A 57,494-nucleotide genomic window follows, 5' to 3' on the forward strand; every position below is an offset into this window, starting at 1 on the left:
CGCAGCGCGCAAGCGGTGCGGCGCAGAGCCGGGACCCAGAATCTTTGTGCGGCAGGCATGGGCCCCGGCTCTGCAGCGCATCACGCCGCAAAGGGCGGCGCGCTGCGCTGCGTCCGGGGCACGAGAGCCTAATCCTGGATCTTCGAGAAATCCGCCACCGCACGCGTGGCGCTGCGGATTTCGTTCAGCAGCTTCAGGCGGTTCTCGCGCACCTTCGCATCGTCGTCGTTGACGCGGACCTTGTCGAAGAACGCATCGACCGGCGGACGCAGCTTTGCCATCGCGCTCATCGCGGCGGCAAAGTCCTCTTTGGCGACGGCAGCGCTTGCTTCCGCCTGCACCTCGCCGATCGCCTTGGCCAGCGCCTTCTCCTCACCGAGGCTGTAGAGAGAGGCATCGGGCGCACCGTCGAACGTGCGCTTGTCCTTCTTCTCCTCGATCGAGAGGATGTTGCTGGCGCGCTTGGTGCCGGCGAGCAGGTTCTTGCCGTCATCGGTGTCGAGAAACTTGCCGAGCGCCTCGACGCGGCGGACGATCATGAGCAGATCGTCCTGGCCGCCGAGCGCGAACACGGCGTCGACGAGATCGTGCCGCGCACCCTGCTCGCGGAGCTGGACTTTCAGGCGGTCAGCGAAGAAGGCGAGCAGATCGCTCGGAATCTTACCCGCATCGGCAGGCTTCACCGACAAGCCCGCAAGTGCGGAAGCCGCCACCTTCGTGAGCGAGAGCCGCAGTCCGTTCTCGACAATCAGCCTGATCACGCCCAACGCCGCGCGACGCAGCGCATACGGATCCTTGCTGCCCGTCGGCTTCTCGTCGATCGCCCAGAACCCGACCAGCGTGTCGATCTTGTCCGCGAGCGCGACCGCAACGCTGACCGGATCGGTCGGCACGCGATCGGTCGGGCCTTGCGGCTTGTAATGCTCCTCGCAGGCCGCGGCGACGGAGGCGTCCTCGCCCTGCGCCAGCGCGTAGTACCTGCCCATCAGGCCTTGCACTTCCGGGAATTCGCCGACCACTTCAGTCAGCAAATCCGCCTTGGCCAGATGCGCGGCGCGCGTCGCCTTCGCGACATCGGCGCCGACCAGCGGCGCGATCTCGGCAGCGAGACGCTCGATGCGCTTGATGCGCGCGGCCTGGGTGCCGAGCTTCTCGTGGAACACGATCTGCTCGAACTTCGGCAGACGATCCTCGAGCTTCGTCTTGAGGTCGGTCTCGTAGAAGAACTTCGCATCCGACAGGCGCGGACGGATCACGCGCTCGTTGCCGGAGACGATGACCTTGCCGCCGTCGGTCGCTTCGATGTTGGCGGTGAGGACGAACTTGTTGGTCAGCTTGCCGGTCTTGGAATCCCTGACGACGAAGCACTTCTGATTGTTGCGGATGGTGGCGCGGATTACCTCTTCCGGGATCGCGAGATATTCGGCCTCGAACGATCCCATCATGACGACAGGCCATTCGACGAGGCCCGACACTTCGTCGAGCAGCACCTGATCCTCGACGAGTTCAAAACCCTGCGCGAAGGTCAGCTCCTTGGCGTCGGCAAAGATGATGTCCTTCCGCGCCTGCGGATCGAGGATGACCTTTGCCGCCTTCAGCTTCGCCTCATAGTCTTCGAAGCGGCGCACGGAGATCGCGCTAGGTGCCATGAAGCGATGGCCGTAGGTGGTCTGGCCGGCCGCGATGCCGTCGACCTCGAACTTCACGACATCGGGCTCTTCGGTCTCCAGCCCGAACGTCGCGGTGATCGCGTGCAGCGGACGCACCCAGCTCAGCGAGCCCGGCTTTCCGGAGCGCGCGCCCCAGCGCATCGATTTCGGCCAGGGGAAGGTGCGGATGATGACAGGCAGGATTTCCGCGAGCACATCGATCGCATCGCGGCCCGGCTTCTCGATCAGGCCGATGTAGAAATCGCCCTTGGGGTCGCGCTGGATCTTGGCCTCGTCCAGCGACTTCAAGCCGGTCGCCTTCAGAAAGCCCTGCACGGCCGCATCGGGCGCGCCGACTTTCGGTCCACGGCGTTCGGTCTTGAGATCGGGCTGACGCGCAGGGATTCCGTGCACGGTGAGCGCGAGGCGGCGCGGCGTCGCGAAGGCTTTCGCGCCTTCGTAGACGAGGCCTTCGGCGACGAGCTTGTCGGTGACCAGGCGGCGCAGATCGTCGGCCGCCTTGGCCTGCATGCGCGCGGGGATTTCTTCCGAGAACAGTTCAAGCAAAAGTTCGGGCATCAGGCCGCTCCGCCCGCTTCAGTATGGATCCAGGCCTCGCCGCAGGCCTTGGCCAGCTCGCGCACGCGAAGAATGTAGCTCTGCCGCTCCGTCACGGAGATCACGCCGCGGGCATCGAGCAGGTTGAAGACGTGGCTCGCCTTGATGCACTGGTCATAGGCCGGCAGCGCCATCAGATGCGCCTCGCGCTTATCGTCCTTCCAACCGGCGTCGAGATATTTCCGGCAAGCCGCTTCCGCCATCTTGAACTGCTCGAACAGCATCGCGGTGTCGGCGACTTCAAAGTTGTGCTTCGAATATTCGCGCTCGGCCTGCAGGAAGACGTCGCCATAGGTGACCTTGGCATCGCCGTCGCGGCCGTTGAAGTTGAGGTCGTAGACCCGGTCGACGCCCTGCACATACATCGCGAGGCGCTCGAGCCCGTAGGTGAGTTCGCCCGCGACGGGGGCGCATTCAAAACCCGCGACCTGCTGGAAATAGGTGAACTGGCTGACTTCCATGCCGTCGCACCAGCACTCCCAGCCGAGGCCCCAGGCGCCCAGCGTCGGGCTCTCCCAGTCGTCCTCGACAAAGCGGATGTCGTGCACGGCGGAATCGATGCCGATCGCGGCGAGCGACTTCAGGTACAGCTCCTGAAGGTTCGGCGGCGACGGCTTCATGATCACCTGGAACTGGTAGTAGTGCTGCATCCGGTTCGGGTTCTCGCCGTAGCGACCGTCCTTGGGTCGGCGCGAGGGCTGCACATAGGCGGCGTTCCAGGGCTTTGGCCCGAGCGCGCGCAGCGTGGTCGCCGGATGGAAGGTCCCCGCGCCCATCTCCATGTCGTAGGGCTGCAGGATCACGCAGCCCTGCTCGGCCCAGAACCGCTGGAGCGCGAGGATGAAGCCCTGGAACGAGCGTTCCGGGCGCATGTGGGCGGGCAATGAGGCGTCCATCGTCAGATCAGGCTCTCGCGGGGGGGGGGTTTTGAATCGCGCGGGACCGTATCGACGGCGGGGGTGGGAATCAAGGCAAAGGGGGCGGAAATGGGCTTAACTGCACGCCGTCGGGACGGTGCCGTAGGGTGGGCAAAGGCGCACTTGCGCCGTGCCCACCATCTTTCCGCGACTTGCGAGGCCGATCGTGGGCACGCTTCGCTTTGCCCACCCTACGGCAGCGGTTTGTGGAGCACCTACCCCGGCCGATAGGCTCCGGTCACGGGGTCACGCTTCAGCGTCTGGATGTGCCCCATATGGGCGGCTTCGGCGACGCGCGACAGGCGCATCTCCTCCAGCTCCTGGTTGATCCGGAGTGCGGTCTTGTAGGCCCAGCGGACCACGGCAAGCCCGCCCAGGACGCCCGCGAATGCAACGAACGGCGGCATCGGTCGATCCTTGTTCAATGCTCAGCCCCCACGATCATTCTCGCGCACTCCGGGCTGCGCCGCAATTGGCATCCCCCGGGCCAAATGGCGCGGGGAATACCAACCGCTAGAACCCGAATTTCGCCCAAATCGCCCGCGTCTCGACCGCCGAAATCAGCTCGTCCGGCAGGCCGGCCATTGATTCCATGGCCGAAAGCTGCCCCGCGCCGGGCGATTTCCGCCCCAGAAGGCCGGAGAGCAGCCCGGTCGGCTGCACGATCACGGGGGTGAGAACCTTCTCGCCATAGCGGGCACGAAGAGTTGAGCGGAGATCGCCGATGCTGTCGGCCAGCCCCAGCGCGATCGCGCTCTCGCCGGCCCAGTATTCGCCCGTGAACAGCGTGTCGTCGGCGCCCTTGAGGCGACCGCCGCGGCTCTCCTTCACCAGCGAAATGAAGATCTGGTGGATCTCGCGCTGGATCGCCTTCAGCTTGGCGACGTCGTCAGGGTTCTCAGGGAGGAACGGGTCGAGCATCGCCTTGTGCGTGCCGGCCGTGTACAGGCGCCGCTCGATGCCGAGCCGCCTGATCGCGTCCTGGAAACCGAAGCTGCCGCCGACCACGCCGATCGAGCCGAGGATCGAGGACGGATCGCAGATGATCTCGTCGCCGGCGCAGGCGATCATGTAGCCGCCGGAGGCCGCGACGTCCTCGACGAAGACGAGCACGGGCAGCTTCTTCTCCGCCGCGAGCTGCTTGATGCGCAGATAGATCTGGCGCGACTGCACCGGCGAGCCGCCGGGCGAGTTGATCACCAGCGCCACCGCCTTGGCGTTCCGCATCGAGAACGCCCGCTCCAGCACCCGCGCGACGCCCGCGAGCGACATGCCCGGGCGCAGCGGCGTCACCGCCCCGATCACGCCGGACAGCCGCACCACCGGCACGACGGCCGTGCCGGGACGGAAGCGCGCCGGCAGATATTGCATGAGCTTGTCGGCCAGGCCGGAACTCTCACGATCGTTCAATTGTTCGGCCATGCCGTTACCTCTGATTAACCAATTCTTATCACGCGAGTGTCATTGGAAGTGCCTGGAACGTGTTTTGCAGATTTCCCGTTTGGAAGCTGCAATGAAGCAGCGGAGGAAATGCCATGAAGATCTATCTGCTGCTGATGCTGATCGGTGCGCTTTTCACCGCGATTCGCTTGACGTCCCCGCAAGAACAGCAGACGGAATCGCTTCCGCAGTAAGCCGTCACGGCTCCGCCAGCGGCAAGTTCGCTCTCCCCTCCAGAATATCCCTCACCTCTTTTTTAGGCACGATTGACTCTTCGTTAAGCATGAGGCCCGGCAGCAATCGTGTCGGACCCCGTCCACCTTTGACCGCGCGCACCAGCACGCGGATCGCAGGCCGCGCCGCCTCGCCATGAATCGGCAGGATGGACAGGCTGCCGAAGCCGCGTGACAGCGCTGCCAAAACCTCACCGAGGCCATCTGCGCGCCAAATCAGAGTCAACGCGCCATTCGATCGGAGGATACGCCGCGCGGCATGCACCCATGCATTCAGCGTCTCGTCGCTCGCCACATGCGCGGTATGACGCACCTGATCCGGCGAGCCGCGATGCCGGGCCGGATCGTTGAAGGGCGGATTCATCAACACCGCGTCGATACTGTCGGGCGACAGGCCGCTTGCCGCAAACGCCTGCGCATCGGCGGTGACGTCGAGCACGATCGCCTCGGCCGCAATGGCATTCTCCGCCGCATTGGCGCGCGCCAGCTCCGCCAGTTCGGGATTGATCTCGACCAGGCTGAGCCGGATCCCGGGAACGCGCCGGGCCAGCGCCAGCCCGGCGGTGCCGATGCCGGCGCCGAAATCGACCACGCGGTCACCCGCTCGGGCCTCCGTCGCGGCGGCCAGCAGAATGGCGTCATGCCCGGCGCGATGGCCGGACCGCTTCTGCTTCAGCCGCAACCGCCCGCCGAGAAAGGCGTCCTCGGTAATATCTGGCGGGGCCTCAATCATCGCCGCGCAGTTCGTGGCTGAGGCCGGCCTCGGTGAGGATCTGCCGGGCCTCGAGGGCGTCGTCCTCATGGACCAGGATCCGCCGCGGCAGGATGCCGAGCGAGCCCTCGATGATGCTCATGTTCTGGTCCAGCACCAGATGATGGATATTGGCGCCGTCGAGCAGCGCGCCGATCGCCGACACCAGCACCATGTCGTTGGTCCGAACCAGTTCACGCAAAACGCAGGTCTCCGGCCTGAAAGGGGGTTAAAGCGGCAAATGTCAATGGTTCCGCAGGTCTTGCCGCATCCGCCGTCAGTTTCTATTGTCTTTCCGTCAGAATAGCCCCTCCGGGGCAAATATTGGAGACCGGCGTGGCCGTCATCGTACCTTTCGAAACTCCCGGCGCGTCGATCGAAGAGCTGGTTGCCCTTGTCGCTCCTGATATGGAGCGCGTCAACGCCACGATCCTGTCGCGGACCGGGTCGGACGTGACCATGATCCCCGAGGTGGCCAACCATTTGATCTCCTCCGGGGGCAAGCGCCTGCGGCCGATGCTGACGCTGGCCATGGCCAACCTCGCCGGCTACACCGGCGACGGCCACATCAAGCTGGCTGCCTCCGTCGAGTTCATGCACACCGCCACGCTCCTGCACGACGACGTCGTCGACGAGAGCGAGATGCGCCGCGGCAAGCTCTCGGCGCGCATGCTCTGGGGCAACGAGGCGAGCGTGCTGGTCGGCGACTTCCTGCTCGGCCAGGCCTTCCGCATGATGGTCGAGGTCGGCTCGCTCCGCGCGCTCGACATCCTCTCCGCGGCCGCCGCCACCATCGCCGAGGGCGAGGTGATGCAGCTGGCCGCCGCCAAGAACACCGCAACCACCGAGGACGAATATCTCGCCGTGATCCGCGGCAAGACGGCTGAATTGTTTGCCGCGGCCTGCGAGGTCGGCCCCGTGATCGCCAACCGCCCCAAGGCGGAGCAGACCGCCTGCCGCTCGGTCGGCATGAATCTCGGCATCGCCTTCCAGCTCGTCGACGACGTGCTCGACTATGGCGGCAAGAGCGCAAAGCTCGGCAAGAACACCGGCGACGATTTCCGCGAAGGCAAGATCACGCTGCCCGTCGTGCTCGCCTTCCGCCGCGGCAACGACACCGAGCGCGCCTTCTGGATCCGGGCGCTGGAGCGCGGCGAGATCGGCGATTCCGATCTCGATCACGCCATCGGCCTGATGAACAAGCACCGCGCGCTCGAGGACACGCTGAGCCGCGCCCAGCACTATGGCGCCATGGCCGTGGATGCGCTGGCGCTATTCCCGTCCTCGCCGATGAAGAGCGCGCTGGAGCAGGTCGTGGCGTTCTGTTTGGCGCGGTCGCATTGAGCGACTGACGCTTCCATCACTTCCCCACTGTTGTTAGCTCCGTCATCCTGAGGCGCGTGTGGCGCGAGCCTCGAAGGATGCACGGCCGAGATGCATCCGGGCCGTCGCCCTTCGAGGCTCGACAAGCGCCGCTGGAGCGTCGCTCGTCTCGCACCTCAGGGTGACGGTGAGACATACGCGCTCGCTGCACCACCGCCGTCATTGCGAGCGCAGCGAAGCAATCCAGTCTGCCGCCGCGGCCAGTCTCTGGATTGCTTCGGTGCGCTCGCAACGACGGAGTATGGCGCGAAGCCAGCGCTCGCCAATTCGCATTTCAGATCACAGTGACAGCTTTGCCGACGTCCGGCCCGATGCCAGCGTGCCGTCCGCCCTGTAACTTTCATTTCGCAAGTTACTGGCCTAACCTTCCCGTCATGCAGCCCAAATCCCCCTCCATTCTGGAATGCCCGGTCGGTCGTGCCGTGGAGATGGTCGGCGAATGGTGGAGCATCCTGATCTTGCGGGATGCGTTCCAGGGCGCAACGAAGTTCGACGAGTTTTCGCAGAGCCTCGGGATCGCGCCGAACATCCTGTCGCGGCGCCTCGCTCACCTCACCGAGAGCGGCATGTTCGTCCGCCGCCGCTATCACGAGCGGCCACCGCGTTACGAATACGTTCTGACGGACAAGGCGCGGGATTTCTTTCCCGTGATCGTGGCGCTGCTCGCGTGGGGCAACAAGCATCTCGCGCCCAAGGGCGAATCCATCGTGCTCGCGAACCGGAACGACGCACGCCCATTCGATCCAGTCGTAGTCGACGCTGCCGACATGCAGCCGATCACGCTCGCCAATGCGGTCGTCATCGCTGGTCCCCGCGCCAGCCGCGGAATGCGCAAGCGGCTCGCTTCACTCAAGGCCATGAACCCGGCCGTGGCGCCGGCTGGAGACTGACATGCGTCGTATCGTCGTGACGGGAATGGGCGCGGTCTCGCCGCTCGGCTGCGGTGTCGAGCTCTCCTGGCGCCGGCTGCTCGCCGGTCAAAGCGGGCTGCGCAGCCTGCCCGAATGGGCGCAGGCGCTGCCCGCCCACATCGCCGGCCTCGTGCCCGACAAGGCCGACGACGCCGAGGGCGGCTTCGATCCTGCGCAGGCCGCGCGCCAAAAGACCAGCGCAAGATGGACCGCTTCATCCTGTTCGCGCTGCTCGCCACCGCAGAAGCGGTCGCACAGGCCAAATGGACGCCGCAGGACGCCTCCGTGCTCGAGCGGACTGCAACGATCATCGCCTCCGGCGTCGGCGGCTTCCCGGCGATGGCGGAAGCGGTGCGGATCACCGAGCCGACGGCGCGCGCCGCGCCATGGAGATCGCGCTCCGGCAGGCGAACCTCGCGCCCGCAGATCTGCAACACCTCAACGCGCATGTAACGTCGACGCCGGCCGGCGACGAGAGCGAGCTTGGCGCCATCGCCGCGCTGTTCGGCCGCAATCGAAACATCGCCGTCAGCGCGACCAAATCGGCCACCGGCCATCTGCTCGGCGCCGCAGGCGGGCTGGAGGCGATCTTCACCGTGCTCGCCCTGCGCGACCAGATCACGCCGCCGACGCTCAATCTCGAAAACGCAGATCCGGGCGCGGAGGGCATCGACATCGTCTCAGGCAGCGCGCGGCGGATGCCGATGCAGCACGCCATCTCCAACGGCTTTGGCTTCGGCGGGGTGAATGCCAGCGCGATCTTCCGCCGCATGGGCTAAACGACGGGGCCTTTCAACCAGAAGACTTGCAATCGCGGCACGCTGCGCTACGAAAACAGGATGATCGATACAAATTTCTGGCTGTTCCTGGCCGCAGCTTGTCTCATTGCCGCCGTTCCCGGCCCCGGCATTTTCTACGTGGCGGCGCGGACCCTGTCTGAGGGGCGCGCCAGCGGCTTCGCCTCGACCGCCGGGACGGCGCTGGGCGGGCTGGTCCACGTGGTTGCAGGCAGTCTCGGCATCTCCGCGATCATTCTTGCCAGCGCGGAACTGTTTGCCGCCGTGAAGTTCGTCGGCGCGCTGTATCTGGTCTGGCTCGGCATCAAGACGTTCCGCAGCGCCGGCCGCACACTGTCGCTGGAGAGCGAAACCGTCGGCGACAAGCGCGCGTTTCGCGACGGCGTGCTGGTCGAGGCGCTGAACCCGAAGACCGCGGCGTTCTTCCTCGCCTTCATCCCGCAATTCCTCGATCCCGCGGGATCCAACCCCACGCTGCAATTCATCATGCTGGGCGCGATCTCGGTGACGCTGAACACCCTCGCCGATGTCGTCGTGGTGCTGATGGCATCCGCAACACGCCCGCAGTTGATCGGGAGGCCGCATCTGATGCGGCGCCTCACCCAGGGCTCGGGTGTCTTCATCGTGGGCCTTGGCCTCTCGCTCGCGCTGGCGCGGCGGCCGGCAAATGGATAGCGCCACGATGCTCGCCCCGCAAAGCCGCTTCTATGAATCGCATGGCCTGCGGCTGCATTACGCCGATTGGGGCAACGCGGGCGCGCCTGTCGCCATCCTGGTCCATGGCGGCCGCGATCACTGCCGGAGCTGGGACGTCATCGCGCGCTCGCTGCAACCGCACTTTCACGTGCTCGCGCCCCACCTGCGCGGTCATGGCGATTCCGAGTGGACCAAGGGCGGCAGCTACGCGCTGACCGAGTATGTCTACGATCTCGCGCAGCTCGTCCGCAGCATCGCAGCGCCGCAGGTCACTCTCATCGGCCATTCGATGGGCGGCATGGTGAGCCTGATCTTTACAGGATCGTTCCCCGAGCTGGTCTCGAAGCTGGTCGTCCTCGACGGCGTGACCATGCTGCCGGATTCGCCGAAACCGCCGGCGCATGAGCGCATCGGCAAATGGGTCGGCCAGCTCGACAGACTGCACGACCGCACGCTGCGCCGCTATCCGACCCTCGCGGACGCAGCCGCCCAGATGGTGCTTCACAACAAGCGGCTGTCCCGTGAGCTCGCGTTGCATCTTGCAACGCACGGCGCGCGGCAGAACGAGGACGGCACCTATAGCTGGAAGTTCGATCCCTACCAGCGCGCCAGCGCGCCGCACCGGCTCTGGCCGGACGATCACGTCGCGCTGTGGTCGCGCATCATTTGCCCGACGCTGCTGCTGAATGCCGGCGAAAGCTTTCTCGCCGGCGCCAGGGCAGCAGGGCTTGAGCGCTACTTCCCGAATGCCCGCATCGAGACCATCGCCGGTGCCGGTCACTGGCTGCAGCACGACAAGCCGCAAGAGGTGCTGGGCGAGATCCGGCGGTTTCTCGGGCTCGACGAAGAGAGCCGCTAGCCCCGCTGCCGTAGGGTGGGCAGAGCGGAGCGTGCCCACGCTTCTGTCGCCGTATCGGAAAGATGGTGGGCACGGCGCAAGGGCGCCTTTGCCCACCCTACGGCACTGTCGTCGGGGAAATACCTAGCTCAACGTCCCCGCATGCACCCACCAGCCGGGATGATCGCGCCTGATCTTTTCGGCGGCCGTGTGCGCCTCAGTCGGTGCGCCATAGATCGCAAAGCACGTCGCACCCGAACCGGACATGCGGGCGAGCTTGACGCCGGGGGAGTCACGCAAGGCCTCCAGCACATTGCCGATGACAGGCTCGATCCGTAGTGCCGGCTCTTCGAGATCGTTGGCGACGGTTTCGAGGACGTCGACCCAATCAGCGACGGTCCCGCCCTCCTCCGGCCAGGCCGGCGCGTTGAGCACGGCGGTGGCGCCGACCAGCAGCTCGCCGTTGCGCAGGCCAAGCGCCTGGAACACGTCCTTGGTCGCGACCGGCACGCGCGGATTGACCATCACGCAAGGCATGCTCGGCAGCGCGAGCGGCAACAGTTGCTCGCCGACGCCGGTCATGTCGCAGGCGCGCGAGAACAGGCACACCGGCACGTCGGCGCCGGTCGCCAGCGCAACCTTCTGGAGCCGCGGATCATCGAGCGGCAAATTGTTGAGACGCGCCAGCAGCCGCAGCGCCGCCGCAGCATCGGCCGAGCCGCCGCCGATACCGGCCGCAACCGGCAGCACCTTGTCGAGTGCGAACGCGCCCAGCTTCAATCCCGGCACGGCTTCGGCCAGGAGCCTGGCGGCCTTGATCACGAGATTGTCGGCGGTATCGCCGCACGCCGCAGCCAGCGGCCCGGTGGTCACGAGCTTCAGCTCGCCGCCCGGCTCCAGCGTGAGCCGGTCGGCGCAATCCGCAAAGGCGACCACACTTTCGAGATCATGATAACCGTCGGCACGACGGCCCACGACGCGAAGGCTTAAGTTGACCTTCGCGCGCCCTTCCTCAATCAACGCCGGCATTGGCGATACGCCCCCAGAACTTAACCAGATTAACCGCCCTTACCGTCATCCTTCTTCTTTTCCGCCTGCGCGGCTGAAGAGTTCGAATTGTCCTCGGTGAGGCCGCCTGCGATCTTGGCCTCGATCTTCGGAAGGTCATCCGGCTCGGGCTTGAGATCGCGGGCGTGAGACCACTGGAATTTGGCTTCCAGCGTGCGACCGACGCGCCAATAGGCGTCGCCGAGGTGATCGTTGATGGTGGGATCCTCGGGCTTGAGGTCGATCGCGCGCTCGAGGTTCTTCACCGCCTCTTCGTAATTGCCGATGCGGAAGTAGGCCCAGCCGAGGGAGTCGACGATGTAGCCGTCGTCGGGACGCTGCTCGACGGCGCGCTTGATCATCTTCATGCCTTCGTCGAGGTTCACGCCCTGGTCGATCCAGGAATAGCCGAGATAGTTGAGAACGTGCGGCTGGTCGGGCTGGAGCTCGAGCGCCTTCTTCATGTCGGTTTCGGCCTTGCCCCACTGCTTGGAGCGCTCCTCGCAGATGCCGCGATAATAGTACCAGACGCTGTTGGCCTTGTCGGCGCCGGCCGGCAGCACCTCGATGCCCTGCGAATAGGTCGCACCGCAATCGCCGAACTTCTTGCGGCCGCGCTCGATGTTGCCGAGCGCCATGATGGCCTCGAGATCCTTGGCATCCTCTGTCGTGACGCCCTTGAGGATCTTGATCGCCTCCTCGGTGCGGTCGGCGGAATCGAGGTCAATGGCGAGCTGGATCTGCGCGTTGCGCTTGAGCGGCGAGGTCGACGGCACGCGCTCATAGATCTTGATCGCCATCTGCGGCCGCTTCACCGATTCATAGAGGTCGGCGAGCGAGAGTAGCGCCAGCGGATGGGTCGGCTGGAGGTAGAGCGAGAGCTGGAGATAGACCAGCGCCAGGTCCTCGCCGCCGCGGCGGGTCAGCGTGGCGCCGATGCCGTAGAGCGCTTCGGCCGCGCCGGCCTGCGCGGAATCGACCAGCGGCGGCATCTTCTTGCCGGCCTTGGTGTCGCGCAGGCCTTCCACGATCAGCGGATGGCGGGCGAGCTTCTTGTCGAAGGCCAGGTAGACGGTGGTCGCGGCAGCAGAATCCTTGTTGCGCGACAGCCAGCGCGCATAGGCCTCGGTGACGCGCAGCATGGAATCGTCGAGCTTGTAGGCGCGCTCGAAGCGGGTGCCGGCGTCCTTCTCCTTGCCGGAGAGCTCGAGGATCATGCCGGCGTGGAGGTCCTTGAACAGCGGATACCATTCGGGACCGGCCAGCTTGTCGATGGTGGCGACGCCACCCTTGGCATCGCCCGCACCATAGGCGGCCCAGCCCGACAGCAGCGTGGCGACGAGATCGGTGATCGGACCGCGGATCGACTGGTTGATGTTGGTCTGCGCGGTCGCGTACTTCTTCATCTTGAGATCGTGCACGCCCACGACGAGGCGCGCGACGCGGTTGGTCTTGTCGATGGTGAGGACGCGCTCGGCGAGCTTGACGGCCTCGTCGATATCGCCGTCGGCAACCGACGAGATGAAGGCGCGGTCGAGCAGTTCGTTGTTCTTCGGATCGGTGCGGAGTGCCGAGCGGTAGAAGGCCGCGGCGGAGGCCGCGTCACGCTCGACGCTGGCGTGGCGGGCGGCGAGATAGCTGCCGGCACCGGTGAGCGACTTCAGATCGTTCCGGGTCGGAAACTGCGCCGCCGTGTCGGAGGGATGATCCGGCGTCTGCGCCAGGACCCTGCCGGGGACCGTCGCGATCGCTGTGCCCATGAGGGCGATGGCGGCAACAGTCCAGCGGTTGAAACGATTTGAAAACATCAGGGCTCGCCTTGAGTTGGTAGTGCCTGGGTTTGCAGCAGAAGGCCGTATCGCATGCGAACGCGGCCGGTGGCATCGGGACCCGGAACCGTCAGGCCGGACAATGCCGCTTTTGGCGCTTCGCCGCAAGGATTCGGGTCGGGCGATCCCCTCCGCACGCCCCAAATCGGACAAGAGCGCCCCAAGACGCCGCTACTATGGCCTTATCGTGACCGCGACCGGCAGCCGCACCCGCGTCCTCACGCGAACGTGCGCCAGATCACCTTTTGTGACCCGGCCCCCTTTGCCGGGCCGGCTCCTACATCGCCTCGTAGTTCGGGCCGCCGCCGCCCTCCGGGGGAACCCAGGTGATGTTGCCGTTGGGGTCCTTCACGTCGCAGGTTTTGCAGTGGACGCAGTTCTGGGCGTTGATCTGGAAGCGCGGGCTCGCGCCCTCCTCGACCCATTCATAGACGCCGGCCGGGCAATAGCGATTCGAGGGGCCGGCGAAGACGTCGTGCTCCGAGGTCTTCTGCAGGTTCATGTCGGCAACCCGGAGATGGACCGGCTGGTCCTCCTCGTGATTGGTGTTGGACAGGAACACCGAGGACAGCTTGTCGAAGGAGATCTTGCCGTCCGGCTTCGGATAGTTCTTCGGCGCGTGGCTCTTGGCCGGATCGAGCGTGGCGCGATCGGGCTTGGCGTGCGCCTGGGTGCCGAACAGCGAAGCGCCGAACAGCGTGTTGCACCACATGTCGAAGCCGCCGAGTGCGACGCCGAGCACGGTACCGAACTTCGACCACAGCGGCTTGACGTTGCGGACCAGGAACAGATCCTTGCCGACCGACGAGGAGCGCCACGCGTTCTCGTAGTCGACGATCTCGTCGTTGGCGCGATCGGCGGCGAGCGCCGCTGCAACATGCTCTGCGGCAAGCATGCCGGTGCCCATCGCGTTGTGCACGCCCTTGATGCGCGGCACGTTGACAAAGCCGGCCGCACAGCCGATCAGCGCGCCGCCGGGGAAGCTGAGCTTCGGCACCGACTGGTAGCCGCCCTCCGTAATGGCGCGCGCGCCGTAGGCGAGCCGCTTGGCGCCTTCGAAAGTACCGCGGATCGAGGGGTGGGTCTTGAAGCGCTGGAATTCGTCGAACGGCGACAGATAGGGATCGTCGTAGTTCAGATGCACGACGAAGCCGACGGCGACGAGATTGTCGTCGTAATGATAGAGGAACGAGCCGCCACCGGTCTTCAGGTCGAGCGGCCAGCCGAACGAGTGCTGGATCATGCCCTTCTGGTGCTTGGCGGGGTCGATCTGCCAGACTTCCTTCAGCCCGATGCCGAACTTCGCCGGCTCGCTCTTGGAGTCGAGCGCGAATTTCGCGATGAGTTGCTTGGTCAGGCTGCCGCGCGCGCCTTCAGCGAACAGCGTGTACTTGCCGAGCAATTCCATGCCGCGGGTAAAGGAGTCCTTCGGCTTGCCGTCGCGGCCGATGCCCATGTCGCCGGTAGCGATGCCCTTCACCGCGCCCTGCTCATCATAGAGCACCTCGGCCGCGGCGAAGCCCGGATAAATCTCGACGCCGAGCGCTTCCGCCTTGCGCGCCAGCCAGCGGCAGACATTGCCGAGCGAGCCGATATAGCAGTGATGGTTGTCCATCAGCGGCGGCATCATGAAGTTCGGCAGCTTGATCGCACCGCCACCCGTCATCCAGTAGAAGCGGTCGTCCTTGACCTGGGTCTTCAGCGGGCAATCGGCATCCTCGCGCCAGTCCGGAACGAGCTTGTCGAGCCCGGCCGGATCGATCACCGCGCCGGAGAGGATATGCGCACCGACCTCGGAGCCCTTCTCCACCACGACGACGTTGAGATCGGCGTTGAGCTGCTTCAGCCGGATCGCGGCCGACAGGCCCGAGGGGCCGGCGCCGACGATGACGACGTCGAATTCCATGGATTCGCGCGGGGGAAGTTCTTCGGTGCTCATCTGATCTCAGCCCTTGAGACGGTTCCTTGGTCGTTTGCGCCTCCTTGTTTCCGATTTTTCCGGGTAGGACAACCACGGAAATGCGTTCCGCTGGGATGCAAGGCGCCTTAAACGGGACCTCGCCGGTTCTGTGAGGCCAGAACCGGGGAAGCCCCGATCTTTTTTGACGCGTTTTCTTCACGCGAACCGGGTGCCCACTTCGCTCGAAAACGCTATGCTATAATAGTCAGACTTTCCCATGATACCCGAACCCGCACCCACCGTCCGAGAGCTCTTAGCCTTCTATCTGGAGGCCGGCGTCGATTGCGCGCTCGCGGAGGAACCGATCGACCGCCTGGCGGAATTGGATGCCCCGCCGCCGGCCCCGCGCGCGGCACCGCCCGTCGCGGCACCGCGGCCGGTCGCAGCACCAGCCGTGATGCGCGGCGAGGCCGCACCTGCGCCCGATGTCGCGATCGCCTCGGCGCGCGAGGCTGCGCGCACCGCCCCGACGCTGGAGGCGCTCCGCGAGCTGATGCAGAACTTCGAGGGCTGCGCGCTGAAGCACACCGCGACGCGGCTGGTGTTCGCCGACGGCAATCCGCAGGCGCGCATCATGTTCGTCGGCGAAGCGCCGGGCCGCGACGAGGACATCGAGGGACTGCCCTTCGTCGGGCGCAGCGGAAAGTTGCTCGATCTGATGATTGGTGCAATCGGCCTCAACCGCACCACCGCCTATATCGCCAACGTCATCCCGTGGCGGCCGCCCGGCAACCGCACGCCGACGCCGCAGGAGACGCAAATCTGCCTGCCCTTCATCCAGCGCCAGATCGAGCTGGTGAATCCCGACGTGCTGGTGACGCTCGGCAATCCCTCGACGCAGACGCTGCTCTCGACCCGCGAAGGCATCATGCGCACGCGCGGGCGCTGGTTCGACTACGAGACGGGCGGACGCACCATTCGCGCGCTGCCGACCTTCCATCCTGCCTATCTCTTGCGCTCGCCGTCGTACAAGCGGCTGGCTTGGCAGGATCTGCGGGCGATCGCGAAGGTGCTGGCGGGGTAATGCTCTCGTGTCCCGGGCGCGGTGCGGCACGCAGTGACGCGCCGCAGAGCCGGGACCCAGAAAGCAACACAGTACGAACGGCGGGATGGGCCCCGGGTCTGCAGCGCACCGCCGAAGGGGCGCTGCGCAGCGTCCGGGGCACGAGGGCGCTACGACCCCTTCGGCCGCACGATGGCCCAGCCGATGCGGAGCAGCTGCTGGCGGCCGGTCACCAGCCATTCGAAGGCGCGCGGCACCTCCGGCACGATGCCGGGAAAGCGTGCGAGGATGTCCGGCGGCGGCGTGCCGGCGGTGTCGGAGGCGCGCCAGACCACGACACCGCCGGTCTCGCTGAATTTGGCCTGTGACATCCACGGCGTCCGCGCAGGGTTAGCGTCCATGAAGAGATGCGGTCGGCCGGAATGCAGCGTGATCAGGCTCGCAAGCTGGCTCTCTCCGGCCACCGCGCGCAGGCGGTGGTTGGTGCGGCGGGCAAAGCTCTCGTCGAAGAAGTCGGAAATGGCGCGCGCCGGCATCGAGGTCGCGATCTCGCCGGTGCCGGTCCAGGGCATGATCAGGACGGCGAGCACGACGCCCACGGCCGGCGCGATGACGGCGGCGGCCCACACCATGCGCAGCACCCGCGCACGCCGCATCGCGATGAGATCGCCCGCCAGCACGACCACCGCGAGGCCCGCCATAACGAGCACCACGCCGGCGCCGCCGACGACGGTGTCGAGCCCGAGCAGGGTCGAGATCACGACCGCGCCGAGCGCCGGCGCAAGCGCGAAGAAATACACGAAGTTGCGCGCGAGCGGCTCGACCGGCGGCCGGTAGATGATCGGCGCCTCCTCGCCCCTGGCGACGAACAGACGCGTGTTGAGGAACGTCAGCGCCGGGATCGCGGCAGCCCCCAGCACCAGCCCGCCGAGCAGCCAGGCCGCGTGAAGGGCGCGGGCGTTCAGCTCCGCGACCTGCGGCAAGGTCGGCATCACGAGCGTCTCGGCACGCATGAGCCAGACCGCATAGGGCAGCGCCAGCACGGCGACGACGATCAGCGCGAACAGCGGATCGAGCGCGCGCAGCGTGCGGCGGCCGCCGGCGGTCGAGAGCGCGAAGACGACGAGCAGCAGGAGAAGGAAGATCGCCGCGGGCGTGGTCAGCAGCAGGAGGCCCGCCTCGATCGACCAGGCGAACCACGCATTGCCGCGACGCTGGCCGATGATCTGCCAGGAGTGCAGCAGCAACAGCGCCCAGAGCGGCCGGGCCAGCACGAGGGGGCCGAAGTCGAGCGCGGGCGAGGAGAAGGCCAGCACCGTCATGGTCAGCAGCACGGCGAGCACCGCCTGCTGCGAGCCCACCACCGCGCGGGAGAGATGATAGAGCGTGATGAAGGTCGCGACCTCGCAGAGCTGGGCCAGCACGTAGACGCCGAACATGTGACCGCCGGCGGCGCGATAGGCGATGTCGGCAAGCCAGACCGGCAAGGGCGGGCCGAGATCAGTACCGACCTGGTATTCCCTGCCGAAGGCCAGCAGCGTCGCCAGGGTGCCGGGCGGGCTGCGGTAGAACACCAGCGCCACGAACAGCCACATCGCCGCCTGGAGCAGCACGACGATCCACACGATCAGCCGCGGCCGGGCGCGAATGAGCTCGATGACCAGGGAGGTAAACCGCATGCAACGTCCGAAAGATGCAGCCAACCCGTCCAGCCGGCCCTATTCGCTCACACGTACTTTGATAAGGGGCGCTGCGCGTCGTGGCAACGACCGTCTACTCTAGAGGCCCGTTGAAGCATCGATTTCGACGGCCTCTTCCACCTGCAGTTCGACCTCGGTCACGGCAAACAGGTCCCGCACCGGCTCGACGGTCCAGGGCATGTGCTTGGCGCGGGCGGCGGCGACGGGGGCGAAGAAGCTGCGGTGGTGGATTGTGGGGCCGAGGCGGTCGAGGGCGTCGAGATGCTCGGGGACGCCGTAGCCCTTGTGCTGCTCGAAGCCGTAGCCGGGGCAGTCCTGCGCCAGTGCGCACATCAGGCGGTCGCGCGTGACCTTGGCGACGATCGAGGCGGCTGCGATCGACAGCACGATGCCGTCGCCGCCGATCACGGCCTCGCAATCGCAAGCCGTATCGAGCCGGTCGCGGCCGTCGACGAAGACATGCTTGGGCTGTTCGGGCAGCGCCACCACGGCGCGCTTCAGCGCCCATAGCGAGGCGCGCAGGATGTTGTCGCGGTCGATCCGGGCGCGCGAGGCGACGGCGACCGAGACCTGCGCCGTGGCGCAGATCTTGTCGAAAAGCTTCTCGCGCTCCTCGGCCGTCAGGCGCTTGGAATCGTCGATGCCGCGCGGGATGCGGTCGGGATCGAGAATCACCGCAGCCGCCACCACGGGGCCTGCCAGCGGCCCGCGGCCGGCCTCGTCGCAGCCCGCGACCGGCCAGACCCCGCGCTTGATCAGCGCGCGCTCGCGGCGGAAGCTTGGGGAAGCGACGACGACGATGCCTTGCTTGCCGGCAAGAGCCTTCGTAGCCTTGGCCCCAGATGGTTTAGCCGCCTTGGCAGGCGCTGCCGTCTTTGCAACGGCCTTCTTTGGCGCGCCCTTGGCCGGCTTCTTGGCGGACTTGTCCCGAATCATGGCCGGGATCGTGCGCAAGCGGCCCCGCCGGCGCAACCGGGAACCAATCGCAATTCCCGTTATTCAGGCAGGCCAGCCCTATTCCGCCAGATGCACCCGCCGGTCCTCGCCGACCTCGATGCCGGGCGCGACCACGACTTCCCAGGGATGATCGTCCGGGTCGGCGAAATAACCGGAATAACCTCCATAGTCGGTCTCGTGCGCGGCCTTCACCAGCCTCGCCCCCTTGCTGAGGGCGAAGGCCAGCACCGCATCGACCTCCTCGCGGGTCCGACAGTTCCAGGCGAGCGTCATGCCACGGAAGGTCGTTGGCCTTGGCTGATCAGGCAGCTTGGCATCGGCTGCGAGTTGGTCCCAGGGATAGAGCGCGAGCACCGGGCCGCCGGTATCGTAGAACGCGACGGCCTCGCCGGTCGCCTTCAGCCGGCGCGCAAAACCAAGCGCATCGTAAAAGGCGATGCTGGCGCGGATGTCGCTGACGCCCAGCGTGATGACGGTCAGCCGCGGCACCGGCACGGCGAGTTCCTGACTCATGCTACGCCTCTTCCACTTCCCCGATCAGAACAGGCTGAGCTGATCGCCGTTCCGTTTCGGCCTGGCAAAATGATCCGTCGTCAGCTTCGAGCGCCGCTTGTTCAGCCCAAGCCTGTCGCATGCGATCTCGAAACGACGGCCGATGGTCCAGGCCATCGGTCCCGTGCCCTTCATGCGCTCGCCCCATTTCGCATCGTAGTCGCGGCCGCCGCGCATGTCGCGGATCAGCGTGAAGACGTGGCGGTAGCGGTCCGGATAGTTCGCCATCAGCCATTCGCGGAAGAGATCGCGCACCTCCAGCGGCAGCCGCAGCAGCACGTAGGAGGCTTCCTTGACGCCGGCGTGCGCAGCGGCATCGAGGATGCGCTCGATCTCGGAATCGTTCAGCGCGGGGATCACCGGCGCGACCATCACCGTGGTCGGGATGCCGGCCTCCGAAAGCTGCTTCAACGCCTCCAGCCGCTTCGGCGGTGTCGAGGCCCGCGGCTCCATGGTGCGCGCCAGTTTTGGGTCGAGCGAGGTGACCGATATCGCGACCTTGGCGAGATTGCGCTTGGCCATCCGCGCGAGAATGTCGATGTCGCGCACCACCAGCGCCGATTTGGTGACGATGCCGACGGGATGACCGGCCCGCTCCAGCACCTCGAGAATGCCGCGCATGATTTTGCGCTCGCGCTCGATCGGTTGATAGGGATCGGTGTTGGTGCCGATCGCGATCATCCGCGGCTCGTAGCCGGCAGCCGCGAGCTCCTTCTCGAGCAACGCCGGCGCCTCGGGTTTCGCAAACAGCTTCGATTCGAAGTCGAGCCCCGGCGACAGGCCGAGATAGGCGTGGGTCGGCCGCGCGAAGCAATAGACACAGCCATGCTCGCAGCCGCGATAGGGATTGATCGAGCGGTCGAAGCCGATGTCGGGCGAATCGTTGCGGGTGATCACCTTGCGCGAGGTGTCGACGCCGACACTGGTCTTGAACGGCGGCAGTTCCTCAAGGCTCTGCCAGCCGTCATCGAATGCGACGCGTGCCTCGGCCTCGTAGCGACCGCTGGCATTGGACTGCGCGCCCCGCCCTCGCCTGCGGGCGCGGTCGATGGCGACGCCAAGCTCGGGGAAATCAGAAGGCGCACCCGCCGGCTCGGAGGGCGCCGTGACCGGCGGGTGCTTGAGAGCAGAAGAAGATGCTGGACTCATGAAGCCAAGATAGCACGCCAAAGGAACAAATCAAGAACACAAACAAAAAACGTGAAAACAACCCCATGCACTGTAGCCGCCCACATTTCAGGCCCGCAGCTTTGACCTCACGCAACACGCCCGTCACGGCGATCCCGTTTGATGCCGGCCACGGATCGATCGCGCCGGAACTCAGTTGGTGACGATCGCGAAATGATCGACGGGTGAAGGTCGGCAGGAACATGACAAATCAACAACAATCGGCTGCCGCGAGCAGCGACCTCGATCTCCTCGATCGCTATTGGCGCGCCGCCAACTACCTCTCCGTCGGGCAGATCTACCTGCTGGACAATCCGCTGCTGCGCGAGCCGCTGCGGCCTGAGCACATCAAGCCGCGTCTGCTCGGTCATTGGGGCACGACGCCCGGTCTGAACTTCATCTACGCCCATCTCAACCGCGTCATCCGCGCGCTGGATGTCAGCGTGCTCTATGTCTGCGGTCCCGGCCATGGCGGCCCGGGCATGGTCGCCAACACTTATCTCGAAGGCAGCTACAGCGAGATCTATCCCGACATCGCGCGCGATACGAACGGATTGCGAAAACTCTTCAGGCAGTTCTCGTTCCCCGGCGGCATTCCGAGCCATGCGGCGCCGGAAACGCCGGGCTCGATCCACGAGGGCGGCGAGCTCGGCTACGCGCTGGTGCATGCCTATGGCGCGGCGCTCGACAATCCCAACCTGATCGTCGCCTGCGTCGTCGGTGACGGCGAAGCGGAAACCGGTCCGCTCGCGGCCTCCTGGCACTCGAACAAGTTCCTGAACCCCGCCCATGACGGCGCGGTGCTGCCGATCCTGCATCTCAACGGCTACAAGATCGCGGGCCCGACCGTGCTCGGGCGGATGGCCGACAGCGAGATCCGCGACCTGTTCCGCGGGCTAGGCCACGAGCCGCTGTTCGTCGAGGGCGACGATCCCAAATTGATGCACCAGGCCATGGCGGACGCGCTCGACGTCGCGCTCGCCAGCATCCGCTCGATCCAGCAGCACGCCCGCGACGGTCGAAAGGCCGTCGAGCGGCCGCGCTGGCCGATGATCGTATTGCGCAGCCCGAAGGGCTGGACCGGCCCGAAGGAGGTCGACGGCAAGAAGGTCGAAGGCTTTTGGCGCGCGCATCAGGTGCCCGTCGCAGGCTGCCGCGAAAATCCGGCGCATCGACAAGTGCTCGAAGACTGGATGCGCAGCTACGAGCCGGAAAAACTGTTCGATGCAAATGGGGCACTCATTCCCGAGCTCCAGGCCCTGGCCCCCGCAGGCAATCGCCGCATGGGCGCCAATCCGCATGCCAATGGCGGCCTGTTGAAGAAGGAGCTGAAGCTGCCGGACTTCCGCAGTTTTGCAGTCGAGGTGCCGGAGCCCGGCGCCGTCACCGGCGAAGCAACGCGCGAGCTCGGCAAATTCCTGCGCGACGTCATCCGCCTGAACGCACAAGAGCGCAACTTCCGCATCATGGGCCCGGACGAGACCGCGTCAAACCGGCTGGACGCGGTGTTCGAGACCACGGAACGCGTCTGGATGGAGCCGATCGAATCTTACGACGTGCATCTTGCGCAGGACGGCCGCGTGATGGAGGTGCTGAGCGAGCATCTCTGCCAGGGCTGGCTGGAAGGCTATCTGCTGACCGGACGGCACGGCTTCTTCTCCTGCTACGAGGCCTTCATCCACATCGTGGATTCCATGTTCAACCAGCACGCCAAATGGCTGAAGGTGACGCGGCACATGCCATGGCGGCGGCCGATCGCATCGCTCAATTATCTCCTGACCTCGCATGTCTGGCGGCAGGACCATAACGGCTTCAGCCACCAGGATCCCGGTTTCGTCGATCTCGTCGCCAACAAGAAGGCCGATATCGTCCGCATCTACTTTCCGCCGGATGCCAACACCCTGCTGTGGATCGCCGATCACTGCCTGCGGACCTATAACCGCATCAACGTCATCGTGGCCGGCAAGCAGCCGTCGCCGCAATGGCTGTCGATGCAGGACGCCGCGACGCATTGCGATGCCGGCATCGGCATCTGGAGCTGGGCCGGCAACGAAGACGCGAACGGCGAGCCCGATGTGGTGATGGCCTGCGCCGGCGACGTGCCGACACTGGAGACGCTGGCGGCGGTCGACCTGCTGCGCAAGGCGCTGCCCGATCTGAAGATCCGCGTCATCAACGTCGTGGACCTGATGACGCTGCAACCGAAGGAGCAGCATCCTCACGGGCTTTCGGATCGTGACTTCGACGGCCTGTTCACATCCAACAAGCCTGTCATCTTCGCCTATCACGGCTATCCCTACCTCATCCACCGTCTCACCTATAACCGCACCAACCATGCCGGCATGCATGTGCGCGGCTTCGCCGAGGAAGGCACCACGACGACGCCGTTCGACATGGTCGTGCTCAACGGGCTCGACCGCTACCATCTCGCGATCGAGGCGATCGAGCGCGTGCCCGGTCTCGCCGCCAAGGCTGCGAAAGTGAAGCAGCAATTCCGCGACAAGCTGATCGAGCATTCGCGCTATGTGCGCGAACACGGCGAGGACATGCCCGAGGTCCAGAACTGGGTCTGGCCGAACAGCGCCGGCGGCAACACGCCGGCCGAAGCCGGCGATTGACGCGCCATGCCGGATACGGTCCTCGTCCTCAACTCGGGATCGTCGAGCATCAAGTTCGGCCTGTTCGATCCGGCGGTGTCCGGTCCCACCCTGCTCTGCAAGGGTTTGCTCGACGAGCATGAGGCAAAACCCCGGCTCGTCGTGAAGAGTCCCGCAGGCGAAGACCTGTTCGAGACGCGGAGGGACGCTTCGGACGCCGACAGCAAGCATCTCTTCGCCGACGTGCTCGCCTTTATCGAGCACCAGTTTGGCCCAGGCAGCTTGCGCGCCGTCGGGCACCGCATCGTTCACGGCGGGCCCGATTACTCAGGCCCTGTCGCGGTGACGGACGACGTCATCGCGAAGCTGGAGGCGCTGACGCCGCTGGCGCCGCTGCACCAGCCGCGCTGCCTCACACCCATCCGCACCATCTCGGCGATCCGGCCCGGGCTGACGCAGATCGCCTGCTTCGACACCGCCTTTCACCACGGTCTCGCACCGCCCGCACGCCGCTTCGCCATTCCGAGACGTTATGAAGAGCGCGGCATCAGGCGTTACGGCTTTCACGGCCTGTCCTTCGAATACGTCGCCGGCCGTCTCGCCGAGATCGCTCCCGGGCTTGCATCCGAGCGCACTGTGATCGCGCATCTCGGCAACGGCGCCAGCCTGTGCGCGTTGCGCGACGGCCGCAGCGTCGACACCACGATGGGGTTGACGCCGCTCGACGGCCTCGTGATGGGCACGCGCTGCGGCACGATTGATCCCGGCGTGCTGCTCTATCTGCAGCAGCACGAGAAGATGACGCTCGAGGATGTCGAGCACCTGCTCTATCACCAGTCCGGCCTGCTCGGCGTCTCCGGCATCTCTGCGGACATGCGCACGCTACTCGCAAGCCGCGAGGTTGCGGCGCGCGAGGCGGTCGATCTCTTCACCTTCCGCGCGGCGCAGGCCGTCGCGGTGATGGCGACCACGCTCGGCGGACTGGACTGCCTGGTCTTCACCGGCGGCATCGGCGAGCATGCGATGGAAGTCCGGCTCGCGATTGGTGAACGCCTCGCCTGGCTGGGCGTGCGCATCGATGCGGCCGCGAATGGCGAGGCGCGCGAGCGGATCAATGGCGGCGATAGTGCTGTCGAAGTGTTCGTCATCCCAACAAATGAGGAACTCGCGATCGCGCGGCATTGTGCAACGGTGCTGCGAGCGATGGGAGCTCCAGCCAACTAGAGCGAAATGAGATGCGTTCTTCCCTTCTCCCCTTGTGGGAGAAGGTGGCGCGAAGCGCCGGATGAGGGGTCTCTCACCGCACACACAGGCAGATGAGTATGCGGAGGCAGACCCCTCACCCGAGTGAGCACATGTCTCCTGCCGGTGCTGCCCTCTCCCACAAGGGGCGAGGGCGCAATCATGCGCATCTCGCTCCTGGGCGGGATTGATCAATCAATCCGCTCGCTCTCAATGCGTTCCCGACAAAATCTGGATGCAGCCGATCGCGACCTCGATCAGGATCAGCACCACCACCGCGATTTCCAGCCGCAGCGAACGCTGGGTGTCGATGATGTCGGTCAGCGCGTTGGCGGTCTCCGACACCGCGGTGAGCTTGCGCTCGAGCGTGTCGAGACGCTCTTTCAGCTCGTACTCGTCTTCGAGGCGGGAATAAAGCCGGTCGAGCTCGGGCTTCTCCCAGAGCACGTCGGGTTTCTCGGCGATGGCGACACGGCCGGCGACGCGCTGCTGCACCAGGAGCGCGTTGCCGATCAGTTGCAGGATGCCCTTGCGACGGCGCGGCGTGCGGCCGCGCTCGGCAAGCTCCCGCGCAAAAGGCTCGATCACATCGAAGACCGCGGCGACGCGCCGCTCGTCGCGGGCCAGCGACGTGCTCTTGGCGAGCGCGTCCGCGACCAGCAGCAGCCGGTCGTCGGAGAATTTGGCGAGGCAGATCGGCCCGCCCGGCTGGATCGCCTCGGTGCTTTCATCCTTGCAGAGCTGTGCTTGCGCGATCTCTTCCTCATAGGGGCTGAGCTCGCCGATCACCCGCGGCTTCAGGCTGTCGATCAGCACCTTCTCCTCCGAAGGGAGAAGTCCGATCAGCACCACGACGCCATAGCGAAAGATCACGGCAAGACCGGCATGGACACGGAAGGCGGCGGGCATCGACGAGACCAGCGTGCCGATCTCGAGACCGGAGGCGTTGATGCGGTCGCCCAGCATCAGCGCCCGGATCCGCAAGGTCGGCGCAGCGTCCGGCTTGGGCGAGGTTGGCGGTGCGCTAACAGCAAGTTGATCGGCGTTCATGCGAAGCTCTCGTCAGCACTGCGGATTGCGTGCTTTTCCCGTTCCCGGGCTTCGTCCCCGCTCGCATCCTCCTCTTGAAGGATTGCGATCCGCCTGGAAGGCGCGCAACATCGGAACGAAACTCCGGATTAATACCGTCAAGGCGCCCCTGCGCCGAAATATTCGGCAATTTTGCCACCCCGCACGGGACATATTCGGATGCGATGGCTCCGACAGTTTACCATCGAACGGCGAAGCCCCGCCGAAAAGTTGCACTCGGCAATGCCGCGTGTTTATGACAACATCATAACAAACTACGCTTCTCCCGAAGTGCAGACACTGAAGCCTCAATCATGCTGAGCGTTATCATTCCGACCGAAGGCGTCGAGCAGACGGCGGTCGCAACCCTGGCTGCGCTGGTGCCGGGCGCCGCCGCGGGCATCATCCGGGAAGTGCTGCTGGTCGACGGCACCCGCAACGGCGTCATCGAGCGCGTCGCCGACGTTGCAGGCTGCCGCTTCATCGGTTTCGAGGGCTCCTCGCAAGGTGCGGCGCTGGCCGCCGGCGCGCTCCAGGCCCGCTCGCCCTGGCTGATGTTCCTCCCCGCAGGCGCCGTGCTGGAAACCGGCTGGATCGAGGAGACCACCCAGTTCATCCAGGCCGTCGCGACCAGCGGCCGAGATCGTGCGGCGGTGTTCCGCTATGCGCGCACGCCCTACGCCGATACCGGATTCCGCGACATCCTCCGGGCCGTGGCGCGCAAGCTCGCCGGCCCGCTCGGCGATCAGGGACTTTTGATCGCCCGTGATCATTACGACCGGATCGGGGGCTATCCGCCCCAGGCCCGCCGGTCCGAGGCGCGGCTGCTGCGGCGGCTCGGCCGCTCGTCGAGGACCCTGTTGCGCAGCCGGATCGTCATGGTCGCCTGAAGTCACCAGATACTTGCCAAAGTCAAATAATTGTTTGACAATGGCAAGTATCGAGGTGAGCCATGTCATTTAACGGTACAGACGACCACATCGCAGCCGTCCGCGCCTTCAACCGCTTCTATACCCGCAAGCTTGGTGTGCTCGACCAGCACCTTGGACAAACCCCGTTTTCGCTCAGCGAGGCCCGGGTGCTCTATGAGCTCGCGCATCGCGACGACCTGGCGGCAAAGGAGATCGGAAGCGAGCTTGGTCTCGACCCCGGCTATCTCAGCCGCATCGTCCAGAACTTCGACGAAAAGGGGCTGATCACGCGAAGGCCCCTGCCCGCAGATCGCAGGCAATACCAGCTCAGCCTCACCGCCAAGGGCCGCCAGACCTTCGCCAAGCTGAACCTGAGCTCGCAAAACGAAGTCGCCGCGATGCTGGCCCAGCTTTCGGCCAGCGATGCGACGCGGCTCACGCAGGCGATGACGACCATTGAGGCGGTGCTGGAGCAACGTCGAAGCCAGCCCGCTTCCGTCGTGCTGCGCAGCCATCGCGTCGGTGACATGGGGTGGGTCATTTCCAAGCAGGGGGCCGCCTATGCCGCGGACTACAACTGGGACATCAGTTACGAGGCGCTGGTCGCCGAGATCTGCGCACAGTTCATCAAGAACTACGACGCCGCACGCGAGCATTGCTGGATCGCGGAAGTCGGTGGCGAGCCGGTCGGCTCGATCTTTCTGGTCAAAGCCACCGACGAGATCGCCAAGCTGCGCCTGTTGCAGGTGGAGAAGAAGGCGCGGGGGCTCGGTGTCGGCCGCGCGCTGGTCGAGCAGTGCATCCAGGGCGCACGCGAGAGGGGCTACAGCAGGATGACGCTGTGGACGCAGAGCATCCTGGTCGCCGCACGCGGCATCTATCAAAGTGCAGGCTTCAAGCTCGTGAAGGAGGAGAAGCACCACAGCTTCGGGCACGATTTGATTGGCGAGACCTGGGAGCGGGATCTGTAGAAATCGTAGGGTGGGCAAAGGCGCATTAGCGCCGTGCCCACCGATCCAGCATTACGGCAGAAGTGGTGGGCACGCTCCGCTTTCCCACCCTACGAGGCTGTCCGCGCTTACACCGTCGCGCCTTGCGCCTTTGGCCTGCGCAGATGCTCGTCCAGCCGCGGCATGATCTCGACGAAATTGCAGGGACGCGTGCGGTAGTCGAGTTGGGCCTGGAGGATGCCGTCCCAGCCGTCGCGACAGGCGCCGGGCGAGCCGGGCAGACAGAAGATGTAGGTCGCCCCCGCAACGCCCGCGGTGGCGCGGCTCTGGATCGTCGACGTGCCGATCTTGGCATGGCTCAGCATGTGGAATGCGATCGAGAACCCGTCCATGCGCTTCTCGAACAGCGGCTCGATCGCCTCCGGCGTGACATCGCGTCCCGTAAAACCGGTGCCACCGGTGGTGATGACGACGTCGACGCCGGCATCCGCAATCCAGCGACGGATCACCGCGCGGATCGCCTCGACGTCGTCGGTGACGATCTCGCGCGCGGCGAGATGATGGCCCGCGCCGGTCAGTCGGTCGGCAAGCGTCTGGCCGGACTTGTCATCGGCGAGCGCGCGCGTGTCGGAGACGGTGAGCACCGCGATGTTGAGCGGAACGAACTGCTTTGTTTCGTCGATCGAGGCCATGGTTCGTCTCTCTCGTGTCGCGGACAAGGTGCGGCGCATCAGCGCCGCGCCGCAGAGCCGGGACCCATCCAGAGGCTTGGGAAACCGGCATTGTGGGCCCCGGCTCTGCAGCGCACCGCTGAAGAAGCGCTGCGCCGCGTCCGGGGCACGGTGGCGAGAACTACTAGGCCCCGCCGCCGAACGTGTTGCAGGCCTGCACCGTGCCCTGCTGGTAGCCGGTCATGAACCACTGCTTGCGTTGCGCCGCCGAGCCGTGGGTGAAGGAATCGGGCACGACGCGTCCCGTGGCCTGGCGCTGCAGCGTGTCGTCGCCGATCGCGCTCGCTGTGGTCAGCGCGGCGTCGATGTCGCCGGGCTCGAGGAAGTTCGGGCGCTTCTTCGCCTCGCGATTGACCCAGACGCCGGACAGGCAGTCGGCCTGCAGCTCCACCTTCACCTGGAGCGCATTGGCCTCGGCCTTGCTGCCGGCCTGCTGCTGCAGCCGCGTCACGCGCGGAATGATGCCGAGCAGGTTCTGGATGTGATGGCCGGCCTCATGCGCGATGATGTAGGCGGTGGTGAAATTGCACGCCGACTTGCCGGAGCAGCCGCGGAAGCGCGTCTCGACCTCGCGGAAGAAGGCGGTGTCGAGGAAGATGGTGCGGTCCGGCGGGCAATAGAACGGCCCCATCGCCGACTGCGCCATGCCGCAGCGGCCGCCATTGGTGGCGTTGCGGAACAGCACGACCTTCGGACCGGTATAGTTCTGGCCGCTGGCCTGGAAGATCTCGCTCCAGCGATCGTCGATCTCGCCGAGGATGCCGGCGATCATGCTGCCGACTTCATCAGTCGGCGCGCCGCGCTTGGCCGAGGTCGAAGACGACTGGCGATCGGTCTGGTAGCTCGGCGCCTGGCCGCCGCCGGTGAGGATCTCGGCGCCGCCGATCAGGATGCGCGGGTCGATGCCGAAGGCATAGCCGATCAGGCCGAGCACGAGGATGGTGCCGATGCCGAGCCCGCCGCCGCCCATCGGCAGGCCGAACCCGCCTCCTCCACCGCCGCCAAGGCCACCACCACCTTCGTCGCGACGATCCTCGACGTCGTCGCTGCGGCGGAAGTCATCGTAACGCATGGCGGCCTTCCTTTGAGGTCCCGGATTGGCAGGTCCCGGATTGCAGTTCGTGGCGCACAATAGTGCGAAAGCTCAACGCGCCACATACGTAAAATTTCCGTTGCCTTTATCAATATCGTGGTCGGCAAAAATTGCCTAGTGCGGCGGCATGCCGATGCCAGCAATTTTTTCCGAGGGGCGAGCAATTTTTTCCGAGAGAATTTTGGCGCCTTTTTGGAGCCATGATCGCTCCCGCAGTGCGAGGAAGCGCGAAATACACTGTAAAACGCGGCGAATGCGCGCGATGAATCGCAGGCGAGGAGTGATGCGAGGTCTGCTCACGAAAGCGGCGGGTTAAGTCGATTTTTACTTTGCCGCTCCATTGTAACGGTCAGTCGGTTGTTTGGTCCCGCGTCGCCGACAGCGTCGCCTGAGTCAGAGTTCTTGAGTCATGGTAGTGTCGCGTCGCGGGGCGTCTGCAAGGGCGCCCCGCACAAATTTTGAATCCGCTTCGCACAGCATCATCCTCGGCGATTGCGTCGCCGAGATGTCGAAGCTTCAGGCTGGTTCGGTCGATCTCGTGTTCGCCGATCCGCCCTACAATCTCCAGCTCAAGGGCGATCTCAAGCGCCCCGACGAATCCCATGTCGATGCCGTCGACGACGACTGGGACAAGTTCGATTCGTTTTCCGCCTATGACGATTTCACCCGCGCCTGGCTGCTTGCCGCCCGCCGCGCGATGAAGCCGTCGGCGACGATCTGGGTGATCGGTTCCTATCACAACATCTTCCGCGTCGGCGCGATCATGCAGGACCTCGGCTTCTGGCTCCTGAACGACATCGTCTGGCGCAAGTCGAACCCGATGCCGAATTTCCGCGGCCGCCGCTTCACCAACGCGCACGAGACCATGATCTGGGCCGCGCGCGACGAGAAGGCCAAGGGCTACACCTTCAACTACGAAGCGCTGAAGGCGGCCAATGAGGACGTGCAGGCACGCTCCGACTGGCTGATCCCGCTCTGCACCGGCGAGGAGCGCCTCAAGGGCGCCGACGGCAAGAAAGTGCATCCGACGCAGAAGCCGGAAGGCCTGCTGGCGCGCGTGCTGCTGTCGTCGTCGAAACCCGGCGATCTCGTGATCGATCCGTTCAACGGCACCGGCACCACAGGCGCGGTCGCAAAACGCCTCGGCCGCTCCTATATCGGCTTCGAGCGCGACAAGACCTATGCGAAGGCCGCCGAGGCCCGCATCGCCGCGGTCGAGCCGCTGCCGGAAGCGAGCCTCGCTCCGTTCATGACTGCGCGCGAAGCGCCGCGGGTGGCGTTCTCCGAACTGATCGAGCGCGGCATGATCATGCCCGGCACGAAGCTGTTCGACGCCAAGAAGAAGCTCGGCGCACTGGTGCGTGCCGACGGCGCCATCATGTTCGGCGACAAGGTCGGCTCGATCCACCGCATCGGCGCGGTGGCGCAGGGCGCGCAGGCCTGCAACGGCTGGACCTTCTGGCACATCGAGACCAAGAAAGGTCTCAAGCTGATCGACGAGCTCCGCGCCGAGATCCGCGCCGGCATGACGGCGGAGTAGCCACTTCCCGCGATCTCGTAGGGTGGGCAAAGCGAAGCGTGCCCACCATCCCTGTCAATCCGGATCGAAGCAGTGCTGGTGGGCACGGCGCTTTGCGCCTTTGCCCACCCTACGGCATCTTGAATGACGCGATAGCCAGGACTAAATTCGCACCATCAGTCCCGTCCCGACCGGTCCTCCCATGCGACGACAGTCCGAGACATTGCTGCTGGTGCCGCTGCTGCCGATCTTCCTGGTCGGGATGTTTCCGATGTTCCTGATCGCCCTGCTCGGATTTTTCGGCCTCGCCCTGTTCGGCGTGCTCGTGATCTGCGTCGGACTCGCCAGCAGCAACGAAGCCCACGACAATTTCAATCACGACGTCATCGTGCACGGCTACGCGCGCGGATCGGAGCGCGCGGCGCGGGCCTCCGACATGCATCTCGCCGCGCGGCTCGGGCTGCGGCTGGAGGCGGTCGGTGCCGCGATGATCATCGTGGCGGCGATCGGCTTCGTCTACGCCGGCTGATCTGCGTGCCGCGCAGATACCGCCCGGCAAACTCGCCGGTTGCTCTCCCGGACGAGGTTCAGGCAAGACAAGGCCGCCCAATGACGCCCGCGTTCTCGCGCGGCCAACAGACACCGGGGAGATGATTGATGCTCAAATTCTATTTCAACGGATCGCCGAACCCGACCAAGGTCGCGCTTTATCTCGAAGAGACCGGCCTGCCCTTCGAGCCGATGAAGATCGATACCCGCACGGGCGAACAGTTCACGCCGGACTATCTGAAGATCAATCCGAACGCCAAGGTGCCGGCGATCGACGACAACGGCACGATCGTGTTCGATTCCAATGCCATCCTGCTCTACCTCGCCGAGAAGACCGGCAAGTTCCTGCCCGCCGCCAATGTGCGCGGCGAGACGCTGTCATGGCTGATGTTCATCGCGACCGGCGTCGGGCCGTATTCGGGCCAGGCCGTGCACTTCAAGCATTTCGCGCCGAAGGACCAGAACCACGACTACGCCCATAACCGCTACCAGTACGAGACCGATCGCCACTACAGGATTCTCGACGGTCACCTCGCAGGCCGCCGCTATATGGTCGGCGACAGCTATTCGATCGTCGACATGGCGCTGTGGGGCTGGGCGCGGATGGTGCCGTTCAAGCTCGGCGACGACGCCTTTGCGCGATACCCGAACGTGAAGCGGCTCGTCGACGAGATCTCGGCGCGGCCGGCGGCGGCGCGCGCCATCGCGCTGAAGGACAAGTTCGCCTTCAAGGCCGAGATGGACGACGAGGCACGCAGCAACATGTTCAAGCACATGACGACCAAGGTCGCCTGACCGCGCCACCACGCCAGTCGAGGCCACGCGCACGCGCGTGGCCTTTGCCTTGAGGCTCAGGCGGCGTGGACCGAACTCAGGAACTTCCTGACCTCTTGCTTCAGCCGGTTGCTGTCTGAAGACAGCGAGCGCGCTGCCGACAGCACCTGCGAGGACGCCGAGCCGGTCTCGGAAGCGCCGCGCTGGACGTCGCCGATATTGGTCGAGACGCGCTGCGTGCCATGGGCGGCCTGCTGGACGTTGCGGGATATCTCCTGCGTCGCCGCGCCCTGCTGTTCCACGGCGGCGGCAACCGCCGAGGAGATTTCCGACAGCCGCTCGATGGTGCCGCTGATCTCCCTGATGGAGCCGACCGACTGCTCGGTCGCGGCCTGGATGCTCGCAATCTGCTGGCCGATCTCGCCGGTCGCCTTCGCGGTCTGCTCGGCCAGCGCCTTGACCTCGGAGGCAACCACCGCAAAGCCGCGGCCGGCTTCGCCCGCGCGCGCGGCCTCGATGGTGGCATTCAGCGCCAGCAGGTTGGTCTGGCCGGCAATCGTGTTGATCAGCTCGACCACGTCGCCGATCCGGGCCGCGGCCTTGGAGAGCTCGCCGACGCGATCGTTGGTCCGGCTCGCCTGCCCCACGGCATCGCTGGCGATGCGCGCGGATTCCTGCACCTGACGCGCGATCTCGGACACCGAGGAAGAGAGCTCCTCGGTCGCCGACGCCACCGCCTGCACGTTTGTCGAGGCCTCCTGCGACGCCGAGGCCACCTCGGTCGACAGATTCTGGGCGTGGGTGGCCGTTGTAGTCAGCGTGCTGGCGGAAGCTTCGAGCTCGCTCGATGCCGACGACACGGTGTCCACGATCTCGCCGACCGCGCGCTCGAACTGGTCAGCCAGGTTTCTCATGTCGGCCTTGCGGCTCTCCGCCTGCCGCGCTTCGGTCTCGACCTGCTCGTGGCGCAGACGCTCGGTCTCGACCATGCTGTCCTTGAACACCTGGATCGCCTTGGCCATGTCGCCGATCTCGTCGCGATTTCCCCGGCCGGGAATTTCGACCTTGAGATCGCCGCCGGCAAGTGCGCCCATCGCGCGGGTCATGGTGGTCAACGGCCCGGCGATGCTGCGCCCGATCAGGAAGGCAACGATGCCGCCGAACACGACGGCAAGAGCGCCGGCGATCCCCTGGATCAATGTCGTGTTCGAGATGACGCCATCGGCGAGCGTACGCGACTTCTGGTAATCGGCCTTCAGCCCGGTTTCCGCGACCTTCAACTTGTCGACGCTCTCGGCGATCACGGGCGCGATATTGTTGCGGTAGATTTCGTCGGCCTCGAGGATCGCCGCAGAGGTCGTCTCGAACGCCGCCTTGTAGGCCGACAGCGAGGTCTTGACCGGCCCGAGCGCAGCCTTGACCTCGTCCGGCAGTCCTTCCTTCTCCAGCGACACGAGGCGCTGCTGCGCCCGGTCGGCGTTGGCCCGGAAGGTGGTCGGCCCCTTGACGTCCCGCACGGCGAGGAAACGCCAGTTTGCGACACGGACCAGCAGGATCTTGGATTCGAGGTCGGCAACGGAGCTGGTCACGTAGGTATCACCGGTCGCGGCCGCCGCCGCGACCACCTTGCCGGTGTTGGCGGTCAGCTCGTCGCCGCCGGCGAGCAGAGCGGCCTTGCCCTTGGTCGTCTCGTTGACGGCGGCGCCCATGCGCTCGCGCAGGGACTTCATCTTCTCGATATCGCCGACGAGGCCGTTGTAGATCTTGAGCCGCTCCTCGGAGATCGTCGACTTGGCCGCAGCCTTCAACAGCTCGACCGTTGCCGCCTCGCGCTCCGCGGCTTCCTTGAAGGCGGGTTCGTTGGCGTCATAGATATAACGCAGGTTGGCGCGCCTGAGCGCCTGGAGGTTGATGGAGATTTCCTGGACGCGCGCCGTATTATCCGAGAGCGAGGAGAGGCGCGCCATCTGGGCCTGCACGGCCCACAAATTCCAGACCGCGACCACGGCCATGATCAAACCCACGGCCACCAGAAGCGAAAATCCAACGTAAAGACGACCCCGGATCTTCAAACGCAGGCTCGGCATCTCGGCATCCATCCATTGAGAGAGAAGAGGAGCAGCCGATATTTCTTGTGATTGCAGGAGGCGCCGCCAGGCGCAACTTCCACCATCAGGGATTCGTGCTGCTACGCCACAATGGGGAACAATCGTTAATCGAGGCTCTATTTTACCGGTGTCGAATACGGAGAGGCCGCCGGGAAGTCGGACAAAAGCGACGCGCCGCCGGCAGGTTTGCCGAACAAGAATTGAGCAGGTCCACGCGCATCGGCGTGGACCTTTGGCTTTTGGGTTGCCTTTTGAGGCGTCCGCGCGGCTCAGGCGGCGTGGACCGAATTCAGGAACTTCCCAACCTCGAGCTTGAGGCGGTTGCTGTCCGCCGACAGCGAGCGCGCAGCCGAGAGCACCTGCGAGGAGGCCGAGCCGGTCTCCGACGCCCCGCGCTGCACGTCGCCGATATTGGTCGAGACGCGCTGCGTGCCATGCGCGGCCTGCTGGACGTTGCGGGAGATCTCCTGCGTCGCCGCGCCCTGCTGCTCCACGGCAGCCGCGACCGTCGACGAAATCTCCGACAGCCGCCCGATGGTGCCGCTGATCTCCCTGATCGAGCCGACCGACTCTTCCGTCGCGGCCTGAATGCTGGAGACCTGCTGGGCAATCTCGCCGGTGGCCTTCGCGGTCTGCTCGGCGAGCGCCTTCACCTCGGAAGCGACCACGGCAAAGCCGCGGCCGGCTTCGCCCGCACGCGCCGCCTCGATGGTGGCGTTCAGCGCCAACAGGTTGGTCTGGCCGGCGATGGTGCTGATCAACTCGACCACGTCGCCGATGCGAGCGGCGGCCTTGGAGAGCGCACCGACGCGCTCGTTGGTCCGGCTCGCCTGACCGACGGCCTCGCTCGCGATGCGGGCGGATTCCTGCACCTGGCGCGCGATCTCGCTGACCGAGGAGGAGAGCTCCTCGGTGGCCGAGGCAACCGCCTGCACGTTGGCCGTGGCTTCCTGCGAGGCGGACGCCACCTCGGTGGATAGATCCTGGGCACGCGAGGCGGTCGTGGTCAGGGTGCCGGCGGAGGCTTCGAGCTCGTTCGAGGCCGACGACACCGTGTTCACGATCTCGCCCACGGCCTGCTCGAACTGGTCGGCGAGCCTGACCATGTCAGCCTTGCGGCTCTCGGCCTGCCGCGCCTCGAGCTCGGTCTGCTCGTGGCGCAGGCGCTCGGTCTCGACCATGTTGTCCTTGAACACCTGGATCGCCTTGGCCATGTCGCCGATCTCGTCGGCCCGGCCGCGGCCGGGAATCTCGACCGCGAGATTGCCGCCGGCAAGCAGCCCCATCGCGCGCGTCATCGAGGTCAGGGGACCTGCGATGCTGCGGGCGATCAGGAAAGCGACGATGCCGCCGAACAGGACGGCAAGGCCGCCGGCGATCTCCTGGATCGTCGTCGTTCCGGCGATCACGGCTTCGGCGTTGGTGCGCGAATCCCTGTAGTCCTTCTTCAGGGTGGTTTCCGCGACCTTGAGCTTGCCGATGCTCTCGACGATGAGCGGGGCGAGGTTCTTGTGGTAGATCTCGTCGGCCTGGAGCATCGCGGCGGAGGTCGTCTCGAACGCGGATTTGTAGATTCCGAGCGAAGTCTTCACCGGCGCGAGCACGGTGCGCAAGTCCGCCGCCTGCGGGCTCTTTTCGAGCGCCGAGAGCCGTTGCGCCGCCCTGTCCACATTCGTCCTGAAATTCGCAGGTCCCTTGGTGTCGCGCAGCGCCAGGAAACGCCAGTTGGCGACTTGAACGAGAAGAAGCCTGGATTCGAGGTCGGCGACGAGGGCCGCGGTGTCTTCATCGGCGGATGCGCGTGCCGCATCGACCAGCTTGCCCATCTTGACGGTCAGCTCGTCGCCGCTCGGCAGCAGCGTCGCCTTGCCCGTTCTCGCCTCGTTGACGGCATCCCCGAGATTGTCACGCAGGCTCCGCATCCTGGCGATGTCGCCCATGAGGCCTTCGTAAAGCTTCCGCCGCTCCTCCGAAATCGTGCCCTTCGCTCCGACCTGCAGCAGCTCGGTCGCCGCGGCTTCCCGTTCCGAAGCTTCCTTCATCGCGGGTTCGCTGGCGTCGTAGATGTATCGCAGATTGGCCCGCTGGATCGCCTGGAGGTGGGTCGATATCTCCAGCACCCGTGCGGTGCTGTCCGAAAGCGCCGATTGCTTTGCGACCTGATCCTGCACGGCCTGCAAATTCCAGACGGCCACCACCGCCATCACGAGACCGACCACCACCAGGGCCATGAAGCCTGCGTACAGGCGCCCCCTGATCCGCAAACGAAACTTCGGCATTCCCACTGTCCACCCGGATGCATGTGAATTCGGGCGGACGAACAACTCCGGCGATCGTCGCGGCCACCCCCGGCAGCCGCGTTTCGCGCTTGACGCGATCCTCGCTGCACCGCGACACAATGCAGGACACTTATTAATTGAACCTTCTGATTTTTCGCGCATGTCTGCGCGAGCCCACACAAATTCTGCTGATTTTGTCGGCAGCTGCGTAAGGTTTTGGCGCATGGCCCGCAGGCGCATGCAGATCACTGCATGAAGCATCCCCACGGACGTTGGTCAGGCGGTCGCGTGCGTCATTTTGCCAGGCGCGCTCTCGAGCCACTTCCGGCGGAGGCGAGGCAACGCGCCTCGTCCCATCTCATTTTCGCCGGCGCGGCTTGTGCAGCTCGTAGGCAATCTCCGACCGGGTCATCCGAAAGTCCTGAAGCTCCCGTTCGGTCATGGCAGCGAGCTGACACAGGGCCCGGGACCGCTCCCGGCGGACCCGCATGATCTCCGTCAGCCTGCGCCAGGCCCGCACGACCATCGACGGATGGGATCGGCCGGCGGACGCGACGCGGCTCGAGCCGTTCAGCTCGCGGCCCTCACGCCCGCTTGCGGAAAAAGCCCCAGCGCTTTCTCGATCAGGACCGAGTCGCAATATTCCCTGATCTCCTTGATCTTGCCGTCCTCGAGACGAAACACCAGGCAATAGTCGTTGTCGTAGCGCACGCCCTCGGGGGTGACGTTGTCGCCCTTGGCTTCGACCACGACGACGTCGCCGTCGGCGATGAAGCGGTGGGCGACCGTGCGCGTGCGGTCGCGCAGGCGGGTGCGGACATAGCCGTGGAGGTCGTTGAGAATTGCCTCCTTGCCGGTGAAGGTCCGCGACCAGGAATACTGGCCGGTCACGACCCATTTGGCGTCGTCGGCAAGGCTTGCGGTGAACAGGCCGCGATCGCGCACGGCCGGATCGGGGGTGGCGGCGGCGGCGAAAATATCCTGCATCAGTTTCTTGTTGGCGCTCGCGCTCATGGCAGCATCTCCGTTTGGTGAGAACATGGAGATCATCGCGGCGTGACGAGAATTCTTCAAATCGATAGCGAATATGATATCTATTCGCCTCATGAATTTGAATTCGCTCGATCTCAATCTACTGACCGCGCTGGACGCGCTGCTGCGCGAGGCCAATGTGAGCCGCGCGGCCATGCGCATCGGCCTGTCGCAGCCGGCCGCGAGCCACGCGCTCCAGCGACTGCGCGACATCTTTGGCGATCCGCTGCTGGTCCGCACCGGCGTCCGGATGGAGCTGACGCCGCGGGCCCAAGCCCTGCGCGCGCCGCTGGCGCAGGCACTCGATCAGGTGCGCGGACTTTTCGTGCCTGACGATTTCGACGCGGCGCGCAGCGAGCGGCAATTCCGCCTGATGATGCCGGATCTCGCGGTCGAGCTGCTGATGCCGCCTTTGATGGAGAAGGTGACGCGCCTTGCGCCCAATGTCCGCATCGACGTCGTGCCGTGGCGGGGACCGGCGATCTTCCACGCCGAATTCGCCCGCACCATCGACCTCGTGATCTCGATCGGCAACGCCTTCAAGGGATTTCACCGGCAATTGCTCTACACCGACAGCGACGCGCTGGCGGTGCGACGCGGCCATCCCATGGGAGCGAAGCTGAAGCGGCGCGAGGCGTTCCTGGCCGCACGCCATGTCGGCGTGATCATCCGCGGCAACAGTGAGGATCTGATCGACACCTGGCTGCGCACCAAGGGCATCGAGCGGCACATCACGCTGGTCGTGTCAGGCTATCTCGAAGCGCTGCATGTCGCCGCCCGCACTGACCTCGTCGCCTTCGTGCCGCGCCGGCTGATCGCGGCGCTGTCGAAACAATTCGGCCTCGTCGCGGTGACGCCGCCGTTCGACCCCGGCATCGACGAACAGTTCATGTTCCACCCGACGCGGGCGCAGATGGATCCGGGATCAATCTGGCTGCGGCGGCTGATGCTGGAGACGGGACGGGAGTTGGAGCAAGCCAAGCGCAAGCTCTCGTAGGGTGGGCAAAGCGGAAGCGTGCCCACCATCTGTCTTCCCCGTGGAAAGATGGTGGGCACAGCGCTTTGCGCCTTTGCCCACCCTACGAGACTGCGCGCTAGGTAGATTGCCGTCTCGACAAATCCGCTGTCGTCCCGGACAAGCGCAGTCCTGGGCAACGCGAAGCTTTGCCCAGAGCGAAGCGCCGATCCGGGATCCATAACCACAGGACGAGGTTTGGCGAGGACTCGTGGTTGCCAGCTCGCGCTACAACTTCTCCCTGGGGTTATGGGTCCCGGGTCTGCGCTTACGCTTGCCCGGGACGACAGGGAATATGTAGCCGCTCCTACGCCTTCTGCGCGTCCATCACCTTGCGCACAGCGGGGCGGTCGGACATGCGCTTGAAATGATCGGCGATCTTCGGCGTGGCGTTGATGTCGACGCTGTCGCCTTCGAGCCAGGTCGAGAGCGTGTAGAGATAGGGATCGCAGATCGTGAACTGATCGCCCATCACAAAGGGTCCCCTAAACATCTTCTGCTCGATCAGCTTGAAGCAGGCGGCCATGGTCTTCGGAACCATCGCCTTCATGTCGGCGAACGAGCTCTCCTCCGTCGCCCAGCGCGCGCCACGCATCTTGTGGGCATGGTTGATGTGCACGGTCGAGCAGAGGTAGGAGTTGAACGACTGAACTTGCGCGAAGTCGAAGGGATCATCGAGCGGCGCGAGCTTCGCCTTCGGGAAGGTCTGCGCGAGATAGGCCAGCATCGCCGGCGTCTCGGTCAGGACGCCGCGATCGGTCACCAGGGCCGGCACGCGGCCCTTCGGGTTGATCGCGAGATAGTCCGGGCTGCTCTGCTGGTTGTCCTTGAAGCTCAGCCGTTCAGCCGTGTAGTCGGCGCCGGCCTCCTCCAGGGTTATGTAGGTGGCGAGCGCGCAGGTGCCGGTGGCGTAGTAGAGCTTGAGCATGTCGGACCTCATGGGAAAGTTGGAAATTAACGGCTGCCGGCTGCCAGGTCTATAGCACGGCTTTCTCTGTGTTTGCTCTTCGCAGTTGCCCACCGCCGTCCGCCTGTGCCAAGACGCCCCAATCGGAGGGGCTTTCTCATGACCGTACTCATCGCGGGCGGCGGCATCGGCGGGTTGACGCTCGCGCTCAGCCTGCACCAGATCGGCGTTCCCGTAAAAGTGTTCGAGAGCGTCGCGGAACTGAAGCCGCTCGGCGTCGGCATCAACGTGCTGCCGCATGCGGTGCGCGAGCTGATCGAGCTCGGGCTGATGGACAAGCTCGACGCCAGCGGCGTCCGCACGCGCGAGCTCGCCTATTTCTCCAAGTACGGCAAGCCGATCTGGAGCGAGCCGCGCGGCCTGGAGGCCGGCTACAAATGGCCGCAATTTTCGATCCATCGCGGCACGCTGCAGCAGCTCCTGCTCGACACCGCGGTCGAGCGGCTGGGCCGCGACAACATCCTGACCAGCCACCATCTGACCGGCTGGTCCGAGACGGCGAACGGCGTCCGCGCCGACTTCATCGACAAGGCCACCGGGAAGCCGGCAGGCACCTATGAAGGCGCGATCATGATCGCCGCCGACGGCATCCATTCCGCCGCGCGCGAAAAGCTCTATCCAGGCGAAGGCCCGCCGATCTGGAACGGCCGCATCCTCTGGCGCGGCGTCACGCCGGCAAAGGCCTTCCTGACCGGCCGTACCATGATCATGGCCGGGCACGAGATCCTGAAATTCGTCTGCTATCCGATTTCGAAGGAGCCGGATGCGTCCGGCAACCATTTGATCAACTGGGTCGCCGAGCGCCACATGCCGCCGACCTATCAGTGGCGGCGTGAAGACTATAACCGCACCGCGCGGCTGGAGGAGTTCCTGCCCTGGTTCGAAAGCTGGCAGTTCGATTGGCTCGACGTGCCCGGCCTGATCAGGAACTGCCCGCACGCCTATGAATATCCGCTGGTCGACCGCGATCCGGTGTCGCAATGGACCTTTGGCAAGGTCACGCTGATGGGCGACGCCGCACATCCGATGTACCCGATCGGCTCGAACGGCGCCTCGCAGGCGATCCTCGACTCGCGCACCATCGCCCGCGAGATTTTGGCGCATGGCCCGACGACTGCCGCGCTGCTCGCCTATGAGGCCGAGCGTCGGCCCGCGACCACCGACCTCGTCCTGCTCAACCGCAAGAACGGCCCCGAGCAGGTGATGCAGCTGGTCGAAGAGCGCGCGCCGAATGGCTTTGGGGTCGTCACCGACGTGCTGTCGCAGAAGGAGCTGGAGGACATCGCCGCGAACTACAAGCGCGTTGCGGGGTTCCAGGTGGAAGCGCTGAATGCCAAGCCGCCGATCGTGAGCAGGGATGCGAAGCGCGCGGGGGCGTAACGCTATCGCTCAAAGGGAGATGCGCATGAATGTGCCCTCGCCCCTTGCGGGAGAGGGCAGCGACGCCGGTTGATGCAAACTCACTTGGGTGAGGGGTTGTCTCCGCGAGTCCAACTCGCAATTCAGACTCGCAGACAGAACCCCTCATCCGGCGCTTCGCACCACCTTCTCCCGCAAGGGGAGAAGGAAGATGGAGTGTGCGGCCAGTCTATTTGCCTACCACCCTTGCCGCTTCCAGCAGCCGCTCTGTCGCGCTCGCAGTCGCCAGCACCGTGCCGTCCTCCGACATCAGCTTCGCCTCGACGAACGCGATCGTCTTGCCGAGCTGCGTCACCCTGGCCTCTCCGACGATCGGTCCGGGCCTGGCGGGGCTGAGAAAATTCACGGTCATGCTGATCGTCGTGGTGTAGAGTCGGCCCTCGCTCATCACCAGAACGGCGGGACCCATGGTGTCGTCGAGCATGGCCGAGAGCATGCCGCCCTGGATGAAGCCCGCTGGATTGCAGAACTCCGGCTTGCCCTCGAAGGCGAGCTTGATCCAGCCCTCCTCCGGCCGGGCGTCGAGCAGGCGCCATCCCAAGAGCTCGGCACAGGGTGGCCTCGGAAAATTGTCGAGCGCGGTCTTGACCATTGGCAGCCTCCGTTTCGCACCCCGATAGCGTAACGCTGCTGCCAGCGTGCTGTCAGGAGGATGGGCCCGCTGAAAGGCCGAGTGCGTGCGCGATCACCTTGCGCATGACGTTGGGCAGCGCTTCGTCCGCAAGGGTGGCGACCGGCACCCAGCGCATGCCCTCGGGCGCCCGCGTGCGGGCTTCGGCCTTCGCCGTGTAGACCACCAGCTCCAGCGGAAAATGCGTGAAGACGTGGGTGACGACACCCACCTTGCGCTGCCAACGCGACAGCCCCTTCAGCTCCGGCGCCTGCTGCTTCGCCGTCGCATCCTCCTGTCCGGCCAGCCAATCCGAACCCGGCACCTCAGTCATGCCGCCGAGCAGACCCTTTTCGGGCCGGCTGCGCACAAGCAGCTCCCCGCCACGCGTCACGACGAAGGCAGCGCCGCGCCTGAGCGTTCCGCTCTTCTTCGGCGCCTTGCGCGGAAAATTCTCCTGCGTGCCTTGCGTACGCGCGATGCAATCCTCGTTCAGCGGACACAGCGAGCAGGCCGGCTTCTTCGGCGTGCAGATCGAAGCGCCCAGATCCATCAGCGCCTGGGCGCTGTCACCGGCGCGGGAGTTGGCGAGCAGCGTTGCCGCCAGTTGCTGGATCAGCGGCTTGGCCTGCGGCAGTTCCTCTTCAACTGCAAAGAGCCGCGACACCACGCGCTCGATATTGCCGTCGACCGGCATGGTGTGGCGATCGAAGGCGATGGCGGCAATCGCTGCCGCCGTGTACGGCCCGATCCCCGGCAGCGCGCGCAGGCCTTCCTCGGTATCCGGAAACACGCCGCCATGCTCCCGCGTCACCGCGACCGCACAGGCATGGAGATTTCGTGCGCGCGAATAATAGCCGAGCCCGGCCCACATCCGCAGCACGTCATCCTGCGACGCCTGTCCCAGCGCCGTGACATCGGGCCAGCGCGCGACGAACTTTTCGAAATAGGGCCCGACCGCCTTCACCGTGGTCTGCTGGAGCATGATCTCCGACAGCCAGACGCGGTAAGCGTCCGACGTTTCTCCAGGCGCGGCGCGCCAGGGCAACCGGCGGCGATGGCGGTCGTACCAGGCGAGCAGCGCCACCGGGCGCGACAAGGCGTCCGGCCGAATGGGTTCCGACTTGGCCTTGAGGACGGATCTGGGGCTCATGCGCTCACTGTAGCGGCGTGACACCAATCTCTCCACGTCATGCCCGCGCTCGTCGCGGGCATCCACGTCTTTCTTCGCGGCGAAGAGCCTGTGGCTCGCACTGCGAGGTGCTATAAGGATCCATGTCCAAATTCCCACCCAAACCCGGCCCCATCAGCGCCAAGCCGCTCGGGATCCTGCTCAACGACGTCTTTGCCGAGGCCTATGCCAAGCAGGGTTTTGCCGCGCGCGAACTGGTGACGCGGTGGGCGCAGATTGCAGGGCCTGAGATCGCAGCCCATGCCGAGCCGCTGAAGATGCAATGGCCGCGGCCGGTCGAGGGCCAGCCGCAGGAGCCGGCAACCCTTGTGCTGCGGGTGGAGGGGCCGATGGCGCTGGAGATCCAGCACTCCGCGGACGTGATCTTGGAGCGGGTCAACCGCTTCTTCGGCTGGAGCGCGGTCGGCAAGCTGGCCTTCCGCCAGGCCCCCCTCTCGCGCGTCCGCCGGCCGGTCCGGCCTGGCCCCCCGGACGCCAAATCGGTGGCCAGGGAGGCGGAGCGCCTGGGCGACATCGAAGATGAACAGCTGAAGTCCGCGCTCGCCCGGCTCGGGGCCGCCATCAAGCGAAATTGAGCCTCATTCCGCTGCGAAACTGGACCCGTCCTTGCCGCTCGCCATTGCCTCAATCGACGTTTCAAGCTAGCGACAGGCCGCCCGGGCGGAACCCGGGCGAGACACGCCAATCCGGGAGCCGACCTTGATCATCACCCGCCGCGCCTTCACCACGATGCTGTCGCTGACCGGGCTTGCCGCGGTCGCCGGGTTCTCGCCGCTGCGGTTTATCTCCGAAGCGATGGCGCAGGCCGCCGGCGATGTCGCCAAGCCCGTGTCGCTGCCCGACATGGCGCTCGGCCCGAAGGACGCCCCCGTCACCATCACCGAATACGCCTCGATGACCTGCCCGCACTGCGCGGCCTTCAACGAACAGGTGTTCCCCAAGATCAAGTCGGAATACATCGACACCGGCAAGGTGCGTTACATCTTCCGCGAGTTCCCGCTCGACATCAAAGCCGCCGCCGGCTCGATGCTGTCGCGCTGCATCGCCAAGGACGACGCGCCGAAATATTTCGCGGTCACCGACATGCTGTTCCGCCAGCAGAGCGACTGGGTGATGAAGAACACCACCGAGACCCTGACGCGGATCGGCAAGCAGGCCGGCCTGACCCAGCAACAGGTCGAGGCCTGCCTGAAGGACCAGGCGCTGCTCGACAAGATCGCCGCCGACCAGAAATACGCCAGCGACGTGTTGAAGGTGGATTCGACGCCGACCTTCTTCATCAACGGCGAGAAGATCAAGGGCGAGGCCTCGTTCGAGGAGTTCGCCAAGAAGATCAATCCGCTGCTGAAGAGCTGATTCGCTCGTCAAGATCCTGATTCGCATCTCGAAAGCCGTATCATTCCCGGCATAAATCCCTTGGGAAAAGCGGCTTTCGCCGGTTGCCCTCGCGGCGCACCGCGGCCATTGTCCGCCGCATGAGGCGCCCCGCGCGACTCGCCCGGATAGCGACATTGCCTTCCATGGTATTGTCCCGGCAGGGGGATTCGCGCCTGCCAACAGAGATGCGTGCTTATGAAAATCACCCGCCTGCGCCTTCACGGCTTCAAGTCCTTCGTTGAGGCCACCGACTTCGTCATCGAGCCCGGCCTGACCGGCGTGGTCGGCCCCAACGGCTGCGGCAAATCGAATCTCGTCGAGGCGCTGCGCTGGGCGATGGGTGAGACCTCGTACAAGAGCCTGCGCGCCGCCGATATGGACGCGGTGATCTTCGCCGGCTCCGGCAACCGTCCCGCGCGCAACCACGCCGAAGTGACGATGACGATCGACAACGCCGATCGCACCGCCCCCGCGGCGATGAACGACAGCCAGCTGCTCGAAATCTCCCGCCGCATCGAGCGCGAGGCCGGCTCGGTCTACCGCATCAACGGCCGCGACGTGCGCGCCCGCGACGTGCAGATCCTGTTCGCCGATGCCGCCACCGGCGCGCGCTCGCCCGCTCTCGTCCACCAGGGCAAGATCGGCGAGATCATCCAGGCCAAGCCCGAGCAGCGCCGCCGCGTGCTGGAAGACGCCGCCGGCGTCGCCGGTCTGCACGCCCGCCGCCACGAGGCCGAGTTGCGGCTGAAGGCGGCCGAAACCAACCTCACCCGCGTCGAGGACGTGATCGGCCAGCTCTCCGGCCAGATGGAAGGCCTGAAGAAGCAGGCCCGCCAGGCCGTGCGTTATCGCGAGGTCGCGTCCAAGGTCCGCAAGGCCGAAGCCACGCTGTTCCATTTGCGCTGGATCGGCGCGCATGCCGACGTCAACGAGTCCGGCCAGACCCACGATCTCGCGGTGCGCGAGATGGCCGAGCGCACCCAGCACCAGGCCGAAGCCGCCCGCATCCAGGCCATCCGCGCCGCCGAAATGCCGGCGCTGCGCGACGCCGAAGCGCGCGCCGCGGCCGGGCTGCAGCGTCTGACCAATGCCCGCGAGCTGCTCGACCGCGAGGAAGAGCGCGCCAAGGAGCGCGTCGCCGAGCTCGAGCGTCGCCTCGCCCAGTTCGAAGGCGACATCTCGCGCGCCCAGCAGCAGACCATGGACGCCGACGTCGCGCTGCAGCGGCTCGACAGCGAAGATTCCGAGCTGAAGGAAGAGATCAAGTCGCGCGTCGAGAAGCGCTCCGGCGTCGACGAGCGCGTCGGCGAAGCCGAGGCGGTGCTGACCGAAACCGAGCAGCAGTTCGCCGAGCTCACCACCGCGCTCGCCGATCTCACCGCCAAGCGCAACCAGCTCGAGGCCAACGTCCGCACCCACCGCGACAAGCTCGCCCGTCTCGACCAGGAAATCGCGAACGTCGCCGCCGAAGAGCAGAAGCTCACCGAGGCGACCGGCGGCTTCGGCGATCTCGACGAGCTGACCGCGACGGTCGAAACCGCGGAGCAGACGCTGGCAGCTTCGGAAGCTGCGGCACAGGCGAGTGAAGCCGCGCACGTCGCGGCGCGTCAGATGCTGGAATCCTCGCGCTCGCCGCTGGTCGAAGCCGACAAGCGCGCACAGCGGCTCGAAACCGAGGCGCGCACGATCTCCAAGATCCTCAACGGCGAGACCAAGAATCTGTGGCCGCCGATCATCGACGGAATCACCGTCGACAAGGGTTTTGAAAAGGCGATCGGCGCCGCGCTCGGCGACGACCTCGATGCGCCCGTCGATCCCTCGGCGCCGATGCGCTGGACCAATGCCGGCGCGGTCACCGACGGCGATCCGGAACTGCCCGAAGGCGCCGTGCCGCTCGCCAATCACGTCCAGGCCCCGGCCGAGCTGACGCGCCGCCTGGCGCAGATCGGCGTGGTGCCGCGCGAGCGCGGTGCCGAGCTGGTCTCGCAGCTCAAGACCGGCCAGCGGCTGGTCTCGCCCGAGGGCGACGTCTGGCGCTGGGACGGCTTTGTCGCCGCGGCCCACGCCCCGACCGGCGCCGCACGGCGCCTCGCCGAGCGCGCCCGCCTCGTCGACATCGAGAACGAGCTGGAGCAGGCCCGCATCGACGCGCAGATCAAGCGCCAGGCGCTGGAGAATGCCGAGTCCGAATTGCAGATGGCGGCCAGCACGGAAGGTGCCAGCCGCGAAGCCTGGCGCGCCGCGCAGCGCGAGCTGAACGTCGCGCGTGAGCGCCATGCCGCCGCCGAGCGCGAGATCAGCCGCCACGCCGCGCGCAAGGCGACGCTGTCGGAAGCGCACAGCCGTCTCGCCGCCGACCGCGCCGAGGCCGAAGCCGCCTACGAATATGCCGAGGCCGGCATCAGCGAGCTGCCGTCGAGCGAGGACACCGAGACCCGTCTCGCCGCGGTCCGCAGCGACATCGAAGGTCATCGCCGCATGGCCGCCCAGGTCCGCGCCGAGGCGCAGGCGCTGGCGCGCGAGGCCGAGCTCGCCGACCGCCGCGTGCAGGCGATCCTCGCCGAACGCACCGAGTGGCAGAACCGCAAGGAGAGCGCGGCCTCCCACATCGACACCATCCAGGCCCGTATCGCCGAACTCACGATCGAGCGCAGCGACCTCGAAAACGCGCCGCAGGTGTTCGCCGAGAAGCGCAGCGCGCTGATCACCGAGATCGAATATGCGGAGAACGACCGCCGCATGGCCGCCGACGCGCTCGCCACCGCTGAGACCGCGATGGCCGAGACCGATCGCGTCGCCAAGCTGACCCTCGAAGCGCTCTCCAGCTCCCGCGAGGCCACCGCCCGCGCCGAGGAGCGCATGGAAGGCGCGCGGCGCCGGCTCGAGGACATCGAGCGCGAGATCCGCGACATGCTGGAAGTCGAGCCGCAGGCCGTCGCAGGTCTGGCCGAGATCGAGCCCGGCGCCGAGCTGCCGCCGCTGCACGACATCGAGGAAGACCTCGAAAAGATGCGCCGCGACCGCGAGCGCCTCGGGGCAGTCAATCTGCGCGCCGAGGAAGAGCTGCGCGAGGTCGAGACCCAGCACAACGGTCTCGTCACCGAGCGCGACGACCTGGTCGAAGCCATCAAGCGGCTGCGCCAGGGTATCCAGAGCCTCAACAAGGAAGCGCGCGAGCGGCTCTTGACCTCGTTCGAGGTCGTCAACAACCACTTCAAGCGCCTGTTCGTCGAACTGTTCGGCGGCGGCGAAGCTGCGCTGCACCTGATCGAGAGCGACGACCCGCTCGAAGCCGGTCTCGAAATCATCGCAAAACCGCCGGGCAAGAAGCCGCAGACGCTGTCGCTGCTCTCGGGTGGCGAGCAGGCGCTGACCGCGATGGCGCTCATCTTCGCGGTGTTCCTCACCAACCCTTCGCCGATCTGCGTGCTGGACGAAGTCGACGCGCCGCTCGACGACCACAACGTCGAACGGTACTGCAACCTGCTGCACGAAATGACCGGCTCGACCGACACGCGCTTCATCATCATCACGCACAATCCGATCACGATGGCGCGGATGAACCGTCTGTTCGGCGTCACCATGGCCGAGCGCGGCGTGTCGCAGCTGGTATCCGTCAGCCTGTCAGAGGCGGTGGACATTCTCGACCAGAACGTGGCGTGAACCAGCGCTCGCGCTACACCCATTGACGTCAACATCCGCGAAGGCGGATGATCCAGTACGCCGCGGCGTCTCGGTTGACGGCACTGTCTCGGAGTACTGGATGCCCCGCCTTCGCGGGGCATGACTGCGGATGATGATAGCCCCCACCCTCCCCGCCGAACTGAAAGCCGCGCTCGACGGCAAGCTCCAGGGCTTCTCCCGCACCGACGCGGCGCAGCGGTCGCAGAAGATCTCGACCACCTATCGCGCCGGCGGCGGCTCCGGCACGATCAAGTCCGAGGCCGACGCGCTCGCCTACGCGCTCGCGCGCATGCCGGCGACCTACGCCGCCGTTGCCGCGAGCCTGAATGCGCTGACCGGGATCGCACCAGATCTGGCTCCGGAAACCTTGCTCGACGTCGGCGCGGGCCCGGGCACCGCGAGCTGGGCCGCCGCGGAAGCCTTTCCGTCGCTACAGGATTTTACGCTGCTCGACGCCAACGCCACGCTGAGCCGGCTTGCGCTCGAACTGGCACGCGACAGCACGCGGCTGGCAGAGTGCCGCTATCTCCCGGGCGATGCCGGCGGCAACCTCGCTGAAGTCTCGCAAGCCGATCTCGTCGTTGCCAGCTACGTCATCGGCGAGGTCAGCGAAACCGATCAGCGCAAGCTCACGGAAGCCATGTGGGCCAAGGCGCGCCACGCGCTGGTGGTGATCGAGCCCGGCACGCCCGCCGGCTACGCCCGCATCCTCGCGCTACGCCAGCAGCTGATCGCGCAAGGCGCCTTCGTCGCCGCGCCCTGCCCGCACGAAAAGCCCTGCCCGCTAACCGCGCCCGACTGGTGCCATTTCAGCCAGCGCCTGCCCCGCTCCCAGGCACACCGCCAGATCAAAGGCGCCGAGGTGCCGTTCGAGGACGAGCGTTTTATTTACGTCGCGCTGACCCGCACGCCGCCCGCAATGCGCGCCGCGCGCGTGCTGGCGCCGCCGGATGTCGGCAAGGCCGAGATCACGGCGAAGCTCTGCACCGGGGACGGTGTCGTGCTGACGAAGGTCCCACGACGCGACAAGGCCGCTTATGCGGACGCCCGGCGTTGGCGCTGGGGTGACGCTGTCCTGTCCGAAAGTTAACCTCGTTCGGGGCTTTCGCCTTGAACTCGGATGGTTCCTCGACCGACCAAGCCTTACCTGCCCTTTCGCGCCGGGGCTCTCGCCCTGCGCCAATTTGGTTTAGGCTGCGCCCGCCTTCTTCCCCCTTCAGGAGTTCTCCATGTCGACCGGCTGGATCGTTCTCGGCGTCATCGTCGTTCTCGTGTTCCTGGCGTTCAGCGCCTACAACCGCCTGGTGGCGCTGAGCCAGCGCGTCGGTCAGGCCTTTGCCGATATTGACGTCCAGCTCAAGCAGCGCCACGACCTGATCCCGAACCTGGTCGAGACGGTGAAGGGTTATGCCTCGCATGAGCGCGGCACGCTCGACGACGTCATCAAGGCGCGCAATTCGGCGATGTCGGCGCAAGGGCCGGCGCAGGTGTCCGCCGCCGAGAACCAGCTCTCGGGCGCGCTCGGCCGGCTGATCGCGCTGTCGGAGGCCTATCCCGACCTCAAGGCCAACGCCAATTTCCAGCAACTTGCCAGCGAGCTCTCCGACCTCGAGAACAAGATCGCGGCGAGCCGCCGCTTCTTCAACAACGCGGTCCAGGAATACAACACCGGCATCCAGCAGATGCCCGCTGCCTTGTTCGCCGGCATGTTCGGCTTCACCAAGAAGGACTTCTTCGATCTCGGCGCCAGCCGCACCGAGGTCGAGGCGACGCCTCAGGTGAAGTTCTGATTGAACCGATAGGCCGGCAGGGCATCGCGTCATGGCCGCGTATGGTCTCTACACGCACATCGCCTCGAACAAGTTTCGTTCGATGCTGCTGCTCGGCGGCCTGTTCGCGCTGGTCTACGTGCTTGTCTATGCCGGCGCGCTGGTCGCCGAGGTCGTCATCAACGGCAATGGCACGGTCGCGTACTATCTGAGCCGCGCCTTCACCGACCTGCTCAAGGCCGCGCCCTTCGCGACGGTCGCGGCGGCGGTCTGGATCGTGATCGCCTATTTCTTCCACCAGTCGATGATCGACGCGGTGACCGGCGGCCACGACGTCACCAGGCAGGAGGAGCCGCGGCTCTATAATCTGCTCGAAAACCTCTGCATCTCGCGCGGCATCACCATGCCGAAGCTCAAGATCATGGAGAGCCCGGCGCTGAACGCGTTCGCGACCGGCCTCAATCCCAGGCAATATTCGATCACCGTCACCACGGGCCTCCTGAGCGCGCTGAACGACAAGGAGATCGAGGCGGTGCTGGGCCACGAGCTGACCCACATCAAGAACGGCGACGTGCAGCTGATGGTGGTCGCCGTCATCATCGCCGGCGTGGTCGGCTTCTTCGGCGAATTGTTCTTCCGCCTGTTCACCAATTTCAGCTGGAGCTCCGGTGGCGGGTCGTGGTCCTCCGGCTCGTCCTCGCGGTCGTCCTCGTCGTCGAGCGACAGCAAGAGCTCCGGGGGCGGCGCGGTGATCGTGATCATCATCGCGGTCGTGCTGATCGTGGTGGCCTGGCTGATGTCGCAGGTGGTGAAGCTCGCGCTATCGCGCTCGCGCGAATATCTCGCCGACGCCGGCTCCGTCGAGCTGACGAAGGACCCCGACGCCATGATCTCGGCTCTGCGCAAGATCGAGAACCGCGGCGAGTTGCCGGGCGCGACCTCGGCGGTGATGGAGCTTTGCGTCGACAATCCGCGCGAGGGCTTTGCCGATCTGTTCGCGACCCATCCCTCGGTGCAGTCCCGGGTCGACGCGCTGGTCAAGTTCGCCGGCGGCCGCGATCCCGGCCCGCTTCCGGACCCCGCTGAGGAGACGGACGAGCCGGAAGCGCAGGCGGACCCGCAGGACACGCCGCCGGTACCTCAGGGGCCGTGGAATGATGCGGGCGGCTCGGCCGCTCCGCCACCCGTGCCCGCACCCAGCCCTGCCGGAACCGCAGCCGGAAGCCCCGGCAATCCCATGGGGCCATGGGGCCGCCATTAAGACGGAATTCACGGCGAGTCACGGCGATTGGGAAAAACCTCGAGAATTGCCGCAACCAGGACCTGCGGAATTGAATTCTCCCTTGTTTCTGCCATGTTCGCGCCCAACAGCAGACTTGGGACATCCTTGGGACATCGATTTGGGGCCCGGCCGATTGCGACCTCGCGATCGGGGGCGCGCGTTAGGGGACAGCAATGGCAAAGCCGGCAGTGGTTGTGGTGGGCGCGGACAAGGGTGGGGTCGGCAAGACCACGGTATCGCGCACCTTGCTCGATTATTTCTCAGCCAACAACGTGCCGACGCGCGCCTTCGACACGGAGTCGCCGCGCGGAACCCTGAAGCGCTTCCACCCTGACATCACCGAGATCGTCGACATGACGACGACGTCGGACCAGATGAAGATTTTCGACACCCTCAACGCGGTGAGCCCGTCGGTGACGGTGATCGACGTTCGCGCCGGCCTGCTCTCGCCGGCGCTGGCCTCGCTGCGCGACATCGGCTTCCTCGACGCCGCCAAGGCCGGACAGATCACCTTTGCGGTGTTCCACATCCTCGGCCCCTCGATCGCCTCGCTGGAGGAGATCGCCGAGACCGCCGGCTTCATGACCGGCGCAAAATACTTCCTGGTGAAGAACTTCATCAACGACACCCAGTTCTTCCAGTGGGACCAGGCGACCTATAATTCCTACTTCCACCGCATCAAGGACGCCACCGAGCTGACCATCCCCAAGCTCAACGAAATGGCCTATGAGCAGGTCGAGGTGTCCTCCGTCCCGTTCCTGAAATTCGTCGCCAACAAGGGCATCAACGACGACGCCGCGAACTATTCGTTCGTGCTGCGCGGCTATGTCCGGCACTGGCTGGCCAATGTCTGGAGCGAGTTCGACCGGATCCGGCTGACCGACATCGTCGGCTCGAAACCCGCGACCCGCAACAGCGAAAAATAGTTGCGAAGCCCGGGCTGATACGGCTGGATTGGGCGTCGAGTTCGCCTGATATAACAGTCAATGCCCGTAACGCCCGTCTACATCATCTGCTCGCCCCGCCCGCAGGTCGGCAAGACCCTGCTGGCGCGGCTATTGAGCGAATTCCTGCTGCTCAAGAACGGCAACGTGGCGGCCTTCGACGTCAACCTGAAGGAGCCGTCGCTGCTCGATTACCTGCCGAAGGTGACCGAGACCGCCGACGTCGTCGACACCTACGGCAAGATGCAGCTGATGGACCGCGTCATCGTCGACGACGGCCTCGCCAAGGTCATCGACCTCGGCTTCCACGCCTTCGACGAGTTCTTCAAGATGACCGACGAGATCGGTTTGCTCAAGGAAGCGGCGCGCCGCCATGTCGCGCCCCAGATCCTGTTCATGGCCGACACCGACCGCGTCTCGGCCCGCGCCCATGAGATGCTGCGCGGGCAGATCCCGCGGATGAACCTGATCACCGTGGACAATGAGTATGTCATCCGCGGCGAGCTGCCGGCCGCGATGGCCGGCGGCCGGCTGTTCCGCCTGCCTGCGCTGCCGGGCTTCCTCAAGACCTATATCGACCGGCTGAACTTTTCCTTCACCGGCTACCTGCGCCAGGAGAAGGACGCCTCGACCGAGCTGCACCAATGGACGCGGCGCAATTACCTCGCCTTCCGCGAGCTGGAGCTGAGCCTCATCCTGCAGCGGTCGTAGAATTGATCCGGGCGAACTGACCGCCCGTCGCCGCTCAATGCCCCTCGAACGTCATCAGCGTGCGCACCGGCACGTCCATGGCGCGCAGCTTGGCGGCTCCGCCGAGCTCGGGCAGGTCGATGATGAAGCAGGCCGCGACCACGTTGGCGCCGATCTGGCGCAGCAGCTTCACCGCGCCCTCCGCGGTACCGCCGGTGGCGATGAGGTCGTCGACCAGGATCACGCGCTCGCCGGGTTGGATCGCGTCGACATGCATTTCCATCTCGTCGATGCCGTATTCGAGCGAATAGGCGATGCGCACCGTGGTGTGCGGCAGCTTGCCCTTCTTGCGGATCGGCACGAAGCCGGCGGAGAGCTGATGGGCCACCGCGCCGCCGATGATGAAGCCGCGCGCCTCCATGCCGGCGACCTTGTCGATCTTGTTGCCGGCCCAGGGATTGACGAGCTCGTCCACCGCGCGGCGGAACGCGCGCGCATCGGCGAGCAGGGTCGTGATGTCGCGGAACATGATCCCCGGCTTGGGATAGTCGGGGATGGTGCGAACGCTCGCCTTCAGGTCGTGGTCAAAGGTCATTGGTGCCTCTCAATCAACGCGCGCATCCAGCCGGAACGCATTCTCGACAATCTTCAAGCCCACCTCGTTACTGAGCGACATCAGCGATTCCGGGTGGAACTGCACGCCGGCGACCGGCAGGGTCTTGTGCTCCAGCGCCATCGCGACGCCGTCCTCGGTGCTGGCGGTGACGGACAACACCTCCGGCATGCTGTCGCGCTCGACGAAGAGCGAATGATAGCGGCCGATGACGATCTCGTTCGGCAGATTGCGCATCAGCCGCCCGCCCCGCACCTGCACCCGCGAGGGGCGGCCGTGGGCGGGATGGGTGAGCTGGCCGAGCTCGCCGCCAAAGTATTCGCCGATCGCCTGCACGCCGAGGCAGACGCCGAACACCGGCAGCTTCTGCTCCAGCGCCGCGTCGATCGTCTTCTTGATCGCAAAGTCCTCGGGCCGGCCAGGGCCGGGCGACAGCACCAGCAAATCCCACCTCTTCCGCTTGAGCATGTTCAGCGCATGCACATAGCGGACCACGGTGACGTCGGCACCGACCTGGCGGAAATAGTCGGCCAGCATGTGCACGAAGCTGTCGTCGTGGTCGATCAGCAGCACCTGCTTGCCCGAGCCGGTGGCATCGGGCGCGAAGGTCGAGAGCGGCTTTGGCGGATCGCCGCGCAGTGCCTGGAACAATGCCGCTGCCTTGACCTGGCACTCGCGGTCTTCCGCGGCCGGATCGGAATCGAACAGGCAGGTGGCGCCGACGCGCACTTCGGCGAGGCCATCCTTCATGCGGATGGTGCGGATGGTGAGGCCGGTGTTGATGCTGCCGTCGAAATTCACCGCGCCGATCGCACCGGCATACCAGCGCCGCGGCGAGCGCTCGTGGTCCTCGACGAACTGCATCGCCCAGAGCTTTGGCGCACCTGTCACGGTGACGGCCCAGGCGTGGGTGAGGAAGGCATCGAGCGCATCGAAGCCGGGGCGCAGCATGCCTTCGACATGATCGACGGTGTGGAACAGCTTCGAGTAGGTCTCGATCTGACGCCGTGCCAGCACCTTGATCGTGCCGGGCACGCAGACGCGCGCCTTGTCGTTGCGATCGACGTCGGTGCACATGTTGAGCTCGAACTCGTCCTTCTCCGAGTTCAGGAGCTGACGGATCTGCTCGGCATCGCCGATCGCATCGGAGCCGCGCGCGATGGTGCCCGAGATCGGGCAGGTCTCGACGCGGCGCCCGTCGGAGCGCACGAACATTTCCGGCGAGGCCGAGACGAGAAACTCGCCCTCGCCGAGATTCATCAGCGCGCCGTAGGGCGACGGGTTGATGACGCAGAGGCGCTGGAACACTTCGGCGGGCGAACGATCGCAGGGTTCTGCGAAGAGCTGCCCCGGCACGGCTTCGAACAGATCGCCGCGGGCAAAGGCGGCGCGCGCGGTCTCGACGGTGGCCTGATACTCGCCGGGGGCGTGGTCGGCAAAGCCCTGGCGCGGCGTCTTCAGGTACGGGCTCTCGGCGGTCTCGCGCGGCAGGCCCTCGGTGGATTTGCCCTTCCAGGCGAAGTCGTAAGTGAGCACGACGCCGCGGCCGGTGGCGCGGTCATAGGCCAGCAGGCGATCGGGCACGTAGAGCACGATGTCGCGCTGGTCCTGCTCGCGTGCGCGCTTCTGCACGAGGTCCTCGATCTGGAACACGAGGTCGTAGGCGAAGGCACCGAACAGGCCGAGCAGCCCGTCGTCATTGGCGCTGAAGGCGGCGATGAGGTCGCGCACCAGCGACATCACGCTGGCACGCCGCGTGCGCTGGTCCTCCTCGATCGGGGCATCGCCGCGGATGATGTGGCCGGCAAGGCGCGTCGCGGTCGTCTCGGAGATCACCACGCAGGGCTCGCGCAGCACGTCGCCGAGGAAGGCGATCAGCACCTGCCCGCGTTCGTTGAGCGCTTCCAGCTTGAAATTGACGCCCGTGGTCTCGAGCTTGAGCGGGGGATCGGAGAAGCCGAGGTCAAAGCTCTCGTAGCGGCCGGGCACCGTCGTGCCCGAGGACAGCACCACACCGCGGCGGCGGTCGAGCAGGTTGATGAGATCGTCGAGCCTGTTGGCGCCGCCGGTAAACTGCTCCGCCACGCGCGTGATCGCGAGACCGCCGCGGGTCACGTAATCGCTTCTGGGAGGGAGGGCAAAAACTATCCTGTTCATGGGGTCCTCTTACGAAACTTGTCGAGGGAACGCCACACAGGACAAACGATCAGGCCGCCGCACTGTGCAGGCGACCTCAGACGATTTGGGAAAGGAAAATCGCACCGGCCACCTCTTTAGGAGGTGCGCCACCAAAGACGGGCTGGGCGGACGGCGGTGCTCATGGGGCGCTAGAGACCACGGCTGCGGGGTGGCGTCAAGATCGGCGTCTGTTGCCGTCGTCCCGGCGAAGGCCGGGACCCATACCGCGGAATCTATCGATCGCGGAGGTCGTGGTCCCTGACGAGCGGTCGCCAAACTGCTGCCTGTGGTTATGGGTCCCGGCCTTCGCCGGGACGACAGCGGTTATGCTGCGCTGTTACCGCCCAAATGATTGGCGAAAAACTTGATAGCCCTGCCCCAGGCGAGCTCGGCGGCCTCGCGGTCGTGCACGGCCTGGCGCTGCTCGTTGACGAAGGCGTGTTCGGCGTCATAGCGGAACAGCTCCAGCGACTTGCCGGCGGCCTTCATGGCCTTTTCGAAGCCATTGACCAGCTCCGGCGTGCACCAATCGTCCTTGTTGGCGAAATGCGCCTGGAGCGGGATCTTGACGTCGGCGGGCCTGGCCGCCTGCTCCGGCGGGATGCCGTAGAACACGACACCGGCGGCGAGTTCAGGCACGTGCACCGAGCCGATGATGGTGACGGCGCCACCGAGGCAGAAGCCTGTCAGCCCGACCTTGGCGCCGTTGCGCGACAGATATTGCGTGGCGCCGCGCACGGTCTGCGTGGTGGCGTCCATGAAGTCGAGCGAGTTCATCTCTTTGCCGGCCGCGTCCATATCGTGATACGGCACCACCTTGCCCTTGTAGAGATCGGGCGCCAGCGCGTCGAAGCCGGCCAGCGCGAAGCGGTCGCACAGGCCCTTGATCTGGTCCGACAGGCCCCACCATTCCTGGATCACGACCACGCCCGGCGCGTTGCCGCGCGCGGCGTTGGCGAGATAGCCCGAGGCGTCCTTGCCGTCCGGTCGCTTGAAGGTGATGACGGTTCCCATGATGTCCTCCGACGCGTTTCTGGGGAGCGGTTGGCGGTATTTTGGCCGCTGGGAGCGCGATAGGCAATCGCGCCAAACAACACACTCTCGTGCCCCGGATGAAATGCAGTACGCCGCCCCTTTGCGGCGTGGTGCGTTGCTGATCCGGGGCCCAGCTACGTGCATTCTGGGTCCCGGCTCGCGCTTCGCGCGTCCGGGACACGGACCCAACAAAAAAGCCCCCTTGCGGGGGCTTCTTCATTTCTCGTTTCGTCTCGCGCCGCTCAGTGCGAGTCGGCCCAGACCTTCTTCTTGGTGAAGTACATCAGGCCGGCGAAGATGATCAGGAACACGAACACCTGGAAGCCCAGGCGCTTGCGCGCTTCCATGTGCGGTTCGGCCGTCCACATCAGGAACGTGGTGACGTCCTTGGAGTACTGCGCAACCGTGGTCGGCGAGCCGTCGTCATAGGTCACCTGGCCGTCGCTGAGCGGCTTCGGCATCTTGATGGCGTGGCCCGGGAAGTACTTGTTGTAGTACGAGCCCTCGGGGATGGTCACGCCCTCGGGCACGTGATCGTCAAACCCCTGGAGCACCGCCGAGACGTAGTCCGGGCCCTGCTCCTGGTACTGGGTGAAGAAGTCGAAGATGAACCAGGGGAAGCCGCGGCCGTAGGAGCGGGCCTTGGTGATCAGCGACAGGTCGGGCGGCGCCGCGCCGCCGTTCGCCGCGCGGGCGGCCTGCTCGTTCGGGAACGGCGAGGGGAAGTAATCCGCCGGCCGGCCCGGGCGCTCGAACATGTCGCCGGCATCGTTCGGACCGTCCTTGACCTTGTACTCGGAGGCAAACGCCGCCGCCTGCGCCACCGAGTAGCCGGGGCCGCCAGCCTCCGCGAGGTTGCGGAAGGCGATATAGGACAGGCCGTGGCAGCTGGCACAGACCTCCTTGTAGACCTTCAGGCCGCGCTGGAGCGCGCCGCGGTCGAACTTGCCGAACGGACCTGAGAACGACCATTTGTTGCCCGGCGGCTTGTCGCTGCCTTCGGAGGCGCGCGCATCCTGCAGGCTGCCGAGGAACAGCGCGCCGGCGGCGACCAATGCGACCGCGACGGAGGCAACGGCCTTGCCGCTCTTGGCCAGGATCGCCTCCGAGATCGAGTTCGGCACCGGCCGCGGCGTCTCGATACGCGAGAGCAGCGGCAGCACGATCAGGAAGTAGGCGAAGTAACAGAACGTCAGGACCCGGCCGGCGATCACGTAGATGCCTTCCGGCGGCTGCGCGCCGAGATAGCCGAGCAGGATGCAGACCACGACGAAGATCCAGAAGAACTGCTTGGCCAGCGGGCGGTACTTCGACGACCTGGTCCTGGCGGCGTCGAGCCAGGGCAGGAAGCACAGGATGATGATCGCCGAGAACATGCCGATGACGCCCGCGAGCTTGTTCGGGATCGAGCGCAGGAT

Annotated in this window: 48 protein-coding genes and 1 pseudogene (1 of these 49 running past the window's edge); 23 read left to right on the forward strand and 26 right to left on the reverse strand. The window is 65.8% G+C overall.

Annotated features, from left to right (window positions below; genetic code table 11):
• Positions 1–128 precede the first annotated feature (128 nt).
• The 6 genes from glyS to RAD15_RS19680 form a co-directional block, all read right to left on the reverse strand.
• Positions 129–2,228 carry a glycine--tRNA ligase subunit beta gene (glyS, locus tag RAD15_RS19655; RefSeq protein ID WP_458179785.1) on the reverse strand — a complete coding sequence of 700 codons (2,100 nt, stop codon included), beginning with the start codon at positions 2,226–2,228 and terminating at the stop codon, positions 129–131.
• Complete coding sequence (locus RAD15_RS19660; RefSeq protein WP_038948278.1) at positions 2,228–3,163, reverse strand: glycine--tRNA ligase subunit alpha; 936 nt, start codon at positions 3,161–3,163, stop codon at positions 2,228–2,230. Before RAD15_RS19660 ends, glyS begins: the two co-directional genes overlap by 1 nt.
• A 236-nt stretch (positions 3,164–3,399) precedes the next feature.
• Positions 3,400–3,591, reverse strand: a complete 192-nt coding sequence (locus RAD15_RS19665) for a hypothetical protein (RefSeq protein WP_458179786.1) — start codon at positions 3,589–3,591, stop codon at positions 3,400–3,402.
• Positions 3,592–3,697: 106 nt separating this feature from the next.
• Positions 3,698–4,606 (reverse strand): S49 family peptidase, encoded by a 909-nt coding sequence (locus RAD15_RS19670; RefSeq protein WP_458179787.1) that lies wholly within the window; start codon positions 4,604–4,606, stop codon positions 3,698–3,700.
• Positions 4,607–4,822: 216 nt separating this feature from the next.
• A complete protein-coding gene (locus tag RAD15_RS19675; RefSeq protein ID WP_458179788.1) occupies positions 4,823–5,590 on the reverse strand; it encodes a tRNA1(Val) (adenine(37)-N6)-methyltransferase in 768 nt (255 codons plus the stop codon).
• The gene (locus tag RAD15_RS19680; protein ID WP_458179789.1) at positions 5,583–5,810 is read right to left on the reverse strand and encodes a putative signal transducing protein; all 228 of its coding nucleotides are present in this window, start codon (positions 5,808–5,810) and stop codon (positions 5,583–5,585) included. The genes RAD15_RS19675 and RAD15_RS19680 overlap by 8 nt, the downstream gene beginning before the upstream one ends.
• A 134-nt stretch (positions 5,811–5,944) precedes the next feature.
• Between RAD15_RS19680 and RAD15_RS19685 the strand changes: the two genes are divergently transcribed.
• From RAD15_RS19685 to RAD15_RS19705, 5 genes and pseudogenes are all read left to right on the forward strand, one after another.
• Entirely contained in the window at positions 5,945–6,952 is a 1,008-nt protein-coding gene (locus tag RAD15_RS19685) for a polyprenyl synthetase family protein (RefSeq protein ID WP_026202916.1), read from the forward strand.
• Positions 6,953–7,365: 413 nt separating this feature from the next.
• Positions 7,366–7,881, forward strand: a complete 516-nt coding sequence (locus RAD15_RS19690; RefSeq protein WP_458179790.1) for a winged helix-turn-helix transcriptional regulator — start codon at positions 7,366–7,368, stop codon at positions 7,879–7,881.
• A 1-nt stretch (position 7,882) separates the two neighbouring features.
• Positions 7,883–8,681, forward strand: a pseudogene (locus RAD15_RS19695) (beta-ketoacyl synthase N-terminal-like domain-containing protein).
• Between the two features lie 60 nt (positions 8,682–8,741).
• Entirely contained in the window at positions 8,742–9,374 is a 633-nt protein-coding gene (locus RAD15_RS19700) for a LysE family translocator (RefSeq protein WP_458179791.1), read from the forward strand.
• Positions 9,375–9,381: 7 nt separating this feature from the next.
• A complete protein-coding gene (locus tag RAD15_RS19705; protein WP_458179934.1) occupies positions 9,382–10,254 on the forward strand; it encodes an alpha/beta fold hydrolase in 873 nt (290 codons plus the stop codon).
• 123 nt (positions 10,255–10,377) lie between these two features.
• On the opposite strand, the gene RAD15_RS19710 is transcribed toward RAD15_RS19705, so the two are convergent.
• From RAD15_RS19710 to RAD15_RS19720, 3 genes are all read right to left on the reverse strand, one after another.
• Entirely contained in the window at positions 10,378–11,262 is an 885-nt protein-coding gene (locus tag RAD15_RS19710) for a 4-(cytidine 5'-diphospho)-2-C-methyl-D-erythritol kinase (RefSeq protein ID WP_458179792.1), read from the reverse strand.
• 29 nt (positions 11,263–11,291) lie between these two features.
• Entirely contained in the window at positions 11,292–13,088 is a 1,797-nt protein-coding gene (locus RAD15_RS19715) for a tetratricopeptide repeat protein (RefSeq protein ID WP_458179793.1), read from the reverse strand.
• A 298-nt stretch (positions 13,089–13,386) separates the two neighbouring features.
• Entirely contained in the window at positions 13,387–15,048 is a 1,662-nt protein-coding gene (locus RAD15_RS19720; RefSeq protein WP_458179794.1) for an electron transfer flavoprotein-ubiquinone oxidoreductase, read from the reverse strand.
• A 238-nt stretch (positions 15,049–15,286) separates the two neighbouring features.
• Here RAD15_RS19720 and RAD15_RS19725 point away from each other — a divergent pair, with 238 nt between their 5' ends.
• Entirely contained in the window at positions 15,287–16,093 is an 807-nt protein-coding gene (locus RAD15_RS19725) for a uracil-DNA glycosylase (protein WP_458179795.1), read from the forward strand.
• Positions 16,094–16,242: 149 nt separating this feature from the next.
• Here the strand turns inward: RAD15_RS19725 and RAD15_RS19730 are convergent, their stop codons facing one another.
• The 4 genes from RAD15_RS19730 to RAD15_RS19745 all read right to left on the reverse strand — a co-directional run bounded on the left by RAD15_RS19730 (position 16,243) and on the right by RAD15_RS19745 (position 20,430).
• Complete coding sequence (locus RAD15_RS19730) at positions 16,243–17,751, reverse strand: glycosyltransferase family 39 protein (protein WP_458179796.1); 1,509 nt, start codon at positions 17,749–17,751, stop codon at positions 16,243–16,245.
• Between the two features lie 99 nt (positions 17,752–17,850).
• Entirely contained in the window at positions 17,851–18,708 is an 858-nt protein-coding gene (locus RAD15_RS19735; RefSeq protein WP_458179797.1) for a ribonuclease HII, read from the reverse strand.
• A gap of 78 nt (positions 18,709–18,786) precedes the next feature.
• Positions 18,787–19,242, reverse strand: coding sequence for a VOC family protein (locus tag RAD15_RS19740; protein ID WP_458179798.1), 456 nt, complete (start codon positions 19,240–19,242; stop codon positions 18,787–18,789).
• A gap of 24 nt (positions 19,243–19,266) precedes the next feature.
• On the reverse strand, positions 19,267–20,430 hold the full coding sequence (locus RAD15_RS19745) for a PA0069 family radical SAM protein (RefSeq protein ID WP_458179799.1): 1,164 nt from the start codon (positions 20,428–20,430) through the stop codon (positions 19,267–19,269).
• Between the two features lie 221 nt (positions 20,431–20,651).
• Here RAD15_RS19745 and RAD15_RS19750 point away from each other — a divergent pair, with 221 nt between their 5' ends.
• Entirely contained in the window at positions 20,652–23,066 is a 2,415-nt protein-coding gene (locus RAD15_RS19750) for a phosphoketolase family protein (RefSeq protein ID WP_458179800.1), read from the forward strand.
• A 6-nt stretch (positions 23,067–23,072) separates the two neighbouring features.
• Complete coding sequence (locus RAD15_RS19755) at positions 23,073–24,269, forward strand: acetate/propionate family kinase (protein ID WP_458179801.1); 1,197 nt, start codon at positions 23,073–23,075, stop codon at positions 24,267–24,269.
• A 228-nt stretch (positions 24,270–24,497) separates the two neighbouring features.
• Here the strand turns inward: RAD15_RS19755 and RAD15_RS19760 are convergent, their stop codons facing one another.
• Positions 24,498–25,337 (reverse strand): RMD1 family protein, encoded by an 840-nt coding sequence (locus tag RAD15_RS19760; protein ID WP_458179802.1) that lies wholly within the window; start codon positions 25,335–25,337, stop codon positions 24,498–24,500.
• A gap of 332 nt (positions 25,338–25,669) precedes the next feature.
• Between RAD15_RS19760 and RAD15_RS19765 the strand changes: the two genes are divergently transcribed.
• Positions 25,670–26,245 (forward strand): glycosyl transferase, encoded by a 576-nt coding sequence (locus tag RAD15_RS19765; RefSeq protein ID WP_458179803.1) that lies wholly within the window; start codon positions 25,670–25,672, stop codon positions 26,243–26,245.
• Between the two features lie 62 nt (positions 26,246–26,307).
• Positions 26,308–27,237 (forward strand): bifunctional helix-turn-helix transcriptional regulator/GNAT family N-acetyltransferase, encoded by a 930-nt coding sequence (locus RAD15_RS19770; protein WP_458179804.1) that lies wholly within the window; start codon positions 26,308–26,310, stop codon positions 27,235–27,237.
• A gap of 107 nt (positions 27,238–27,344) precedes the next feature.
• Here the strand turns inward: RAD15_RS19770 and moaB are convergent, their stop codons facing one another.
• Positions 27,345–27,908, reverse strand: coding sequence for a molybdenum cofactor biosynthesis protein B (gene moaB / locus RAD15_RS19775; RefSeq protein WP_458179805.1), 564 nt, complete (start codon positions 27,906–27,908; stop codon positions 27,345–27,347).
• Positions 27,909–28,071: 163 nt separating this feature from the next.
• The gene (gene ypfJ, locus RAD15_RS19780) at positions 28,072–29,019 is read right to left on the reverse strand and encodes a KPN_02809 family neutral zinc metallopeptidase (RefSeq protein WP_458179806.1); all 948 of its coding nucleotides are present in this window, start codon (positions 29,017–29,019) and stop codon (positions 28,072–28,074) included.
• Positions 29,020–29,449: 430 nt separating this feature from the next.
• On the opposite strand from ypfJ, the gene RAD15_RS19785 reads away from it, so the two are divergent.
• From RAD15_RS19785 to RAD15_RS19795, 3 genes are all read left to right on the forward strand, one after another.
• The gene (locus RAD15_RS19785; protein ID WP_458179807.1) at positions 29,450–30,580 is read left to right on the forward strand and encodes a DNA methyltransferase; all 1,131 of its coding nucleotides are present in this window, start codon (positions 29,450–29,452) and stop codon (positions 30,578–30,580) included.
• Between the two features lie 181 nt (positions 30,581–30,761).
• Positions 30,762–31,088, forward strand: coding sequence for a hypothetical protein (locus RAD15_RS19790; protein WP_458179808.1), 327 nt, complete (start codon positions 30,762–30,764; stop codon positions 31,086–31,088).
• Between the two features lie 128 nt (positions 31,089–31,216).
• Positions 31,217–31,903 (forward strand): glutathione S-transferase family protein, encoded by a 687-nt coding sequence (locus RAD15_RS19795; protein WP_458179809.1) that lies wholly within the window; start codon positions 31,217–31,219, stop codon positions 31,901–31,903.
• A 56-nt stretch (positions 31,904–31,959) separates the two neighbouring features.
• Here RAD15_RS19795 and RAD15_RS19800 read toward each other — a convergent pair whose 3' ends face one another.
• The 3 genes from RAD15_RS19800 to RAD15_RS19810 form a co-directional block, all read right to left on the reverse strand.
• Positions 31,960–33,969, reverse strand: a complete 2,010-nt coding sequence (locus tag RAD15_RS19800; protein WP_458179810.1) for a HAMP domain-containing methyl-accepting chemotaxis protein — start codon at positions 33,967–33,969, stop codon at positions 31,960–31,962.
• 290 nt (positions 33,970–34,259) lie between these two features.
• On the reverse strand, positions 34,260–36,269 hold the full coding sequence (locus RAD15_RS19805) for a methyl-accepting chemotaxis protein (protein ID WP_458179811.1): 2,010 nt from the start codon (positions 36,267–36,269) through the stop codon (positions 34,260–34,262).
• Positions 36,270–36,839: 570 nt separating this feature from the next.
• Entirely contained in the window at positions 36,840–37,283 is a 444-nt protein-coding gene (locus tag RAD15_RS19810) for a nuclear transport factor 2 family protein (RefSeq protein ID WP_458179812.1), read from the reverse strand.
• A gap of 91 nt (positions 37,284–37,374) precedes the next feature.
• On the opposite strand from RAD15_RS19810, the gene RAD15_RS19815 reads away from it, so the two are divergent.
• A complete protein-coding gene (locus tag RAD15_RS19815) occupies positions 37,375–38,298 on the forward strand; it encodes a LysR family transcriptional regulator (RefSeq protein WP_458179813.1) in 924 nt (307 codons plus the stop codon).
• Between the two features lie 325 nt (positions 38,299–38,623).
• Here the strand turns inward: RAD15_RS19815 and RAD15_RS19820 are convergent, their stop codons facing one another.
• Positions 38,624–39,244 (reverse strand): glutathione S-transferase family protein, encoded by a 621-nt coding sequence (locus tag RAD15_RS19820; protein ID WP_458179814.1) that lies wholly within the window; start codon positions 39,242–39,244, stop codon positions 38,624–38,626.
• Between the two features lie 138 nt (positions 39,245–39,382).
• Here RAD15_RS19820 and RAD15_RS19825 point away from each other — a divergent pair, with 138 nt between their 5' ends.
• The gene (locus RAD15_RS19825) at positions 39,383–40,663 is read left to right on the forward strand and encodes a flavin-dependent oxidoreductase (RefSeq protein ID WP_458179815.1); all 1,281 of its coding nucleotides are present in this window, start codon (positions 39,383–39,385) and stop codon (positions 40,661–40,663) included.
• 208 nt (positions 40,664–40,871) lie between these two features.
• Here the strand turns inward: RAD15_RS19825 and RAD15_RS19830 are convergent, their stop codons facing one another.
• Positions 40,872–41,294, reverse strand: coding sequence for a PaaI family thioesterase (locus tag RAD15_RS19830; RefSeq protein ID WP_458179817.1), 423 nt, complete (start codon positions 41,292–41,294; stop codon positions 40,872–40,874).
• Between the two features lie 52 nt (positions 41,295–41,346).
• Entirely contained in the window at positions 41,347–42,465 is a 1,119-nt protein-coding gene (gene mutY, locus RAD15_RS19835) for an A/G-specific adenine glycosylase (protein ID WP_458179819.1), read from the reverse strand.
• A gap of 122 nt (positions 42,466–42,587) precedes the next feature.
• Here mutY and RAD15_RS19840 point away from each other — a divergent pair, with 122 nt between their 5' ends.
• The 8 genes from RAD15_RS19840 (at position 42,588) to RAD15_RS19875 (ending at position 52,271) form a co-directional block, all read left to right on the forward strand.
• Positions 42,588–43,079, forward strand: coding sequence for a DUF721 domain-containing protein (locus RAD15_RS19840; protein ID WP_458179820.1), 492 nt, complete (start codon positions 42,588–42,590; stop codon positions 43,077–43,079).
• Between the two features lie 124 nt (positions 43,080–43,203).
• A complete protein-coding gene (locus RAD15_RS19845) occupies positions 43,204–43,860 on the forward strand; it encodes a DsbA family protein (protein WP_458179821.1) in 657 nt (218 codons plus the stop codon).
• 216 nt (positions 43,861–44,076) lie between these two features.
• On the forward strand, positions 44,077–47,544 hold the full coding sequence (smc, locus tag RAD15_RS19850) for a chromosome segregation protein SMC (protein ID WP_458179823.1): 3,468 nt from the start codon (positions 44,077–44,079) through the stop codon (positions 47,542–47,544).
• A 130-nt stretch (positions 47,545–47,674) separates the two neighbouring features.
• A complete protein-coding gene (locus RAD15_RS19855; RefSeq protein ID WP_458179824.1) occupies positions 47,675–48,655 on the forward strand; it encodes a small ribosomal subunit Rsm22 family protein in 981 nt (326 codons plus the stop codon).
• Positions 48,656–48,794: 139 nt separating this feature from the next.
• Complete coding sequence (locus tag RAD15_RS19860; RefSeq protein ID WP_208085111.1) at positions 48,795–49,355, forward strand: LemA family protein; 561 nt, start codon at positions 48,795–48,797, stop codon at positions 49,353–49,355.
• A 31-nt stretch (positions 49,356–49,386) separates the two neighbouring features.
• On the forward strand, positions 49,387–50,595 hold the full coding sequence (locus tag RAD15_RS19865) for a M48 family metallopeptidase (protein ID WP_458179825.1): 1,209 nt from the start codon (positions 49,387–49,389) through the stop codon (positions 50,593–50,595).
• A 194-nt stretch (positions 50,596–50,789) separates the two neighbouring features.
• Entirely contained in the window at positions 50,790–51,542 is a 753-nt protein-coding gene (locus RAD15_RS19870; protein WP_246921811.1) for a P-loop NTPase family protein, read from the forward strand.
• Positions 51,543–51,602: 60 nt separating this feature from the next.
• A complete protein-coding gene (locus RAD15_RS19875; RefSeq protein WP_458179826.1) occupies positions 51,603–52,271 on the forward strand; it encodes a hypothetical protein in 669 nt (222 codons plus the stop codon).
• 34 nt (positions 52,272–52,305) lie between these two features.
• On the opposite strand, the gene RAD15_RS19880 is transcribed toward RAD15_RS19875, so the two are convergent.
• The 4 genes from RAD15_RS19880 to fbcH form a co-directional block, all read right to left on the reverse strand.
• Positions 52,306–52,845 (reverse strand): adenine phosphoribosyltransferase, encoded by a 540-nt coding sequence (locus RAD15_RS19880; protein ID WP_011085277.1) that lies wholly within the window; start codon positions 52,843–52,845, stop codon positions 52,306–52,308.
• Positions 52,846–52,854: 9 nt separating this feature from the next.
• Entirely contained in the window at positions 52,855–55,020 is a 2,166-nt protein-coding gene (locus RAD15_RS19885; RefSeq protein WP_458179827.1) for an anthranilate synthase component I, read from the reverse strand.
• A 345-nt stretch (positions 55,021–55,365) separates the two neighbouring features.
• A complete protein-coding gene (locus RAD15_RS19890; protein WP_458179828.1) occupies positions 55,366–56,055 on the reverse strand; it encodes a dienelactone hydrolase family protein in 690 nt (229 codons plus the stop codon).
• Between the two features lie 263 nt (positions 56,056–56,318).
• Positions 56,319–57,494, reverse strand: partial view of a cytochrome b/c1 gene (gene fbcH, locus RAD15_RS19895; RefSeq protein WP_458179829.1) — the 3' portion only. 888 nt of this gene lie beyond the right edge of the window; only the last 1,176 of its 2,064 coding nucleotides appear in the window; its start codon lies beyond the right edge, outside the window; the stop codon is at positions 56,319–56,321.

The sequence above is a fragment of the Bradyrhizobium sp. 14AA genome (assembly GCF_054185205.1).

Excerpts from the sequence above, each read along its gene's own strand:
- RAD15_RS19740 (WP_458179798.1), bottom strand. The coding sequence starts at position 19,242 with ATGAGTCAGGAACTCGCCGTGCCGGTGCCGCGGCTGACCGTCATCACG.
- RAD15_RS19735 (WP_458179797.1), bottom strand. The coding sequence starts at position 18,708 with ATGATTCGGGACAAGTCCGCCAAGAAGCCGGCCAAGGGCGCGCCAAAG.
- glyS (WP_458179785.1), bottom strand. The coding sequence starts at position 2,228 with ATGCCCGAACTTTTGCTTGAACTGTTCTCGGAAGAAATCCCCGCGCGC.
- RAD15_RS19830 (WP_458179817.1), bottom strand. The coding sequence starts at position 41,294 with ATGGTCAAGACCGCGCTCGACAATTTTCCGAGGCCACCCTGTGCCGAG.
- RAD15_RS19755 (WP_458179801.1), top strand. The coding sequence starts at position 23,073 with ATGCCGGATACGGTCCTCGTCCTCAACTCGGGATCGTCGAGCATCAAG.
- RAD15_RS19750 (WP_458179800.1), top strand. The coding sequence starts at position 20,652 with ATGACAAATCAACAACAATCGGCTGCCGCGAGCAGCGACCTCGATCTC.
- RAD15_RS19715 (WP_458179793.1), bottom strand. The coding sequence starts at position 13,088 with ATGTTTTCAAATCGTTTCAACCGCTGGACTGTTGCCGCCATCGCCCTC.
- RAD15_RS19795 (WP_458179809.1), top strand. The coding sequence starts at position 31,217 with ATGCTCAAATTCTATTTCAACGGATCGCCGAACCCGACCAAGGTCGCG.
- RAD15_RS19770 (WP_458179804.1), top strand. The coding sequence starts at position 26,308 with ATGTCATTTAACGGTACAGACGACCACATCGCAGCCGTCCGCGCCTTC.
- RAD15_RS19700 (WP_458179791.1), top strand. The coding sequence starts at position 8,742 with ATGATCGATACAAATTTCTGGCTGTTCCTGGCCGCAGCTTGTCTCATT.
- ypfJ (WP_458179806.1), bottom strand. The coding sequence starts at position 29,019 with ATGCGTTACGATGACTTCCGCCGCAGCGACGACGTCGAGGATCGTCGC.
- RAD15_RS19810 (WP_458179812.1), bottom strand. The coding sequence starts at position 37,283 with ATGAGCGCGAGCGCCAACAAGAAACTGATGCAGGATATTTTCGCCGCC.
- RAD15_RS19855 (WP_458179824.1), top strand. The coding sequence starts at position 47,675 with ATGATGATAGCCCCCACCCTCCCCGCCGAACTGAAAGCCGCGCTCGAC.
- RAD15_RS19765 (WP_458179803.1), top strand. The coding sequence starts at position 25,670 with ATGCTGAGCGTTATCATTCCGACCGAAGGCGTCGAGCAGACGGCGGTC.
- RAD15_RS19880 (WP_011085277.1), bottom strand. The coding sequence starts at position 52,845 with ATGACCTTTGACCACGACCTGAAGGCGAGCGTTCGCACCATCCCCGAC.
- RAD15_RS19760 (WP_458179802.1), bottom strand. The coding sequence starts at position 25,337 with ATGAACGCCGATCAACTTGCTGTTAGCGCACCGCCAACCTCGCCCAAG.
- RAD15_RS19675 (WP_458179788.1), bottom strand. The coding sequence starts at position 5,590 with ATGATTGAGGCCCCGCCAGATATTACCGAGGACGCCTTTCTCGGCGGG.
- moaB (WP_458179805.1), bottom strand. The coding sequence starts at position 27,908 with ATGGCCTCGATCGACGAAACAAAGCAGTTCGTTCCGCTCAACATCGCG.
- RAD15_RS19800 (WP_458179810.1), bottom strand. The coding sequence starts at position 33,969 with ATGCCGAGCCTGCGTTTGAAGATCCGGGGTCGTCTTTACGTTGGATTT.
- RAD15_RS19870 (WP_246921811.1), top strand. The coding sequence starts at position 50,790 with ATGGCAAAGCCGGCAGTGGTTGTGGTGGGCGCGGACAAGGGTGGGGTC.
- RAD15_RS19790 (WP_458179808.1), top strand. The coding sequence starts at position 30,762 with ATGCGACGACAGTCCGAGACATTGCTGCTGGTGCCGCTGCTGCCGATC.
- RAD15_RS19670 (WP_458179787.1), bottom strand. The coding sequence starts at position 4,606 with ATGGCCGAACAATTGAACGATCGTGAGAGTTCCGGCCTGGCCGACAAG.
- RAD15_RS19820 (WP_458179814.1), bottom strand. The coding sequence starts at position 39,244 with ATGCTCAAGCTCTACTACGCCACCGGCACCTGCGCGCTCGCCACCTAC.
- mutY (WP_458179819.1), bottom strand. The coding sequence starts at position 42,465 with ATGAGCCCCAGATCCGTCCTCAAGGCCAAGTCGGAACCCATTCGGCCG.
- RAD15_RS19745 (WP_458179799.1), bottom strand. The coding sequence starts at position 20,430 with ATGAGTCCAGCATCTTCTTCTGCTCTCAAGCACCCGCCGGTCACGGCG.
- RAD15_RS19730 (WP_458179796.1), bottom strand. The coding sequence starts at position 17,751 with ATGCGGTTTACCTCCCTGGTCATCGAGCTCATTCGCGCCCGGCCGCGG.
- RAD15_RS19865 (WP_458179825.1), top strand. The coding sequence starts at position 49,387 with ATGGCCGCGTATGGTCTCTACACGCACATCGCCTCGAACAAGTTTCGT.
- RAD15_RS19885 (WP_458179827.1), bottom strand. The coding sequence starts at position 55,020 with ATGAACAGGATAGTTTTTGCCCTCCCTCCCAGAAGCGATTACGTGACC.
- RAD15_RS19825 (WP_458179815.1), top strand. The coding sequence starts at position 39,383 with ATGACCGTACTCATCGCGGGCGGCGGCATCGGCGGGTTGACGCTCGCG.
- RAD15_RS19660 (WP_038948278.1), bottom strand. The coding sequence starts at position 3,163 with ATGGACGCCTCATTGCCCGCCCACATGCGCCCGGAACGCTCGTTCCAG.
- RAD15_RS19720 (WP_458179794.1), bottom strand. The coding sequence starts at position 15,048 with ATGAGCACCGAAGAACTTCCCCCGCGCGAATCCATGGAATTCGACGTC.
- RAD15_RS19875 (WP_458179826.1), top strand. The coding sequence starts at position 51,603 with ATGCCCGTAACGCCCGTCTACATCATCTGCTCGCCCCGCCCGCAGGTC.
- smc (WP_458179823.1), top strand. The coding sequence starts at position 44,077 with ATGAAAATCACCCGCCTGCGCCTTCACGGCTTCAAGTCCTTCGTTGAG.
- RAD15_RS19840 (WP_458179820.1), top strand. The coding sequence starts at position 42,588 with ATGTCCAAATTCCCACCCAAACCCGGCCCCATCAGCGCCAAGCCGCTC.
- RAD15_RS19860 (WP_208085111.1), top strand. The coding sequence starts at position 48,795 with ATGTCGACCGGCTGGATCGTTCTCGGCGTCATCGTCGTTCTCGTGTTC.
- RAD15_RS19815 (WP_458179813.1), top strand. The coding sequence starts at position 37,375 with ATGAATTTGAATTCGCTCGATCTCAATCTACTGACCGCGCTGGACGCG.
- RAD15_RS19705 (WP_458179934.1), top strand. The coding sequence starts at position 9,382 with ATGCTCGCCCCGCAAAGCCGCTTCTATGAATCGCATGGCCTGCGGCTG.
- RAD15_RS19785 (WP_458179807.1), top strand. The coding sequence starts at position 29,450 with ATGGTAGTGTCGCGTCGCGGGGCGTCTGCAAGGGCGCCCCGCACAAAT.
- RAD15_RS19710 (WP_458179792.1), bottom strand. The coding sequence starts at position 11,262 with ATGCCGGCGTTGATTGAGGAAGGGCGCGCGAAGGTCAACTTAAGCCTT.
- RAD15_RS19725 (WP_458179795.1), top strand. The coding sequence starts at position 15,287 with ATGATACCCGAACCCGCACCCACCGTCCGAGAGCTCTTAGCCTTCTAT.
- RAD15_RS19805 (WP_458179811.1), bottom strand. The coding sequence starts at position 36,269 with ATGCCGAAGTTTCGTTTGCGGATCAGGGGGCGCCTGTACGCAGGCTTC.
- RAD15_RS19690 (WP_458179790.1), top strand. The coding sequence starts at position 7,366 with ATGCAGCCCAAATCCCCCTCCATTCTGGAATGCCCGGTCGGTCGTGCC.
- RAD15_RS19890 (WP_458179828.1), bottom strand. The coding sequence starts at position 56,055 with ATGGGAACCGTCATCACCTTCAAGCGACCGGACGGCAAGGACGCCTCG.
- RAD15_RS19665 (WP_458179786.1), bottom strand. The coding sequence starts at position 3,591 with ATGCCGCCGTTCGTTGCATTCGCGGGCGTCCTGGGCGGGCTTGCCGTG.